General features: G+C 72.7%; 53 protein-coding genes, 2 tRNA genes and 1 pseudogene (2 of these 56 running past the window's edge). 38 read left to right on the top strand and 18 right to left on the bottom strand.

What is annotated here, in order from left to right:
• The 6 genes from GA0074696_RS29395 to GA0074696_RS29370 form a co-directional block, all read left to right on the top strand.
• Positions 1–2,154, top strand: the 3' portion of a protein-coding gene (locus tag GA0074696_RS29395; RefSeq protein ID WP_172894501.1) for a GGDEF domain-containing protein. It extends 36 nt beyond the left edge of the window; the window shows 2,154 of its 2,190 coding nt (coding positions 37–2,190); the start codon falls outside the window, past its left edge; its stop codon occupies positions 2,152–2,154.
• Positions 2,155–2,163: 9 nt separating this feature from the next.
• Complete coding sequence (locus tag GA0074696_RS29390) at positions 2,164–3,117, top strand: UTP--glucose-1-phosphate uridylyltransferase (RefSeq protein ID WP_088964094.1); 954 nt, start codon at positions 2,164–2,166, stop codon at positions 3,115–3,117.
• Positions 3,114–4,409, top strand: coding sequence for a molybdopterin molybdotransferase MoeA (locus GA0074696_RS29385; RefSeq protein ID WP_088964093.1), 1,296 nt, complete (start codon positions 3,114–3,116; stop codon positions 4,407–4,409). The genes GA0074696_RS29390 and GA0074696_RS29385 overlap by 4 nt, the downstream gene beginning before the upstream one ends.
• Positions 4,406–5,056, top strand: a complete 651-nt coding sequence (locus GA0074696_RS29380) for a GNAT family N-acetyltransferase (RefSeq protein ID WP_088964092.1) — start codon at positions 4,406–4,408, stop codon at positions 5,054–5,056. The genes GA0074696_RS29385 and GA0074696_RS29380 overlap by 4 nt, the downstream gene beginning before the upstream one ends.
• Positions 5,057–5,233: 177 nt before the next feature.
• Positions 5,234–6,034, top strand: a complete 801-nt coding sequence (gene sepX, locus GA0074696_RS29375; protein ID WP_172894499.1) for a divisome protein SepX/GlpR — start codon at positions 5,234–5,236, stop codon at positions 6,032–6,034.
• 224 nt (positions 6,035–6,258) lie between these two features.
• Positions 6,259–6,332: transfer RNA gene (locus GA0074696_RS29370), tRNA-Ala, on the top strand.
• A 151-nt stretch (positions 6,333–6,483) separates the two neighbouring features.
• Here GA0074696_RS29370 and GA0074696_RS29365 read toward each other — a convergent pair.
• Positions 6,484–7,077 carry a DinB family protein gene (locus tag GA0074696_RS29365; RefSeq protein WP_088964090.1) on the bottom strand — a complete coding sequence of 198 codons (594 nt, stop codon included), beginning with the start codon at positions 7,075–7,077 and terminating at the stop codon, positions 6,484–6,486.
• Positions 7,078–7,313: 236 nt separating this feature from the next.
• Here GA0074696_RS29365 and GA0074696_RS29360 point away from each other — a divergent pair, with 236 nt between their 5' ends.
• Together GA0074696_RS29360 and GA0074696_RS29355 are read left to right on the top strand one after the other, a co-directional pair.
• Positions 7,314–7,679, top strand: coding sequence for a hypothetical protein (locus tag GA0074696_RS29360; RefSeq protein WP_157746138.1), 366 nt, complete (start codon positions 7,314–7,316; stop codon positions 7,677–7,679).
• A 174-nt stretch (positions 7,680–7,853) separates the two neighbouring features.
• A complete protein-coding gene (locus GA0074696_RS29355) occupies positions 7,854–8,645 on the top strand; it encodes a hypothetical protein (RefSeq protein WP_157746137.1) in 792 nt (263 codons plus the stop codon).
• A 41-nt stretch (positions 8,646–8,686) separates the two neighbouring features.
• Here the strand turns inward: GA0074696_RS29355 and GA0074696_RS29350 are convergent, their stop codons facing one another.
• Positions 8,687–9,295, bottom strand: a complete 609-nt coding sequence (locus tag GA0074696_RS29350) for a hypothetical protein (protein WP_088964087.1) — start codon at positions 9,293–9,295, stop codon at positions 8,687–8,689.
• 215 nt (positions 9,296–9,510) lie between these two features.
• On the opposite strand from GA0074696_RS29350, the gene GA0074696_RS29345 reads away from it, so the two are divergent.
• A complete protein-coding gene (locus tag GA0074696_RS29345) occupies positions 9,511–9,855 on the top strand; it encodes a VOC family protein (protein ID WP_088964086.1) in 345 nt (114 codons plus the stop codon).
• Between the two features lie 294 nt (positions 9,856–10,149).
• The gene (locus GA0074696_RS29340) at positions 10,150–10,770 is read left to right on the top strand and encodes a VOC family protein (protein WP_088964085.1); all 621 of its coding nucleotides are present in this window, start codon (positions 10,150–10,152) and stop codon (positions 10,768–10,770) included.
• Between the two features lie 25 nt (positions 10,771–10,795).
• Here the strand turns inward: GA0074696_RS29340 and GA0074696_RS29335 are convergent, their stop codons facing one another.
• The 4 genes from GA0074696_RS29335 to GA0074696_RS29320 form a co-directional block, all read right to left on the bottom strand.
• Positions 10,796–11,677 (bottom strand): thioredoxin family protein, encoded by an 882-nt coding sequence (locus tag GA0074696_RS29335; RefSeq protein ID WP_088964084.1) that lies wholly within the window; start codon positions 11,675–11,677, stop codon positions 10,796–10,798.
• 25 nt (positions 11,678–11,702) lie between these two features.
• On the bottom strand, positions 11,703–11,897 hold the full coding sequence (locus GA0074696_RS29330) for a general stress protein CsbD (RefSeq protein WP_088964083.1): 195 nt from the start codon (positions 11,895–11,897) through the stop codon (positions 11,703–11,705).
• 184 nt (positions 11,898–12,081) lie between these two features.
• Entirely contained in the window at positions 12,082–13,104 is a 1,023-nt protein-coding gene (locus GA0074696_RS29325) for a DUF4352 domain-containing protein (protein WP_088964082.1), read from the bottom strand.
• Between the two features lie 115 nt (positions 13,105–13,219).
• Positions 13,220–13,873 carry a 4'-phosphopantetheinyl transferase family protein gene (locus GA0074696_RS29320; RefSeq protein ID WP_088964081.1) on the bottom strand — a complete coding sequence of 218 codons (654 nt, stop codon included), beginning with the start codon at positions 13,871–13,873 and terminating at the stop codon, positions 13,220–13,222.
• Between the two features lie 300 nt (positions 13,874–14,173).
• Here GA0074696_RS29320 and GA0074696_RS29315 point away from each other — a divergent pair, with 300 nt between their 5' ends.
• Complete coding sequence (locus GA0074696_RS29315) at positions 14,174–14,443, top strand: hypothetical protein (protein WP_088964080.1); 270 nt, start codon at positions 14,174–14,176, stop codon at positions 14,441–14,443.
• Between the two features lie 41 nt (positions 14,444–14,484).
• Here the strand turns inward: GA0074696_RS29315 and GA0074696_RS29310 are convergent.
• The 3 genes and pseudogenes from GA0074696_RS29310 to GA0074696_RS29300 form a co-directional block, all read right to left on the bottom strand.
• Positions 14,485–15,251, bottom strand: a pseudogene (locus GA0074696_RS29310) (peptidase).
• Between the two features lies 1 nt (position 15,252).
• On the bottom strand, positions 15,253–16,524 hold the full coding sequence (locus GA0074696_RS29305) for a VWA domain-containing protein (RefSeq protein WP_088964079.1): 1,272 nt from the start codon (positions 16,522–16,524) through the stop codon (positions 15,253–15,255).
• Positions 16,525–17,018: 494 nt separating this feature from the next.
• Positions 17,019–18,689, bottom strand: coding sequence for a dolichyl-phosphate-mannose--protein mannosyltransferase (locus tag GA0074696_RS29300; RefSeq protein ID WP_088964078.1), 1,671 nt, complete (start codon positions 18,687–18,689; stop codon positions 17,019–17,021).
• 91 nt (positions 18,690–18,780) lie between these two features.
• Between GA0074696_RS29300 and rsmI the strand changes: the two genes are divergently transcribed.
• Positions 18,781–19,620 carry a 16S rRNA (cytidine(1402)-2'-O)-methyltransferase gene (gene rsmI, locus GA0074696_RS29295; protein WP_218896842.1) on the top strand — a complete coding sequence of 280 codons (840 nt, stop codon included), beginning with the start codon at positions 18,781–18,783 and terminating at the stop codon, positions 19,618–19,620.
• A 12-nt stretch (positions 19,621–19,632) separates the two neighbouring features.
• Here rsmI and GA0074696_RS29290 read toward each other — a convergent pair whose 3' ends face one another.
• Positions 19,633–20,514, bottom strand: coding sequence for a hypothetical protein (locus tag GA0074696_RS29290; protein ID WP_231925191.1), 882 nt, complete (start codon positions 20,512–20,514; stop codon positions 19,633–19,635).
• A gap of 161 nt (positions 20,515–20,675) precedes the next feature.
• On the opposite strand from GA0074696_RS29290, the gene metG reads away from it, so the two are divergent.
• Positions 20,676–22,478 carry a methionine--tRNA ligase gene (gene metG / locus GA0074696_RS29285; protein ID WP_088964882.1) on the top strand — a complete coding sequence of 601 codons (1,803 nt, stop codon included), beginning with the start codon at positions 20,676–20,678 and terminating at the stop codon, positions 22,476–22,478.
• Between the two features lie 64 nt (positions 22,479–22,542).
• On the opposite strand, the gene GA0074696_RS29280 is transcribed toward metG, so the two are convergent.
• On the bottom strand, positions 22,543–23,394 hold the full coding sequence (locus tag GA0074696_RS29280; protein WP_088964075.1) for an alpha/beta fold hydrolase: 852 nt from the start codon (positions 23,392–23,394) through the stop codon (positions 22,543–22,545).
• A gap of 73 nt (positions 23,395–23,467) precedes the next feature.
• A complete protein-coding gene (locus tag GA0074696_RS29275; RefSeq protein WP_088964074.1) occupies positions 23,468–24,694 on the bottom strand; it encodes a hypothetical protein in 1,227 nt (408 codons plus the stop codon).
• 82 nt (positions 24,695–24,776) lie between these two features.
• Here GA0074696_RS29275 and GA0074696_RS29270 point away from each other — a divergent pair, with 82 nt between their 5' ends.
• From GA0074696_RS29270 to GA0074696_RS29245, 7 genes are all read left to right on the top strand, one after another.
• A complete protein-coding gene (locus GA0074696_RS29270; protein WP_088964073.1) occupies positions 24,777–25,736 on the top strand; it encodes a TatD family hydrolase in 960 nt (319 codons plus the stop codon).
• A gap of 31 nt (positions 25,737–25,767) precedes the next feature.
• Positions 25,768–26,637, top strand: a complete 870-nt coding sequence (gene rsmA / locus GA0074696_RS29265; RefSeq protein ID WP_088964072.1) for a 16S rRNA (adenine(1518)-N(6)/adenine(1519)-N(6))-dimethyltransferase RsmA — start codon at positions 25,768–25,770, stop codon at positions 26,635–26,637.
• A 9-nt stretch (positions 26,638–26,646) separates the two neighbouring features.
• Complete coding sequence (locus tag GA0074696_RS31040) at positions 26,647–26,787, top strand: hypothetical protein (RefSeq protein WP_197700792.1); 141 nt, start codon at positions 26,647–26,649, stop codon at positions 26,785–26,787.
• Entirely contained in the window at positions 26,784–27,740 is a 957-nt protein-coding gene (locus tag GA0074696_RS29260) for a 4-(cytidine 5'-diphospho)-2-C-methyl-D-erythritol kinase (RefSeq protein ID WP_088964071.1), read from the top strand. The genes GA0074696_RS31040 and GA0074696_RS29260 overlap by 4 nt, the downstream gene beginning before the upstream one ends.
• Positions 27,741–27,861: 121 nt before the next feature.
• Positions 27,862–29,664: an ABC-F family ATP-binding cassette domain-containing protein gene (locus GA0074696_RS29255; protein ID WP_088964070.1), complete on the top strand. Its 1,803-nt coding sequence runs from the start codon at positions 27,862–27,864 to the stop codon at positions 29,662–29,664.
• Positions 29,665–29,779: 115 nt separating this feature from the next.
• Positions 29,780–30,235 carry a DUF4383 domain-containing protein gene (locus GA0074696_RS29250; RefSeq protein WP_088964069.1) on the top strand — a complete coding sequence of 152 codons (456 nt, stop codon included), beginning with the start codon at positions 29,780–29,782 and terminating at the stop codon, positions 30,233–30,235.
• A gap of 238 nt (positions 30,236–30,473) precedes the next feature.
• The gene (locus GA0074696_RS29245) at positions 30,474–30,950 is read left to right on the top strand and encodes a DUF4383 domain-containing protein (protein WP_088964068.1); all 477 of its coding nucleotides are present in this window, start codon (positions 30,474–30,476) and stop codon (positions 30,948–30,950) included.
• Positions 30,951–30,962: 12 nt separating this feature from the next.
• On the opposite strand, the gene GA0074696_RS29240 is transcribed toward GA0074696_RS29245, so the two are convergent.
• Together GA0074696_RS29240 and GA0074696_RS29235 are read right to left on the bottom strand one after the other, a co-directional pair.
• Complete coding sequence (locus GA0074696_RS29240) at positions 30,963–31,643, bottom strand: TetR/AcrR family transcriptional regulator (protein ID WP_088964067.1); 681 nt, start codon at positions 31,641–31,643, stop codon at positions 30,963–30,965.
• A gap of 117 nt (positions 31,644–31,760) precedes the next feature.
• Positions 31,761–32,717: an acyl-CoA desaturase gene (locus GA0074696_RS29235; RefSeq protein WP_088964066.1), complete on the bottom strand. Its 957-nt coding sequence runs from the start codon at positions 32,715–32,717 to the stop codon at positions 31,761–31,763.
• 202 nt (positions 32,718–32,919) lie between these two features.
• Here GA0074696_RS29235 and GA0074696_RS29230 point away from each other — a divergent pair.
• The 8 genes from GA0074696_RS29230 to cysN all read left to right on the top strand — a co-directional run bounded on the left by GA0074696_RS29230 (position 32,920) and on the right by cysN (position 40,597).
• Positions 32,920–32,991: transfer RNA gene (locus GA0074696_RS29230), tRNA-Gln, on the top strand.
• Positions 32,992–33,093: 102 nt separating this feature from the next.
• A complete protein-coding gene (gene glmU / locus GA0074696_RS29225; RefSeq protein WP_088964065.1) occupies positions 33,094–34,623 on the top strand; it encodes a bifunctional UDP-N-acetylglucosamine diphosphorylase/glucosamine-1-phosphate N-acetyltransferase GlmU in 1,530 nt (509 codons plus the stop codon).
• A 54-nt stretch (positions 34,624–34,677) separates the two neighbouring features.
• Positions 34,678–35,658 (top strand): ribose-phosphate diphosphokinase, encoded by a 981-nt coding sequence (locus tag GA0074696_RS29220; protein ID WP_088964064.1) that lies wholly within the window; start codon positions 34,678–34,680, stop codon positions 35,656–35,658.
• Between the two features lie 287 nt (positions 35,659–35,945).
• Positions 35,946–36,653 carry a 50S ribosomal protein L25/general stress protein Ctc gene (locus GA0074696_RS29215; protein ID WP_088964063.1) on the top strand — a complete coding sequence of 236 codons (708 nt, stop codon included), beginning with the start codon at positions 35,946–35,948 and terminating at the stop codon, positions 36,651–36,653.
• A gap of 95 nt (positions 36,654–36,748) precedes the next feature.
• Positions 36,749–37,339, top strand: coding sequence for an aminoacyl-tRNA hydrolase (gene pth / locus GA0074696_RS29210; protein ID WP_088964062.1), 591 nt, complete (start codon positions 36,749–36,751; stop codon positions 37,337–37,339).
• 117 nt (positions 37,340–37,456) lie between these two features.
• Positions 37,457–38,275, top strand: coding sequence for an inositol monophosphatase family protein (locus GA0074696_RS29205; RefSeq protein ID WP_088964061.1), 819 nt, complete (start codon positions 37,457–37,459; stop codon positions 38,273–38,275).
• A gap of 79 nt (positions 38,276–38,354) precedes the next feature.
• On the top strand, positions 38,355–39,269 hold the full coding sequence (gene cysD / locus GA0074696_RS29200; RefSeq protein ID WP_088964060.1) for a sulfate adenylyltransferase subunit CysD: 915 nt from the start codon (positions 38,355–38,357) through the stop codon (positions 39,267–39,269).
• Positions 39,269–40,597 carry a sulfate adenylyltransferase subunit CysN gene (gene cysN, locus GA0074696_RS29195; protein WP_088964059.1) on the top strand — a complete coding sequence of 443 codons (1,329 nt, stop codon included), beginning with the start codon at positions 39,269–39,271 and terminating at the stop codon, positions 40,595–40,597. Before cysD ends, cysN begins: the two co-directional genes overlap by 1 nt.
• 107 nt (positions 40,598–40,704) lie before the next feature.
• Here cysN and galK read toward each other — a convergent pair whose 3' ends face one another.
• Together galK and galE are read right to left on the bottom strand one after the other, a co-directional pair.
• Positions 40,705–41,904, bottom strand: a complete 1,200-nt coding sequence (galK, locus tag GA0074696_RS29190; protein ID WP_088964058.1) for a galactokinase — start codon at positions 41,902–41,904, stop codon at positions 40,705–40,707.
• Complete coding sequence (gene galE, locus GA0074696_RS29185; protein ID WP_231925505.1) at positions 41,901–42,830, bottom strand: UDP-glucose 4-epimerase GalE; 930 nt, start codon at positions 42,828–42,830, stop codon at positions 41,901–41,903. The genes galK and galE overlap by 4 nt, the downstream gene beginning before the upstream one ends.
• 229 nt (positions 42,831–43,059) lie before the next feature.
• Between galE and GA0074696_RS29180 the strand changes: the two genes are divergently transcribed.
• The 6 genes from GA0074696_RS29180 (at position 43,060) to GA0074696_RS29155 (ending at position 47,626) form a co-directional block, all read left to right on the top strand.
• Positions 43,060–44,073 carry a hemolysin family protein gene (locus tag GA0074696_RS29180; protein WP_088964056.1) on the top strand — a complete coding sequence of 338 codons (1,014 nt, stop codon included), beginning with the start codon at positions 43,060–43,062 and terminating at the stop codon, positions 44,071–44,073.
• 33 nt (positions 44,074–44,106) lie between these two features.
• Positions 44,107–45,132, top strand: a complete 1,026-nt coding sequence (gene trpS / locus GA0074696_RS29175) for a tryptophan--tRNA ligase (RefSeq protein WP_088964055.1) — start codon at positions 44,107–44,109, stop codon at positions 45,130–45,132.
• Positions 45,133–45,175: 43 nt separating this feature from the next.
• Entirely contained in the window at positions 45,176–45,721 is a 546-nt protein-coding gene (locus GA0074696_RS29170; protein ID WP_231925189.1) for a 2'-5' RNA ligase family protein, read from the top strand.
• Between the two features lie 54 nt (positions 45,722–45,775).
• A complete protein-coding gene (locus tag GA0074696_RS29165; protein WP_088964881.1) occupies positions 45,776–46,711 on the top strand; it encodes a YihY/virulence factor BrkB family protein in 936 nt (311 codons plus the stop codon).
• 1 nt (position 46,712) lies between these two features.
• Positions 46,713–47,081: a GntR family transcriptional regulator gene (locus GA0074696_RS29160; protein ID WP_088964053.1), complete on the top strand. Its 369-nt coding sequence runs from the start codon at positions 46,713–46,715 to the stop codon at positions 47,079–47,081.
• A gap of 98 nt (positions 47,082–47,179) precedes the next feature.
• Positions 47,180–47,626, top strand: a complete 447-nt coding sequence (locus GA0074696_RS29155; RefSeq protein WP_088964052.1) for a hypothetical protein — start codon at positions 47,180–47,182, stop codon at positions 47,624–47,626.
• A 150-nt stretch (positions 47,627–47,776) separates the two neighbouring features.
• On the opposite strand, the gene GA0074696_RS29150 is transcribed toward GA0074696_RS29155, so the two are convergent.
• Both GA0074696_RS29150 and GA0074696_RS29145 read right to left on the bottom strand, forming a co-directional pair.
• A complete protein-coding gene (locus GA0074696_RS29150) occupies positions 47,777–49,414 on the bottom strand; it encodes a glycoside hydrolase family 13 protein (RefSeq protein WP_088964051.1) in 1,638 nt (545 codons plus the stop codon).
• Positions 49,415–49,635: 221 nt separating this feature from the next.
• Complete coding sequence (locus GA0074696_RS29145; RefSeq protein WP_088964050.1) at positions 49,636–50,721, bottom strand: LacI family DNA-binding transcriptional regulator; 1,086 nt, start codon at positions 50,719–50,721, stop codon at positions 49,636–49,638.
• Between the two features lie 197 nt (positions 50,722–50,918).
• Here GA0074696_RS29145 and GA0074696_RS29140 point away from each other — a divergent pair, with 197 nt between their 5' ends.
• From GA0074696_RS29140 to GA0074696_RS29125, 4 genes are all read left to right on the top strand, one after another.
• The gene (locus GA0074696_RS29140) at positions 50,919–52,169 is read left to right on the top strand and encodes a sugar ABC transporter substrate-binding protein (RefSeq protein WP_088964049.1); all 1,251 of its coding nucleotides are present in this window, start codon (positions 50,919–50,921) and stop codon (positions 52,167–52,169) included.
• Positions 52,169–53,809, top strand: a complete 1,641-nt coding sequence (locus tag GA0074696_RS29135) for an ABC transporter permease subunit (protein WP_088964048.1) — start codon at positions 52,169–52,171, stop codon at positions 53,807–53,809. Before GA0074696_RS29140 ends, GA0074696_RS29135 begins: the two co-directional genes overlap by 1 nt.
• Positions 53,806–54,708, top strand: a complete 903-nt coding sequence (locus GA0074696_RS29130) for a sugar ABC transporter permease (protein WP_088964047.1) — start codon at positions 53,806–53,808, stop codon at positions 54,706–54,708. Before GA0074696_RS29135 ends, GA0074696_RS29130 begins: the two co-directional genes overlap by 4 nt.
• Positions 54,709–55,001: 293 nt before the next feature.
• On the top strand, positions 55,002–56,157 hold the 5' portion of the coding sequence (locus tag GA0074696_RS29125; RefSeq protein ID WP_088964046.1) for a glycoside hydrolase family 13 protein. The gene runs 656 nt beyond the window's last position; only the first 1,156 of its 1,812 coding nucleotides appear in the window; the start codon lies at positions 55,002–55,004; its stop codon lies beyond the right edge, outside the window.

Below are 56,157 nucleotides of genomic sequence, written 5' to 3'. Positions count from 1 at the left end.
GCGGTGGTGCTCGGCCCGGTGCTGCTCGGAGCGGTCTTCGTCGGCACCACCCTCGCGGCCGTCGACCGCAGCCGCTCCACCGAACGGCTCGGGCTCGCCGCCTCGACGGTGCGTACCTCGGTGGACGCCCTCTGCCAGCAACTCCGGGCCGCCGCCGACGCGGTGGCGCTGCGGACCGATCCCGCCGCCCGGGCCGGCGCCGCCACCCAGGTGGTCAGCCGGGGGCTGGCCGGCGCGGTTCTGGTCACCGACGTGGCCGGCACCACGACCTACGCCACCCCCGGTGCGCCCCCGACGCCCTGGCAGGACTGCTCCGGCGACCGGACCGCTGCCGGGCCGGTCCGGGCGCTCAGCGCCCGGGTGGACCTGCGCGACCCGGCCGGCCTCGCGCTCGGCACCGTCGCCGCCGCCCAGGTGGTCGACCCGGCGTTCGTCGCCCGCCTGGCCGCCGCCACCGGCGTGGCGGTCACCCTGCTCGACGGCCCCGCCGCCCCCGACCGGGTCACCCACACCACCGAGTCCAACCGGGTACGCGAGGCGGTGCTCGCCGCCGCGAGCACCGTCGACGGCGACCGGGTCACCGAGACCCCCGACGGCCGGTACGTGCGCCGCCTCGGCCCGAGCCCCGGACAGCCGCTGCCGCTGGTCCTCTCCGTCCCGGGCGAGCAGCCGGCCGGGCTGCCCGCCGTGCTGGTCGGCGCGGTGCTCCTCGCCGCCGTGCTGGCGGTGCTGGCCGCCTGGCGGCTGGCCCGGGTGACCACCCGGCCGCTGGTCGAGCTGGCCGGCGCGGTGGACCGGGTGGCCCGTGGCGACCTGACCGCGCGGGTGCCGGTGCGCAGTCGGGACGAGATCGGCCGGCTGGCCGGCGCGTTCAACCGGATGACCCGAGAGACGGCCAGCTACGTGGCGGCGCTGACCAGCAGCCGGGACCAGTTGCGGGGGCACCTGGCGGTGCTCGGCGACACCCTGGCCAGCACCCACGACCTGCAACGCATCCTGCGGGTGATCCTGCACAGCGCGCTCGCGGCGACCGGGGCGCGGGCCGGAGCGGTGCTGCTGCTCGACCCGGACGGCGTGCTGGTGGGTCAGTGCGCCGAGGGGCTGGACGGCCGGATGCCGGACGCCGAGCCGCTGCGGGTGCCGGTCGGCACCGGGGTGATCGGAGCGGTCGCCGCCACCGGGGAGCCGCAGCGCGGCCGGTTCGAGCCGGCCGAGGCGCCGGCGGGGGAGCCGTGCTGCGAGACGTACGTGGCGGTGCCCTTCACCGCGCCCGGCGGCGCCGAATCGGCGGGCCGGGAGCCAGCGGTCGGGGTGCTGGCCCTCTACGACCGGCTGGGCGGCGTGGAGTTCGACGACGACGACCTGGCCACCCTGCGCACCTTCGCCGGCCACGCGGCGGTCGCGGTGGAGAACGTCCGGGTGCACGAGGAGGCGCAACGGCTCTCGCTGACCGACCCGCTGACCGGGCTGTGGAACTACCGCTACCTGCGCGAGTCGCTGCGCCGCGAGGTGGAGCGGGCCAGCCGGTTCGGGCGGATGCTCAGCATCCTCGCCTTGGACGTGGACCGGTTCAAGCGGGTCAACGACACGTACGGGCACACCGCCGGGGACGTCGTGCTCGCCGAGTTCGCCCGCCGGGTACGCGGCGAGATCCGCGAGGTCGACCTGGCGTTCCGGCAGGGCGGCGAGGAGTTCGTGGTGCTGCTCCCGGAGACCGACGCCCGGGGTGCGGCGATCGTCGCCGAGCGGTTGGGCGCGGCCGTGCGGGACACCCCGATCGTGGTGGACGAGCACGTGGCGATCACGGTGACCGTCTCCATCGGCATCGCCGTCTTCCCCGACCACGCGGGCACCGGCCAGCAGGTGCTCGACGCCGCCGACGAGGCCTTGTACGCGGCCAAGGCCGCCGGACGGGACGGTTACCGGGTGACCGGGCTGCGCCCCGACGCGGTGACCGAGGAGATCCCGGTGCCGGCCGGCTCGGTCAGCCCGGACGACGAGCTGCCGCGCGCCGGGCCGGCGGCCACCAGGGCGGCGGAGGGTTCGAGCCGGCAGGCCGCCGGAGTCCCGGCACCCGCTCCGGGTGTGACACAGCCCGTTACGGGCGGCGCGTCTTCCGGTCCTCACCCGCCGCGGCAGAGCCGTGGCCGATAGTCTCGCGACATGTCGGAGCACTCAGCGAACCCCTCGACGGCCGCCGCGACCGGTCGTCCCCGTGCCGTCAAGGCCGTCATCCCGGCCGCCGGCCTGGCCACCCGGTTCCTGCCGGCGACGAAGGCGGTGCCCAAGGAACTGCTGCCGGTGGTCGACCGTCCGGTCCTGCAGTACATCGTCGAGGAGGCCGCCCAGGCGGGGCTCACCGACGTACTGCTGATCACCGGGCGCAACAAGACCGCCATGGTGGACCACTTCGACCGCCGGCCCGACCTGGAGGAACGGCTGGCGAAGAAGCCGGAACTGCTGGCCGCCGTACAGCGGACCACCGAGCTGGCCGAGATCCACACTCGCCGCCAGCCGGAGCAGCTCGGCCTCGGCCACGCCGTCGGGTACGCCGCGTCGCACGTCGGCGACCAGCCCTTCGCGGTGCTGCTCGGCGACGAGTTCGTCAAGCTCGACCAGCCGCTGCTGCCGGCCATGCTGGAGCTCCAGGCGCGCACCGGCGGTGTGGTGCTGGCCTTCTTCGAGGTGGATCCGGCCGAGACCAGCCGGTACGGCATCGCCTCGGTCGAGCCGGCCGAGTCGGAGCTGACCGACATCGGCGAGGTGGTCAAGGTGACCGGCATGGTGGAGAAGCCGAAGCCGGAGGACGCGCCGAGCAACCTCGCCGTCCTCGGCCGGTACGTGCTGCCGGGCCGGATCTTCGACGCGATCCGCCGCACCGAGCCGGGCAGCGGCGGCGAGATCCAGTTGACCGACGCGATGGAACTGCTGCGCAACGAGGGCGTGCCGGTGCACGCCATCGTCTACCGGGGCACCCGCTACGACACCGGCATGCCGCTGGGCTACCTCCAGACGGTGGTGCAGATCGCCGTCGAGCGCGAGGACATCGGCGGTGAGTTCCGCAAGTGGCTGGCCGAGTTCGTCAACTCCGACGCGTCGGGCGGTCCTAATACATGACAGCGACGGCCGACGCCGAGGCGGCCGCGAACGAGTTGACGCCGCTCGCCGACTACCTGGGCAGTGTGCTGCGCAGGTTGCGCGCGCTGCCTCCGCTCGACCTCGACCTCACCCAGGCGTACGGCAACGTCCTCGCCGAGGACGTCGTCGCGCCGCACTCGTTCCCCGCCTTCGACCAGGCGGCGGTGGACGGGTACGCGGCGCGCTGGGAGGACCTCGTCGGCTACGGCCCGGCCCCCTCCGGGGGGTCGGGCGGCCGTACCGTGCGGTTGAACGTGGTCGGCGACCTGGGCGCGGCGAGTTGGCGACCGGTCCGGCTCACCCCGGGCTCGTGCTTCTCGGTCGCCGCCGGGGCGCCGCTGCCGGTGGCCGCGGACGTGGTCGTCCCGGTCGAGTGGACCGACCAGGGCATGGCCGCGGTGGAGATCTTCCGGACCCCCAAGCGCGGGTACGGCGTCCGCCGCGCCGGTGAGGAACTACCCGCCGGCACCCTGCTCGCCCGCGCCGGCACGTACGTCTCGCCGGCGCTGGTCGCCGTCCTCGCCGCCACCGGGATCGGGCACGTGGTGGTCCGGCCCAGCCCCCGGGTGGTCATCGTGGCCACCGGCGACGAACTCGTCGACGTCGGCCGGGGCAGCCAGCCCGGCCAGGTGGTGGACGCCAACTCGCACGCGCTGACCGCCGCCGCGGCCGAGGTGGGTGCGCTGGCGTACCGGGTCGGCATCTGCGACGACGACCCGGAAGGGCTGCGCGGCCTGCTGGAGGACCAGACCCTGCGGGCCGACCTGATCATCACCACCGGCGGCACCGGCACCGGCCCCGGCGACATGGTCCGGCGGATCCTGTCCAGGAGGGAGGGTGGCCGGGCCGGACCGGTCACCTTCACCGAGGTGGCGCTCTATCCCGGCACCGCGCTCGGATTCGGTACCGTCGGCGCCGAGGAGGTGCCGGTGGTGTGTCTTCCCGGTGAACCCGGCTCGGCGCTGATCGGCTTCGAGGTGCTGGCCCGCCCGGCCATCAACCTGCTGGCCGGGGCGGAGCCGGTGTTCCGGCCGAGCGTCCGCGCGCACCTGCTGGAGACCATCACCTCCCCGGGCGGGCTGCGCGAGTTCCGCCCCGCGCACGTCGCCGAGCGACGCGGCGGGGGATACACGGTCCAGCCGCTGCCGGGTGGGCCGTACACCCTGTCCGGGCTGGCCGAGGCGAACGGGCTGATGGTGCTCGGCGAGCGGGTGACCACCGCCGCCGCCGGCTCCACCGTGGACGTACTCCTGCTGGACCGGCGCCGGTGAGTCTGTTCGGCTTCGGGCGGGCGCCGGGCTGGCCGGTGGTGCTGACCGACGGGCCGGTGGTGCTGCGGCCGTACCGGCGCTCGGACGCCGCCGCCTGGTCGGCGGTGCGCCGCGCCAACCAGGCCTGGCTGGCGCCGTGGGAGTCGCACCTGCCGGGCACCTGGGACGAGACCAACTCGCCGGCCGCGTTCCGCTACGTCCACAAGGACCAGCGACGCTCGGCGCGCACCGGCGAGGGGATGCCGTTCGCGGTCTGCCTCCGCGAGGAGGGCCGGGACCGGCTGGTCGGGCACCTCAACGTGGGCAGCATCGTCCGGCGGGCGTTCTGCTCCGGGTACGTCGGGTACTGGGTGGACTCCGCAGTGGCCGGTCGCGGGGTGATCCCGACCGCGATGGCGCTCGCCGTGGACCACGCCTTCGGGCCGGGCGGGCTGCACCGGGTCGAGGTGAACATCCGGCCGGAGAACCGGCCGTCCCGGCGGGTGGTGGAGAAGCTGGGCTTCCGCGAAGAGGCGTACCACGTACGCTACATGCACATCGACGGGGCGTGGCGCGACCACATCGGATACGCGATGACCAGCGAGGAGGTGGCCGCCGAAGGCGGTCTGCTGGCCCGCTGGCACCGGATCCGTGACCGCGAGGGGTGAGCCGTCCCACGGACGGGATCGGCGCGGCGCGCCGGCATCAGGGTCGACGGCCCGTAACCTCAAGTAACTGCAAGCTGTGGCAAGCGCTGCCCGCCCGTACGATCTGCGCCGTGGACGACCATCCGGGGAAGATCCTGCGGTGGCCCGGCGATTGCCCCGAATTCGGTGACGGGAGGGGTGAGGGTGCCGACCTCGGTGCTCCTCGCCGTCCTCGCCGCCGCCGGCCTGCTCGCCCTCGCGCCGGCGCTGGTCCGCCGGTACGACGCCACCGAGCGGCTGGTGGCGGAGCGGGCGCAGTCGACGGCGCGGGTGCTCCAGCGCCGTCGGCGACGCCGTACTGTCCCGGGACGGCGCCCGCTCAACCCGTCCCGTGCGCTTGTCGTCACGCTGAGTGAAGATGCGAACACCGGGAACCTGAGCGCCCCGGTCTCCGCGCCTCCGGCGGGGGGCCGCCGTTCGGGCCGGCTGCGCGCCGTGCCGCCCGCCCGGCGCAAGGCCCGCCGTCGACCGCCGCCCCGGCGCCGCCACACCCCGGCCGTCTACCGGCGTCGCCGGGTGCTCGCCGCGCTGCTGCTGCTCAACTTCGTCGAGCTGGTCGGCGTGATCGTGGTCAGCCCCGGATTCTGGATCAGCATCTCGGTCACCGGGACGCTGCTGGCGGCGTACGTCGTACACCTGCGCAAGCGGGCGGTGGCGGAGCGCCGGCGGCGGCGGATCCAGGCCCGGGAGGCCGCGTGGCTGGCCGCCCGGCAGGCCGAGGTACGGCGTGAGCAGGCCCGCCGGGCGGCGGCCCGCCGGGAGGCGCAGCGCCGCCTGGCGGCCCAGCGTGAGGCGGTACGCCGCACCGCGATGGGCCTGGACCGGTCGGGCGACCTGCCGGCCGCGGCCAGCGGGGGTGGCTCCGTCTCCTACCGCCGGGCCGGTGGGCTGCGGGGGCGGCAGTACCAGTCCGGCCGCGGCTCCTCCCACCCCGCCTGACCGGTCCGACGCGTTCCTCGCACCGGTGCTCCTTGCGCCGTTTGCGGCGTGTCGCGGTGTTCGACGGCTCGGACACCGCGACATGCCGCATCCCGAGTCGATCTCCGGGGGGAGCCCGTCGGCGCGCCGGGGGTGGATTCGCGGCGGGGAGGGTGGACCTGTTAGCCTTGTCGCCGGCCCGCCTGGTGAAAGCCAGGTGGGACCGAAGCCGGTTCGCCGGCGGAGGGGTTGTGGCGCAGTCCGGTAGCGCACCTCGTTCGCATCGAGGGGGTCAGGGGTTCGAATCCCCTCAACTCCACCCAGTTCAAAGGCCGTTTCCCGTGGTGGGAGACGGTCTTTTTCGATCTTGCGCAGCAGTGACCGCGAGCTCGGTGTTCGCCCGCTCTTGATCGTCGCTGGGGGCCGCCGCGGGGTCCAGGGTGGTTTGCGGTAAGTCACGGCTCGTGGGCTCATTCGCCCAGCGGAGCACCCTGCCAGCGCCATTCCTTCAGTTGCGGACGTCCCGGCAGCTCGATCCGGCCGGTGGACCAGCGCAGCGCCGCCCACGGGTCGACGGTGGCCAGTTCCTGCGCCACTTCCGGAAACAGCCGAGCGAGTACCCGAGAACACACCTCACGCGGGGGATCGATGGCAAGACCCAGGCCCTGGGCGATGTCATCCCCGTGCAGCAACGTCTCCGCGCACCCCATCGCGGCGAAGCCCTCCGGATCAGCTTGGCCGGTGGGGTGATAGGCCCGAACATCCGGTCCGGACGTGCGTAGCGTGGCTGCCAAAATACGGCCACCCGCCTCGGCGAACTCGAGTACCTGTGCCGGGGAAGCGTCCTTGTCGGCGTTCGCCGCGAAGCGCACATAGCGCTTCTCCGGCCGGGCCACGAGTTGACCCGCGAACGACATCAGGCAATCACCGATGTGCTCGGCGGTGTGCCAGCAGTCCCACTCCAGGCTGCCCGCCCGCGCGAACCAGTCCAGCTCGGTTGCTGGCCGTAGGCTGGCAACAACGCTGGACAATGCTGCGTCGAGATCATCGGCGGTGACCGTCACGGTTCCCGCCAGGTTTGCGAGGCCGATGCTGCACTGGCGTTGATCGGTAGCGGCCAGCTTCCCTGGTGGGTGTGACGAATTGAGTGCCAACCGGTGTGGACGCCAGCGGACCTAGACGGACACGGCGGTTGACCCGTGGGCCGCGGACAGGTCGCAAGCCCGCGTTATGGGCGGGTCCACCGGCTGGACGAGCGGTCAGGGTGCGACGGGCATAGCTACGACGCGAAGGCCGAGCGATGCGAAAACTGGCCAGTGGTGCGGCGTTCGTGCTGTCCATGTTGCTCTTTCCGCTCGGGCTGGTGGTGCTGCTCGTCTCCGAAGCCGCGTACCGGGCGTGGGGTGTCCCGGTGATGCTGGCCGCGCTCGGCTTGGCCGTTGTGTGGTGGCTCCTCAGCGGCCGTCACGACCAGGCCCAGGGAAAGGTCCGGCCCGGCCGGCACCTGTTGCTGACCCTCGCCGGCTTCTTCGGTGTCCAGTTCGTCCTCGTCGGACTCTGCTGGGTCGCCGCCGTCCCGGGTGTGGCACGGTCACTTGCCGTCGCGCGGGTCGCGGCCGGCGTGGCCCTCTTCACCGCCTTCTGGCGGGGGATCGTCTCCCACTAGCCTGAGACCGGGCCAGGGTCGTCGCCGCAGCACGGCCTGCCTTCTACGACCGACATCAACGGAGAGCGGCGAGGACCCGGCGGTAGACCGGCAGCCGACGACCGGCTCGTAATGCGCAGATCAGGGCGGCGTTCTAACCTCTGGGCAGCCACAATCGGGAGGGAGGTGGTTGCTGTGTCCAGGCGAAGGAAGACACCTCCCCGCGGCTGGCAGTTCTGGCGCCGAGCGTTCTGGACGCGGCCGGCGCTCCTCGTGCTCTACGGCTTGCTGGCGGGCGTCCTCGGACTGTTGGCGCTGGTCGACCTCCCGGACGGCATCCGCGACGCGGTCGCGATGCGGCGAGCCGTGGAGTGCCCCGCGGGGACCATGCGGGTAGAGCCGGAGGTCGATCCGCCGAAGGGCTGTCTCGAGCGGATCCCGGTCACCTTGTCCGGCCCCTGGCACAGTCGTGGCCCCGGCAGTGACTGGCACCTGATGGTGGAGCGCGACGCCGAGTATGTGTTCTTTGCCGAGACCGACGTCCCCACCTCGGGCAGCCGCAGACTCACCGATAACGCAGAGGCAGAGGCGTTGCTGTGGGAGGGCACCCCGGTGGCGATCGAACTGCCGGCCGGCGATCGGGTGGAAACCGAGGCCTGGGGCCACCGCGGCTGGGTGCAGACCCTGTTCCTGGGGATGTTTGCCGCCTCCGGTCTGCCCATGCTGTTCGAGGCTGCGCGGCTCAAGCGCGGTACCGCAGACGGTTGGTGGTCGGTCCGGGGCGAAAAGGTCGGACTGATGGTGTTGAGTCCGCTGATGGCGATCGCGTGCCTGCTGGCGATCCCGTCGATGCTTGGGCTCGTGCCGCTGATGCTGGGTCTGCGCCTGCATTGGGTGGCCGTCGTCGCCGTTCTCGGTCTCGGCCTCGCCGTATTCGCCGTGATCAAAGGAGGGGCGGTGCGTGCTCGTCCGGACGTCGCGGGCTGATCCGTCGGCGGGGCCGGCGAGCGCTGACTGGTGCCTGACCCCTATCCGGGCTGGGAGATCGACTCGCGGTTGATGTAGGCGACCTGAGCGGCGAAGGCCAGCAGAGCCGACACCGTGCCGACGCCGATCGCGAACCCGGGCGACAGCCCCGCGAGCCCGGCCAGCAGCGTGACCGCGAGCCCCGCCAACAGCGCGTTCACCGCGCCCACCATCGCCGCCGTGGTCAGCAGCAGCTGCGCCCGCCGGGGCGCGTTACCGACCGCCGCCCAGGTCGTCCGCATGATGCTCTCGCCCTGCACCGCGTCGGCGAAGAAGTCGTGCTCGCCGGCCAGCCGGCGATGGTAGTACGCGCGGATGCGCTGGATCCGCGCGAGATCCAGCTCGTTCTCCACCATGTTCTGCACCAGCCGCAGGAATGTGAGCAGTCCGGTGATCACCAGCGTCGGCAGCACCGCCCCGAGGTAGGGCCGGACGAGCGTGGCGTTGCTGGCGACGAAACCGAGCCCGATCAGCGCGGCAGAGAGCATGGACAGGAAGACGGTCGCCCGACCCACCGACTCGGTGACGGTCGCGCTGCGCGAGGTCTGAAGCACGAAATGCTCGGTGGTCAGGGCGGTGAGCAGCGCCTGCTCACGTTCTCCGTCGTCCATGCACCTCACCGTCCCGTGGTTGACCAGGGGTCATCCGTGGCTCAACTCGGCAGCCTCCCGCTCGGTCACGCGGCTTGTCGGAGGAGCCCAGGCCAGCCCTGGGTGATCGAACCTCACTCATGGCCCGAGGAATGAGGCTCGGGAGTCGGGCGGCACCTGGCATTTTCTGGCGAGATTGGCGTTGCCGCGTCGGACCTCAGCATTATGGTCGGTGAATGATCAATGGCGCTCATGTGATCATCTACAGCCGCGACGCAGAAGCGGACCGCGCCTTCTTCCGGGACACCCTCGGCTACCACCATGTGGACGCCGGCCATGGCTGGCTCATCTTCAAGCTCCCGCCGGCCGAGCTCGCCATCCACCCGGCCGAGGGCGAGCCGGCCCACGAGCTCTTCCTCATGTGCGACGACGTCGCGGCGACCATGGCCGACCTGACCGCGAAGGGCGTCGAGTTCACGATCCCGGTCACCGAGGAGCGCTGGGGGCTGCGTACCGCGCTGCGGCTGCCCGGCGGCGGCGAGCTCGGTCTCTACGAACCGCGCCACCCGGTCGCAATCTGACGCGCCGGCTTGGCGGCTGGCCGAGGCCGACGCCAGCAGAGCCCGTGACCTCGGTAGCGGCCCGACCAGACCACGACGTCGGAGACGGCCTTTTCGGCAGCGGACGCGATGCCCCGAACCAGACACCCCGCACGTGCCGAAGCAGTAGCGTCGTAACCGAGACCCTGCCCCACCGGCGGCCTCCGCGGATGCGACAGCCCGGCTGACCGCGCGCCCTGCCATGGCGCAGCACGCAGGCCAGGAGACCAACCCGGGGAGACGCATGACGTCCTGACTCAGCCCAGGGAGGCCACGATGAGCCCGAAAACCGACGCCAGCGGGACACCGAACATCCGGGACGTCGACTTGAAGCTCGAGGTCGTCGTCATCCCGGTCTCGGATGTCGACCGCGCGAAGGAGTTCTACGGGCGCCTCGGGTGGCGGCTCGACAAGACACCGCCGGGCATCGTCCAGTTCACGCCGCAGGGCTCCGACTGCTCCGTCCAGTTCGGGTCGAACCTCACGTCGGCCGCGCCCGGTTCGGCCAAGGCGTACCTGATCGTCTCCGACGTGGAGGCGGCGCGGAACGCCCTGGTCGCCGCTGGTGTCGAGGCGAGCGAGGTCTTCCACCTCGGCCCCGAGGGGCCGGTGAACGGTCCGGATCCCGAGCGTCGCAGCTACTTCTCGCGCACCTCGTTCAGCGATCCCGACGGCAACAACTGGCAGGTTCAGGAGATCACCACCCGGCTGCCCGGGCGGATCGAGGCTGCCGCGACGTCGTTCACCTCCGTGAACGACCTGGCCGGCGCGCTCCGCCGGGCGGCGGCCGCCCACGGCGAGCACGAGAAGCGCACCGGCCAGGAGGACCCGAACTGGCCCGACTGGTACGCGGAGTACATGGTGAGCGAGCAGTCCGGCGCGGAACCGCCCAAGTAGGCAGCGGCGCGCCGCGCACCCACCCTCACGGGCCGAAGGTGAACACGAACGCGCGCAGACCGGGTTGGCTGGTGCCGAGCGTCAACAGGTGATCGTCCCGCGACGCCCCGGCGACGAGCCGGATCATTCCCGCCCTGTCGACGCGCGCCACCGCGTCCGGGTCGACGTCGTCGCCGCGCTCGTCGCCGATCGGGTTCCCGTCGAGCAGCACGTCGATCGCCGCCGGTCCGGACGGGCCGGGGTCCACGACGAGGTTCACCTCGCCGGCGTTGAAGGGCAGGGCGAGCTCCCCGGTGCCGCTGGTGAGTTCGACGTACTCGCCGCTGGTCTCCCAGTCGCCGGTCAGGGCGAAGCTGCCCGGCTCGGCGCGGTGGGCGCCCACGTACGTTTCGGGCGTGATGCCGAGGTAGGAGGGCTCGCCAGTCGTCGCGAACGCCATCGCTTCGGGGCTGACCGGCGGCAGCTCGGTGCCGGGCGCCCTGACCTCGATCAGCCGCCGGATCTCCGACTCCACTCGCTCGTAGCTGCCCTCGCCGACCCATTGGTCGACCAGTAGTCCGTCCGCATCGAAGAGGTACTTCGCCGGCCAGGCGTTGTTGCCGAGGGCCCGCCAGATCTTGAAGTCGTTGTCGATCGCGATGGGGTGGGTGAGCCCGTGGTCGCGGATCCCCCGGTCGATGTTCTCGGCCTGCTTGCCGAACTCGAACTCCGGCGCGTGCACCCCGATGACGACCAGGCCCAGGTCGGCGTAGTCGCGGTGCCACGCCTTGACGTAGGGCGATGTACGGATCCAGTTGATGCAGGTGTACTCCCAGATGTCGAGCAGGACCACCCGACCGTGCAGCGCGTCGGGAGCCAGCGGCGGTGAGTTCACCCACCGCTCGGCCATCAGGTGCGGGATTCGCATGGTCAGCTCTCCTCAACCGGGGTCGTCAGGTGGTGAAATCACCCCTGACGTCCCGAGCGTCCTCCTGGACGTGTTCGCCGGGTTCCCGGCCCCGGATCTCGTCGCGCTTGGCCACCCGTTCCGCCTGCGACCGTTCGTCCTGGTTCATGTCGCCCAGCTGGGCCCGGGCAGGGCCGGCCACCTGCTCGACGCTGTCCTTCGCCCGTTCGGTGGAACTCATGCCGCCCCCTCGTCGGTTCGTGGACCAGTCGCGCTGTCCGCGCCTCCCGCCCCGCGTCCCCGCCCGCTGTGGCGGGAAACCCCCGGCGACCGCCGAGAAGGGTGCCGACGACCTGGCACCGCCAGGAAAGGGGGCGGGCCGGCCCCCACGATGGGGAGCCGGCCCGCCACGGGGACCGGGGAGGTCACGGCTTCCAGGAGCCGGCGGCCTCGAACTTGTGCTGGTACTCGACGACGCCGTTCTTGTCCTTGACGTCGAAGACCACCGCGCCGGAGCGCTTGCTGCCGGCGCGGATGCCACTGCCGGAGTCGAGCATGTCGCCGCCGCAGCCGGAGAGCGCGCCGGCCAGCCCGTTGACGGTGGTGCCGTCCTCGGCCACCCACTGGAAGTAGAACGGGTTGATCGACGCCTTGCCCTTGGTGACCGTCGCGGTGACGTCGGCGATCAGGTAGAGGCCCTTGTCCGGGGCGGGGGCGTACGAGCGGCAGCCCTTGGTGGAGGTGGAGAACTTCCGGATGGTGATCTCGATGGTGCCCTCGTCGTCCTCGATCACCAGGGTGTCGCCGGGCTCCATGTTGAAGGTTTCGCCGTCGGCCGCCGAGGCGGAAGCGGAGGGCTTCGTGCCGGGGAAGGCCGGCGCGGCGGTGGTGCGCGGGGTGGGCAGGGAGCGCTCGATCTCCTCCGCCTTGTCGGCGGCCTTCTTGCCGCCGGCGACCAGGGCGGCGATGCCTCCGCCGCAGCAGAGCAGGAGCAGCACGGCGACGATGATGCCGATGATGACCCACGGCTTCTTCTTCGCGCCGGACTGCACGGGCGGGCCGAGCGGCTGGCCCGGCGCCGGCGGGTAGCCGGGACCGGACACCGGCGGGTAACCGCCGCCGGAGACCGGCGGGTACGGCGCGCCGGAGACCGGCGGCATCGACGCGTTCGGGTCGTACTGCGGGTACGGGCTGCCGGAGACGGGCGGCTGCGGGGCGCCCGACACCGGCGGGTACGGCGCGCCGGAGGTCGGCGGTTGCACGGCGGTCGGGTCCATCGGCGCGTACGGGGGCTGGGGGGCGGTCGGGTACTGCGGCGCGGAGACCGGCGGCAGCGGCGCGGTCGGGTCCGCCGGGTACTGCTGGTGCGGGACCGGCGCCGTGGGGAACGGGTCGACGGGCGGCTGGTTGGGGTCCTGCGGCCCGTAAGGGGGCTGGGGCTGGCTCACCGTACTCCTCGGCACTTCGGCTGCATCGGGAACTCTTCGACGCTAGTCGGTGCGGGCAACGCGGAATTGTCTCGGGTCCGACCCGCCGTTCGTCGATCCGGACCGGGCCGAACGGTCAATGCGTCAGCACGGCCGCGGTGCGCACGAGGTCGCCCTCGACGACGAAGCGTCCGATCACGACGGACGGCGGGTCGGCCACCGTCGCCGCCGCCACCCGCACCGGGTCGATCCGCGCGGTGAACGTCCCGGCGTCCGGGTCCAGCTCGACCGTGGCGTCCTGGAAGTCCAGCCAGGAGCCCACAACCGGGTGCCAGACCTTGTAGACGGTCTCCTTCGCGCTGAACAGCACCAGCGGCCAGGACGTGCCGGCCGGCAGCCGGGCGCAGCGCTCCTCCTCCTCGGGGCGGCAGATCAGCCGGCGTACCCCCTCGTTGAGCTCGCGGTGTCGCTCGGCGTCCATCCCGACGGATCGGATGTCGGTGGCCCGGGCGACCGCGGCGGCGCAGTAGCCGCGGGTGTGGGTGATGGTGCCGACCAGCCCGGCCGGCCAGGCGGGGGAGCGGTCGGTCGCGGCCGGGACCGGCAGTTCGGGCAGTCCCAGCTCGGCCATCGCCCGCCGCGCGCAGACCCGGCCGGCGGTGTAGTCGCGCCGCCGGCTCTCCACCGCGCGCGCCCCGAGACCGCTCTGCTCGGCGGGGTGCAGCTCGCCCGCCCAGTCCGTCGGCCCGGCCACCACGACCGAGACGGTCGGCGGCAGCAGATCACGCATCACCCACCCCCTTCAGGTACGACGACAGTCTGGCCCGTTCGGCGTCGAGCCGGTCGGCCGGCACGGGCGGCGATTCGGGCCAGAGCGCCACCTCGGGCTCGCCGCCGCGCGCCTCTCAGCTGCTGACCACCCGAGCCCGGTGCACCACCAGCGGCGGCCATCGACGGTGAACGTACCGCAACCGTGTAACGCCGGAGCGTCCCGTAGCGCCGTTAGGGCGTCGCGGGGGATCTTCCGGCGTCCGCGCGTCGTCGACGCGGCGGGCCGGTGCCAGGTACGACCATCCGAGAGGAAGTGACGATGACCGGTGCCCCGGCACCCTCGGGTTCCCACCCCGACGAGCACGTTCCGGTGACACCGGCGTGGACCTGCGGCTCCTGTGGCGAGGAGTGGCCGTGTCCGACCAAACGCAACCGGCTGCTCAGCGAGTACCAGATGGACCGCGCCTCGCTCAGCGTCTACCTGGGCTCCTGTCTGGCGGCCGCCAGCGCCGACCTGCGCGCCGCGCCGATGGCGTCCCTTCAGGACCGGTTCATCGGCTGGGTCCCCCGCGGGCCGCTCGTGACCTGAGCGGCGGTGGCCGCCCCCGGTCGGGCGGCCACCGCCTCCGGTCAGGGCCGGCGGGGACGGCGGGTCAGCGCGAAGCCGACCACGCCGGCCACCGCGGCCAGGACCCCGCCGACCGTGCTCCAGATCCACCGCGAGCCGAGGTCGGGCAGCCGGTCGCCGAACCCGCCGTCCGCCTGCTCGGCCGGGGCCGCCGCCGGCTCCCCGGTCAGCACCGTTCCGGCCTTGGTGTTCGGCACCAGGGGCGCCTTCAACTCGCCGTCGTCGCGCGAGCCCGCGCCGTCCGCGCTGACCAGCAGGTCGACGTCGACCGGGAGCCCGAGGTCGGCCTCGGGCAGCTCGGTCACCGACAGCCGGACGTAGTAGGTGCCGGGCAGCGGATCCGCCGACCAGGGCTCGGCCCAGGAGCGCACCTCGCGCAGGGTGCAGCCGAGCGACACGCTGCCGGTCGCGGCGTCCACCGTCGGGTCTGCGCCCCGGCGGTGCAGGACTGCTGGCGGCGCAACCCGTCGAAGACCTCGACCGTCCAGATGGAGGCCCCGGTGCGGGCCTTCGGCAGCGACACCGTCGCGCTGATCTCGTGCCGCTGCCCGGCCGAGGCCGGGAACGACCAGTAGAGGTGGTCGCCGGTGGAGGCGCCCACCCGTACCGGCTGGCCGGCGGCGATGCCGGTGGCGGTGAGGAAGGACGTGCCGGCCCGGGTGACCGGGGTGGCGCCGGGCGAGGGGGTGGGGGCGGCCGCCGCGGCGGGAACGGCCGGCAGGGCCAGCCCGGCGGCGAGCGCCGCCGCCAGCATCATCGGGGTACGCATCTCAGTTCTCCCTCCAGGTGGCGACCCACCAGCGGGTGAGCAGCCCGGCGACCAGGCCGGTGAGCAGGCCGGCCAGGGTGAGCAGGGCGAGCAGCACCCAGCCCCGGCCCAGGTCGGGCGCGGCCGGGGCGGGGGACGAGGCGACCACGTCGACGGTCAGCTCGACCGGCATCCCCGGCGTGGCCCGGGTGCCCGGCCGGGGCGCGAAGGAATTGCTCACCACCAGGCACACCGTCGTGGCGGGGACGGGCGTGGCACCGGGCGTCGACGGGGCGCCGTCCTCCGTCGCCGACCAGCGCACACCGGCCGAGACCACATCGGTACGCCCACTGCCGGCGTCCACCCCGCGTACCAGTTCCCGGCCGTCGGCGGCGGTGGCCCGCAGCAGCACCCCGTGGTCCGGGTTCACCGGCCGGTCCAGCGCCACGCTGACCGAGGCGCGCAGCTCCTGCCCCGGCCGTACCGGCACCCGGTACCAGCGGTGCTCGGAGAACGCCTCCCGGTCGCGGTAGACGCCCGGGCCGAGCAGCGGCGCGTTCGCGCACTCCGCCGTGCCGCCGACCACGGTGGGCGCGGCGGTGTACGTCTCCTTCGCCCGGTCCACCAGCTGCTTGATCCGGCCGGTCAGCTCGTCGGCGCTCTGCGCCGCCGTGTACGTGCCGCCGGTCGCGCCGGCGATGCAGAGCAACTGCCGGCGTACCTTCTCGTCCGGGGCCAGGCCGAGGGTGTCGACCACCAGCTTCGTGCCCTGGGCGGCCAGCTCACGGGCCACCTCGCAGGGGTCCGGCGGGGCGCAGGTGTCCTCGCCGTCGGTGATCAGCACGATCCGCCGGGCGGTGGCGCCGGTGCCGAGGTCCTGGGCGGCGGAGCGCAGGGCCAGCCCGACCGGGGTGAAGCCGGTCGGCCGCAGGGTGGCCACCGCCGCCTTCGCCTGCACCCGGTCGACCGGACCGACCGGCACGATCTGCTGGGTGTCCAGGCAGCCCTGCTTCTCGTCCTTGCCCCGGTAGGTCGCGCCGAGCACCCGGATGCCGAGCTGGGTCTCCTCGGGCAGCGCGTCGACCACCTCGTTGAACGCCTGTTGGGCGACGGAGATCCGGCTGCGGCCGTCGATGTCCCGGGCCCGCATCGAGCCGCTGACGTCGAGCACCAGCTCGACCTTCGGTGGCTCGGCGGGCGTCTCCTCGTCCGCCACGGCCGGCGCCGGACCGGTCAGCACGGTGGCCGCCAGCAGTCCGATCAGGACCGCCGTAGGTCGCCTCTTGTTGATCACCGGGCGGAGTGTAGTGACGTCCACTCTGGATGATCATCTGGGGCGGGTGAGCGCCCTTCCTGTCGCCTTCCGGCCCAGGTGTCCGGCGCGCGACCTCGGCGGGGCGGCCCGTCCCGTCCGGCTGGATCGGGTGATCGTCCGTGTGCTTCCCGCGCGCCGTCCCGGTGCCTGGTCCTCCACCGTCCGTCCCGTGGCGATCCTCATGATCGGGCAGGAAACGGTAGGACCTACACGTGCTTTACGGCAGACCGTCGACAGAATGGTGACCATCCGTCAATTGCCGGAGGTAAACCTCTCGCCGCCTTGGCATCGGTCGGAAATCTGACCCAAGTCGCCCCGTTGTGCCGGTGCCGAAGGGTGGTTAAGCTTTGTCTTGCGCGCCCCAATCGCCCGCTTCCCCCGTGGCAGGCGATCGGGGCGCGCTCTATTTGTGTGCGCCGCCCCGCGCCGCCGGCGTCTCCCGCCCGGCCGGCCGCGCGGCCCCGGGTGCGGGGTCAGATCCAGCGGCCGTCCAGCCACATCCGCGCCGACCAGTCGTCGTACGGCAGCAGGTTGCCCACGAAGATCGGGTAGAAGTACGCGAAGCAGAGCGCGACCAGCAGCACGTACGCGCCGACGATCACCCCGCCGATCAGCCGGCGGTCGTCGCCGCGCGCCAGGTCGGCGTCGGTCGCCGCGCCGCCCTCGGGACCGGTCGGGGTGACGATCGCGCCCAGCACGTAGACGACGGCGAGGACCAGGAACGGCAGCGCCGGGGCGGCGTAGAAGGAGAACATCGTCCGGCCGTCGAGGGCGAACCAGAACCAGGGCAGCAGGCCGGAGGCGAGGCTGAGCAGGATCGCCCCGGCCCGCCAGTCCCGCCGGGCCAGGCCCAGCCAGGCGGTCGCGGCCAGCGCCGGCAGGAACGACCACCAGAGCAGCGGCGTGCCGAGCAGCAGGATCTCCGAGGCGCAGCTCGGCGCCCCGCACGCCCCGTCACCCGACCAGTAGAAGGCCACCGGCCGGCCGAGCAGCAGCCACTGCCACGGCCACGACTGGTACTTGTGCGGGGTCTCCAGGCCGGTGTGGAACTCGAACGCCGCCCGGTGGTACTGGTACAGGTTGTTCAGCGCGCCGAGGACCGGGGTGTCGCTCAGCCCCGGGGTGTTGGGGTAGCGGGCGGCCAGCCGGTAGTAGCCGTCGTCGCCGAGCAGCCAGCCCGACCAGGTGGCCACGTACGTCACGACCATCAGCAGCCCGGCGAGCACCAGCCAGGGCAGCTCGTCGAGGAGCGCGTCGCGCCACGGGCGGCGTACCCCGGCGGAGCGCCGGACGCCGACCTCCCAGAAGAGCGCCAGCAGCGCGAACGCCGGCACGAAGTACAGCGCGCTCCACTTCACCGCGCAGGCGCAGCCGAGCAGCACCCCGGCGGCCAGCCGCCACCACGGCCAGGTCCGCCAGCCGCCGGCCGGCCGCCCGGCCCGCCCCGGCGCGGCCGGGTCGAGCCCGTCGTCCAACGCCCGGGTCCAGCGCCGCCGCCGGGCGTCCCGGTCGAGCACCAGGGCGCCGAACGCGGCCAGCACGAACAGCAGCAGGAAGATGTCGAGCAGCGCGGTGCGGGAGAGCACCAGGTGGAAGCCGTCCAGCGCGAGCAGCAGGCCGGCCGCGCAGCCCAGCGTGGTGGAGCGGAACATCCGGCGGGCGATCCGGGTCAGCATCAGCACCGACAGGATGCCGGCCAGCGCCGCCGAGAACCGCCAGCCGAACTCCGGGGCGGTGGTGAACAGGTGCCCCGGCACCGAGATGTTGTGCTCCTGGTCGGCGTAGCCGAAGGCCCACTCGCCGAGCCCGATCAACCACTTGCCCAGCGGCGGGTGCACCACGTACGACGGGCCGTTGTCCTTGTAGTTCCACTCGACGCCCTTGTCGATCAGGCCGTAGCCGTCCCGGGCGTAGTAGATCTCGTCGAAGATCTTGCCCTTGGGACTGCTCAGGCCGAGCAGGCGCAGGATCGCGGCGATCGCCACCACCACGGCGGTGGCGATCCAGGAGTTCACGTCCAGCCGGGCCTCGACGGTGGCGAGCCGGCGACGCACGACGGCCGGGACGCCGCCACCGTCGGTGGGCGGAATGCCCTGGTCGGGTCCGGTCGCGTTCGCGCTCTGCGCTGTCGACGCACTCGTCACCCGGCGATCGTAGGCTCTGGAGGTGCCCGGTGGCGCCCATCGTCCCCGACAGCGGCACGCCGATCGATGAAGGAGCCTTCCCGTGGGTGAAATGTCCGAGCCCGGGCGCCTGGTCCTGCTCGGCGCGCCGCTGGGCAACCCGGCCGACGCCTCCGCGCGGTTCCGCGAGGTGCTCGCCACCGCCGACGTGGTGGCCGCCGAGGACACCCGCCGCCTCACCCGGCTGGCCCGGGACCTCGACGTCACCGTGGCCGGTCGGATCGTCTCCTACTTCGAGGGCAACGAGGAGCGACGTACCCCGGAACTGGTCGAGGTGCTGACCGCCGGATACCTGGTCGCGCTGGTCACCGACGGCGGCATGCCGAGCGTCTCGGACCCGGGCTACCGGCTGGTCCGGGCCGCGCTGGACGCCGGCGTGCCGGTCACCGCCGCCCCCGGCCCGAGCGCGGTGACCACCGCCCTGGCGCTGTCCGGCCTGCCCTGCGACCGGTTCTGCTTCGAGGGCTTCCTGCCCCGCTCGCCCGGCGGCCGACGGTCCCGGCTGCGCGCCCTGGCGGCCGAGGAACGGACCCTGGTCTTCTTCGAGGCCCCGCACCGGATCGCCGGCGCGCTGGCCGACCTGGCCGCCACCTTCGGCGCCGATCGCCCGGCCGCGCTCTGCCGCGAGCTGACCAAGACGTACGAGGAGATCGTCCGCCGGCCCCTCGGCGAGCTGGCGGACTGGGCGGCCGAGGGCGAGCCGCGCGGAGAGATCACCCTGGTGGTCGCCGGTGCCCCCGAGCGGCCGGCGGAACGCCCCGACGACGACGTGCTGCGCGCCGCGGTGGCCGAACGGGAGGCCGCCGGGCTGTCCCGGCGCGACGCGATCAGCGAGGTCGCCGCCGGGTACGGGCTGCGTCGCCGCGACGTCTACACCGTGGTGCACGCCTGACGCGCATCGGCCTCACCAGGCGGCGATCAGCATGCCCAGGGTGATCAGCGCCGGCCCGCCGTACGCGCCGGCCGTGGCCCAGCGGCGCTGCCGCGCGTCGGCCAGCCGGGTCGCCCCGGTGCCGCGGGCGATGCCGGCCCCGCAGCCGGCGACCACCAGCAGCCCGAGCAGCCAGCTCAGGTGCCGGCCGAAACCGGTGCCGACGTACGCGGTGTCGTCGCCCGCCCCGGTCATCCGCGCCGGCAGTGCCGTACCGGTGGCCCGGCGCTCGCCCGGCACCCCGCTGACCCGGACCCCGTGGGCCAGGAACCGGCCCCGGTCGGCGAAGAAGACGCCCCGGCAGCGCTGGGTCAGCCCGTCCCCGGTGCAGCCCGTGATCACCACCGTGCCGGTGCTGGCGTGCCCGACCGCGAGCCAGAGCGGCCCGGCGCTCACCCAGGCGAAGAAGGCGGCGACCAGGCTCAGCGTCACCAGCGCCGCCAGTCCCCGCACCGGGTCGGGCGGGTGCGCGGTGCGCGACGGGCGGGGGCGGGCGGGCCCGGTCGGCGGGCGCTCGCCGCGCTTCGGCTCCTTGCGCAGCGGCGTACCGTCCCAGTGCACCTCCTCGATCGGCGGCCAGAAGGCGGCGTCCCCCTCGGCCGTACCCGGGTCGGTGGCGCGGTCGGCGCGCGGGCCGCGCGCCGCCTGACGGACCGGGACCCGGCGCGGCACCGCGTCGACCGGCGCGCCGGTGGTCGGCTCGACTTCGACCGGCGTCTCGTCCGGTCCCGGCACCACCCTCGGCTGGGGCGCGACCGCGCCGCCCCGCGCCGGTGCGGCCGGCGGGTCCGTCCTGGTGCCCGGGGACTTCTCGCCGCGCCCGGGTGCCGCTCCTCTGCCAGTCACGGCGTTCATTGGACACCGCGTCGGGAGATGCGCCGGGCAGCTCAGGCCGCGTGTCGGCGACAAATCGGACGAACGGCCGGGGGTGAATCGACCGTCGGCGGTGTCGGCCCCGACACGGGGAGGCCTATTGGTTCGCGGCCACCGGGGCGCGGTCACTAGGCTTGCTGGTCATGAGTCACGTTCTCGCGGCGGTCGCCTGGCCGTACGCCAACGGCCCGCGCCACATCGGCCACGTCTCCGGTTTCGGCGTTCCCTCCGACGTCTTCGCCCGGTACATGCGGATGGCCGGCCACGACGTGCTCATGGTCTCCGGCACCGACGAGCACGGCACCCCGATCCAGGTGCAGGCCGACGCCGAAGGGGTCACCCCCCGCGAGCTGGCCGACCGGTACAACCGGGTGATCGCCGAGGACCTGCGGGCGCTGGGGCTCTCCTACGACCTGTTCACCCGCACCACCACCCGCAACCACTACGCGGTGGTGCAGGAGCTCTTCCAGGGGCTGCACCGCAACGGCTACATCGTGCCCAAGGTCACCACCGGCGCGATCTCCCCGTCCACCGGCCGGACCCTGCCGGACCGCTACATCGAGGGCACCTGCCCGATCTGCGGCTACGACAGCGCCCGCGGCGACCAGTGCGACAACTGCGGCAACCAGCTCGACCCGATCGACCTGATCGACCCCAAGTCGAAGATCAACGGCGAGACGCCGAAGTTCGTCGAGACCGAGCACTTCTTCCTGGACCTGCCCGCGCTGGCCGACGTGCTGCGGCAGTGGCTGGACACCCGGGAGGGCTGGCGGCCCAACGTGCTGCGCTTCTCGAAGAACCTGCTCGACGACCTCCAGCCCCGGGCCATCACCCGGGACCTGGAGTGGGGCGTGCCGATCCCGCTCGACGGCTGGCGTGACCGCGGCGACAAGCGGATCTACGTCTGGTTCGACGCGGTGATCGGCTACCTGTCGGCCTCCATCGAGTGGGCCCGCCGCACCGGCGACCCGGAGGCGTGGCGGAAGTGGTGGTCGGCCGACGGCGAGGGCAAGGACGCCCGCGGCTACTACTTCATGGGCAAGGACAACATCGTCTTCCACTCGGTGATCTGGCCGGCGCTGCTCTCCGGTTACTCCGGCGAGGGCAGCAACGACGGCGAGCCGGGCGAGCTGGGCCGGCTCAACCTCCCCACCGAGGTGGTCTCCAGCGAGTACCTGACCATGGAGGGGCGCAAGTTCTCCTCGTCCCGCAAGGTGGTCATCTACGTCCGGGACTTCCTGGAGCGCTACGACGCCGACGCGCTGCGCTACTTCATCGCCGTCGCCGGCCCGGAGAGCAACGACACCGACTTCACCTGGGCGGAGTTCCTCCGCCGCAACAACGACGAGCTGGTCGCCGGCTGGGGCAACCTGGTCAACCGGTCGGTCTCGATGGCGGCGAAGAACTTCGGCGCGATCCCGCCGGTCGACCCGGCCGGGCTCACCGAGGCCGACGAGGCGCTGCTCGCCACCGCCCGGGCCGGCTTCACCACGGTCGGCGACCTGATCGCCAAGCACCGGCAGAAGCAGGCCATCGGCGAGGCGATGAAGGTGGTCGCCGAGGCCAACAAGTACCTCTCCGAGCAGGCCCCGTGGAAGCTCAAGGACGAGGCGGACAAGCCCCGGATGGGCACCATCCTGCACGTCGCCCTCCAGGTGGTCAGCGACGCCAACACGCTGCTCACCCCGTTCCTGCCGCACTCCGCGCAGAAGGTCCACGAGCTGCTCGGCGGCACCGGCGTGCACGCGCCGATGCCGGTCATCGAGGAGGTCGACGACCTCGACGGCGGGCCGGCGTACCCGGTGCTGACCGGCGACTACACGGTCGGAACGCGCTGGGAGTCCGTACCCGTGCAGGCCGGCCGGACGCTCGCGGCGCCGAAGCCGGTCTTCCGCAAGCTCGACCCGTCCATCGTCGAGGAGGAGCTGGCCCGCCTGGCCGGCTGAGACCCACGCGGCGCGGCCCACGGGTTCCCCCGGGGCCGCGCCGCCGATCTTTCCGCCTCCGTCGTCAGGCGCGGGCCATGCTGGGCTGGCTGAAGAAATCCATCATCGCCCTGGTGACCTCGTCGGCGTGCGTCCACGGTGTGCCGTGCGGGGCACCCTTCAACGTGATCAGCTGGCTGCCCGGCAGCATCGGCTGGAGCCGCTGCCCGGTCACCGGGTACGGCAGCACGTTGTCCTTGTCGCCCTGCACGATCAGCACCGGCACGTCGATCCTGGGCAGGTCGCCCCGGAAGTCGGTCTGCCAGGCGCTCACGCTGTCGTGGGTGCCCTTCGCCGAGGCCATCGTGCCGATGTTCCAGTGCGCCCGGTACGCCTCCTCGCTGACCCACCTGCCCTTGTTCTCCGAGTAGTTGAAGAAGGCGTCGCAGAAGGACGTCAGGTAGGCGAACCGATCGGCCAGGATGGCCTGCTGGAAGCCGTCGAAGAGCTTCTTGTCGACGCCCTCCGGGTCGTCCGCCGTCTTCAACAGGAACGGCGCCAGCGGCGCCAGCAGCACCGCCTTGCTCACCCGGCTCGACCCGTACGTGCCCAGGTAGCGGGTCACCTCACCGGTGCCCATCGAGTGCCCCACGAGCATCACGTCCCGCAGGTCCAGCTCGGTCATCAGCACGTCGAGGTCCGCGCTGAAGGTGTCGTAGTCGTACCCCGTCGCCGGCTGGCCGGAAGCGCCGAAGCCCCGCCGGTCGTACGTGATCACCCGGTAGCCGGCGTTCAGCAGCGGGATGGAGACCTTCTCCCAGGTCGCGCCGTTGAACGGGAACCCGTGGATCAGCACCACCGGCTGGCCGGAGCCGTGATCCTCGTAGTACAGGTCGATGGGGGCGGAATTCTCCGCCCCGACGGTGATGAAAGGCATGCGGGTCTCCTGATCCGTGAATGTCGGGCGCCCCGCGCTTTCCCGACCCGCTGCCCGTTATGCGCACCCGGCTCTACAGTGCGTACGGCTGGTCCACCACCTGGTCGTCGGTGACCTCCGCCCCCGGCGCCCACGTCTCGAAGACGCCCCGTTCCTGGCACTGCGACCCGGTGCCGACCACGGAATCCGGGTCCGGTCGGCACAGCCGCAACCGCAGCCACCCCGCCTCCTCCCGCAACACCAGGCACGGCACGTCCCGCCAGCGCGCGTACCGCAGCCGCCGGGCCACCCACTCCACCGGGTAGCGGGCGGCCCGGGTCATCGCCAGCACCCGGAACCCGCCGGGCAGGTCGGCCACCGCCTCGTACTCGGTGCCGCCGTGGCCGCCCACCAGTTGGGTGGAGCGGGGCGCGTCGCCGGTGGGCAGGTATTCCTGGTCCGGGGGGAGCTCCGGCACCGCGGTGAGCAGGTGCCGCCACTGCGGGCCGACCATCCGCAGCCAGCCGCGCTGCTCCGCCTGGTAGCTGTAGAGCACCACCTCCACCCCCTCGGGGGTGTACGCGAGCAGGGTGGCGTTCGCCGGTAGCGGCAGGTCGGCGCAGTCCCGGGTGACGAACTCGGGGATCAGCTGCACGCTGCTCGGCACGAAGCCGGTGCCCAGCACCGGCGGGCCGAGCCGGTCCCGGGGCGGCAGCGCCAGCAGGCCCCGGTGCGCCGGGCCGGCGGGCACCTCGTAGTCGACCGGGTCGGCCGCCCGCCAGCGCAGCACGTACGCCACGTCGTCGCCACCGCCCGCGCCGTCGCCGCGCAGCACCGCCAGCGCCGCCGGCGTACGCAGGTGTGCCACGTCGTGCTCCCGGTAGCAGAAGCCGTGCGGCAGCCAACCCCGCACGTAGCCGGCGAGCTGCTGGGCGGAGAGCACCTTGACCATCCGGGTGCCGCGCCGCACCACCGCCGAGGCGCGGACCGTGGTGAGCGTCAGGTCCCCGGCCGCCGTCGGCTGCTGGCTGAGCTGGTGCACGTACGCCCAGCCGCGCTCCCGGTGCAGCGGCACCAGCAGCGGCGTCTCCGGCTCCTCGGCCGGCTCCGCCGCCCCCTGCACCGCGTCGACCTCGGTCACGTGGACGAACCTGCGCCACGGCAGCGCCGAGCCGGGCCGGGGCGCCCACTCGAAACCGGGTGCCTCGTCGGCGCGGAACAACTCGTACGCCGCGCCCCGGGCGATCTCCTCCGCCGGGTACGTCGTGCCCTCGTGGACGACGCGCAACCCGGTGTCGCTGGCCTGACGGGTGACGGTCATCCTGCAGACGGTAATCGCGGCTCATGCCAGGCGGGTGAACAGTCGATGGCGTCCCGGAGACATGGCCCGGTGGCGGTGTGTGATGCTGGCCGCGATGAGTGAGCCGACCGAAACCCGCAAGCAGCGGGCCGCCCGCCGGGCCGGGGAGTTCCCGCCCGCGCCGGAGGCGTTGCCCCGCCCCGTGCTCGACAGCCACACCCACCTGGACATCACGGTCAGCGAGGCGGGGGTCCCTCCGCGAGCGCGAGGAGTGAGCCGGGGTTGCGAGCCCCGCAGTCGCGAGCACGACGAGGACGGCGGCGGTCCCGCCGACGACCCGGTCGCCGCCGCGGTCGAGGTGGCCGCCGCCGTCGGCGTGGACCGGCTGGTCCAGGTCGGGGTCGACGTGGACTCCTCCCGCTGGGGCGCCGACGTCGCCGAGAAGTACCGGGCGGTGCTCGCCACCGTCGCGCTGCACCCGAACGAGGCGCCCCGGCTGGCCGACCTCGACGAGGCGCTGCGCGAGATCGAGGCGCTCGCCGCCCGGGACCGGGTCCGGGGCGTCGGCGAGACCGGGCTGGACTTCTTCCGTACCGGCGACGAGGGGCGGGCCGCGCAGGAGGAGAGCTTCCGGGCGCACATCGCCATCGCCAAGCGGTACGGCAAGGCCCTGGTGATCCACGACCGGGACGCGCACGCCGACGTGCTGCGCGTCCTCGACGACGAGGGCGCGCCGGACACGGTGGTGCTGCACTGCTTCTCCGGCGACGCCGAGTTCGCCGCCGAGTGCGTCCGCCGGGGCTACCTGCTCAGCTTCGCCGGCACCGTCACCTTCGGCAGCGCCGGCGCGTTGCGCGAGGCCGCCGCGCTCACCCCGCTCGACCAGCTCCTGGTGGAGACCGACGCGCCGTACCTGACCCCGATGCCGCACCGGGGGCGGCCGAACGCGTCGTACCTGATCCCGCTGACGGTCCGGTTCCTGGCCGATACCACCGGCGCGGACCTCGACGAACTCTGCGCCGCCATCTCCGCCACCGGCGACCGGGTCTTCGGCCCGTGGTGAGCGGGCCCGGTCCCGCCGATACGCTACGGGCGTGACCGGACTCCTCGGCCCGGCGGAGATCCGGGAACTGGCCGCCCGGCTGGGCGTCGCCCCCACCAAGAAGCTCGGCCAGAACTTCGTGCACGACCCGAACACGGTCCGCCGGATCGTCACCGCCGCCGGGCTGGCCCCGGACGACGTGGCGCTGGAGGTCGGGCCGGGGCTCGGCTCGCTCACCCTGGCCCTGCTGCCGGTCGCCGCCCACGTGCACGCCGTGGAGATCGACCGGACGCTGGCCGGCGCGCTGCCGGAGACCGCCGCCCGGCACGCCGGCCCGGACGCCGCCCGGCTCACCGTGCACCACGCCGACGCGCTGCGGGTCCGCGCCGCCGACCTGGCCGACCCGGCCCCGACCGCACTGGTGGCGAACCTGCCCTACAACGTCGCGGTGCCGGTGGTGCTGCACCTGCTGGCCGAGCTGCCCACCCTGTGCCACGGCCTGGTGATGGTGCAGAAGGAGGTCGCCGACCGGCTCGTCGCCGGTCCCGGCTCCAAGGTGTACGGCGTCCCGTCGGTGAAGCTGGCCTGGTACTCCCGGGCCCGAGCCGCCGGCAAGGTGCCACCGAACGTGTTCTGGCCGGTGCCCAACGTCGACTCCGGCCTGGTTGCCTTCACCCGCCGCGAACCGCCCCGCGCCGACGTCTCCCGGGAACGCGTCTTCGCCGTGGTGGACGCCGCGTTCGCGCAGCGCCGCAAGACCCTGCGCGCCGCGCTGGCCGGCTGGGCCGGCGGCGCCGACCGGGCCGCCGCGGCGCTCACGGCCGCCGGCGTCGACCCCGGCGCGCGCGGTGAGTCACTCACCGTGGAGCAGTTCGCCGCCATCGCCGCGTCGGCTCCGGCCGCCGCGCCCGCCGCCCAGTAGGCTGGCGCCGTGTCCGCCGGGGACACGCCGCACGTGTGCGCGTACGACCTGGTTGACGGCCGCTGCGAGCCGGCCGCCGACTCCGCCGAGGAGCTGATCGTGGAGAAGCCGTTCGACATCCGCCCGCGCCGGCGGGACCTCGCCCCGTGACCGAGGCCTGGCGACCGGACGAAGACGACGAGCAGCAGCGGCGCGGCGCCAGCGGACCGGTCCGCGTCCGGGTGCCGGCGAAGGTCAACCTGCACCTCGGGGTGGGGCCGTTGCGCCGCGACGGCTACCACGAGCTGAACACCGTCTACCACGCCATCTCCATCCACGACGAGCTCACCGCCCGCCGGGGCGACACGCTCACCCTGACCATGGAGGGTGAGGGCGCCGGCGAGCTGGCCCTGGACGACACCAACCTGGTGATCCGGGCCGCCCACGCCCTCGCCGGGTACGCCGGGGTGATGCCGCACGCCCGGCTGCACCTGCGCAAGCAGATCCCGCTCGCCGGTGGCCTGGCCGGCGGCAGCGCCGACGCGGCCGCGGCGCTGGTCGCCTGCGACGCGCTCTGGGGCACCGGGCTGTCCCGCGACGAGCTGGCCGGCATCGCCGCGGACCTCGGTTCGGACGTGCCCTTCCTGATCCACGGCGGCACCGCGCTGGGCACCGGCCGGGGCGAGGCGGTCAGCCCGGTGCTGGCCCGCCCCACCTCCTGGCACTGGGTGGTCGCCGTCGCCGACGGCGGCCTGTCCACCCCGGCGGCCTACCGGGAGCTGGACCGGCTCCGCGACGCCGGCCGCGCCGGTGAGCCGCTGGGCAGCACCGACGCCCTGCTCGCCGCGCTGCGCCAGCGCGACCCCCGGGTGCTCGCCGCCACCCTCGGCAACGACCTGCAGGACGCCGCGTTGGCGATGCGCCCGTCGCTGGCCGAGACCCTCAAGGCCGGCGAGGCGGCCGGCGCGCTGGCCGGCATCGTCTCCGGCTCCGGCCCCACCTGCGTCTTCCTCGCCACCGACGCCGCCCACGCCGAGCGGATCGCGGGCGAGCTGGAGGCGGCCGAGGTGTGCCGGGAGGCCCGGGTCGCCCACGGGCCGGTCGCCGGAGCCCGCATCACCTGACCGGCGCGTCCCGGCCGGAGCCGCGCGGCGCGGGCGGCCGGGCGGCCCGCGTACCCTTGGAGGTCAGGCGTCCCCAGGTGCCAGCCGGCACCGGGACGCCTTGATCATGGGAGGTGAGGTCGTGGCCAACATCGTCAACCTGGACCGGGTGTCCAAGGGGTACGGCGCTGCCGGGCCGCTGCTCACCGACGTCTCGCTCGGCCTCGACGACGCCGACCGGATCGGCGTGGTCGGCCTCAACGGCGCCGGCAAGTCCACCCTGCTGCGGATGCTCACCAAGCAGGAGGAACCGGACGACGGCCGGGTCACCCACCGCCGCGACCTGCGGGTCCTCTGGCTGCCCCAGAGCCTCACCCTCGCCCCCGAGGCCACCGTCCGCGACGTGGTGCTCGGCACCGCCTGGCTCGGCCAGAGCATGGGCGCCGAGCACGAGTGGGCCGGCGACGCCGGCGTCCGGGCCATCCTCGACGGCCTCGGCATGCCGCACCTCGGCCTCGACCAGCCCGTCGGGCCGATGTCCGGCGGCGAGCGGCGCCGGGTCGCGCTGGCCGCGCTGCTGGTCCGCGAGTCGGACCTGCTGATCCTCGACGAGCCCACCAACCACCTCGACGTCGGCGGGGTCGACTGGTTGGCGAAGTACCTGGTCAGCCGCAAGGGCGCGCTGGTCGTGGTCACCCACGACCGGTGGTTCCTGGACGCGGTCTGCACCAACACGTGGGAGGTTGGCGACCAGGCCGTCCGCGCCTACGAGGGCGGCTTCGCCGCCTGGACCCTCGCTCGTGTCGAGCGGGAACGGGTCGCCGCGGCCACCGAGGCCCGCCGGCAGAACCTGCTCCGCAAGGAGATCGCCTGGCTGCGCCGCGGCCCGCCCGCCCGTACCTCCAAGCCGCGGTTCCGGATCGACGCGGCCAACGCGCTCATCGCCGACGTCCCGCCGCCGCGCGACACCATGTCGCTGCAACGGCTCGCCACCGCCCGGCTCGGCAAGCAGGTGTACGACCTGGAGCACGTCCGCCTGCACGCCGGCCCGAAGGAGATCCTGCACGACACCACCTGGCAGGTCGGCCCCGGTGACCGGATCGCCATCCTCGGCCGCAACGGCGCCGGCAAGACCACTCTGCTGCGGATGCTCGCCGGCGTCAGCCGGCCCGACGGCGGCTGGTTCCACACCGGCTCCACCGTCCGGCCCGCGTTCCTGTCGCAGGAACTGGCCGAACTCCCGGGTCACCTGCGCGTCCTGGAAGCGGTCGAGGAGATCGCCCGCCGGGTGCAGCTCGGCGACCGGGAGATCTCGGCCGCCCAGCTCGCCGAGATCTTCGGCTTCGACGACCGGCGGCTCTGGACGCCGGTCAACGACCTCTCCGGTGGGGAGCGCCGCCGGTTGCAGATGCTCCGGCTGCTCGCCGGTGAGCCCAACGTGCTCCTGTTCGACGAGCCCACCAACGACCTGGACACCGACACCCTGGCCGCGCTGGAGGACCTGCTCGACTCCTGGCCCGGGACGATCATCGTGGCCAGCCACGACCGTTACCTGATCGAGCGGGTCACCGACGTCGCGTACGGGATGTTCGGCGACGGCCGGCTGGTGCACCTGCCCGGCGGGGTCGACGAGTACCTGTCGCGGGCCGGTGGCGCGGAGCCGGCGCGGATCCCGGCGGCTCCCACGGCCGCCCCGGGCGCCGCGGCTGCGACCGGCATGTCCGCCGCCGAGGCCCGGCAGGCCCGCAAGGAGCTGAGCCGGCTGGAACGGCAGATCGCCAAGCTGGACCAGAAGGAGACCGGGCTGCTCGACCAGCTCGCCGCGAACGCCACCGACTACGCCAAGGTCGCCGACCTCGACGCGCAGCTCAAGGAGGTACGCGCCGAGCGCGAGCGGACCGAGGAGACCTGGCTCACCCTGGCCGACGAGATTCCGCCGGTCTGACCGCCGCCGCGCGCCCGTCCCGCCACGAGACGGGGGCCGTGTGCGGCGTCACATCCCGGCGTGCGGGACAATCGTCGTCGACCTCTCTCATCCCCACGGCGTTGGAGACTCAGACATGGCCCATACCCCCGTCAACCACCCCGCGCGGCCGATCTACCGGGCGATCGGCGGGCTCGTTGGTCTGTACCTGGTGGTCTTCGGTGTGCTCGGCGTCATCGCGAGCGCCGGCAACGACCTCTTCGCCCAGGATGACACCAAGGTCCTGGGTCAGGGGACGAACCTCGGGTTCTCGCTGCTGAGCATCCTGCTCGGCATCGTCGTGCTGGCCGGCACCGTGATCGGCCGCAACCTCGACGTGGCGATCAACCAGTTCCTGGCCTACGGCCTGATGGTGCTCGGCCTGGCCGAGCTGGCGTTCCTGCAGACCGACGCCAACATCGGCAACTTCAGCGTCGTCACCGTGATCGTGGTGCTGACGCTCAGCCTGGTCCTGCTGATGGCCGGCATGTACGGCAAGGTCGGCACCGACGAGGAGAAGGACGCCTGGGAGAAGGCCCGGCTCGTCCTCTGATCCTCTACTTCGGTCGCGCTTCGGGTTTCGCCGGAGCCCGACCCGCTCCGGGCGGTCAGGCTTGATCCCTGCGCGGGTCGGGCTCCGGCGAAAACCGTCCGTGGTCCCGCTTCGTCCGTGGCTTGCTCCCGGGCGGGGCTGGATCTTTCGTTGGCGCGGCTGCCCGGCTGTTTGCCGGACGGAGGGGTCCGGTCTGGGGGAGAATCCTCCGGAAAGAGGTCTTCTCGGACGGAGGGTCATGGCGCACTTTCCGGTGAACCACCCCGCGCGCCCGCTGTACCGGGTCTTCGCCGGGCTGGTCGGGCTCTACATCTTCGTCTTCGGCGTCTGGGGCGTCTTCGAGACCTGGGGGCAGCCGCTCTTCGGCCGGGGCTCCAACTGGGCGCTCGGGCTCCGCACCAACCTGGCGTTCTCGCTGGTCTCCGTGGTCTTCGGGATCGTGCTGATGATCGGAGCGTCCCGGCGCGGCAACCTCGGCCACTACATGAACCTCACCGCCGGGGCGGTCTTCATGGTCACCAGCATCGCCATGATGTCCGTCCTGCAGACCACCGCGAACTTCCTCAACTTCTCCATGTCCACGGTGATCGTGTCGATGCTCTTCGGCCTGCTGCTGCTCGCCACCGGCCTCTACGACAAGGTCGGCACGGACGAGCACGCCGAAGCGGAGCGCCGCCGCCGGCAACACCCGATCTCCGGGGCCGGCGCCCGCTGAACCGGCCGGCGGTCAGGCCCGCTTGCGGGTGATCAGACCCGGCTTCGCCTCCAGGTGGGACAGCCCGTTCCAGGACAGGTTCACCAGGTGCGCCGCCACCGTCTCCTTGCGCGGCTTGCGCACCTCCAGCCACCAGCGGCCGGTCAACGCCACCATCCCGACCAGGGCCTGCGAGTAGAGCTCGGCCAGCTTCGGGTCGTACCCCCGGGTGGAGAACTCGGCCGCCAGGATGTGCTCCACCTGATGCCCGACGTCGTTCATCACGCTGCTGAAGTTGCCCGTCGCCGACATCAGCGGCGACTCCCGGACCAGCACCCGGAACCCGCTGGTCTCCTCCTCGATGTAGGTGAGCAGCGCCAGCGCCGCCTGCTCCAGCAGCTCGCGCGGATGCCCGGCGGTCAGCGCCGTGGTGATCCGGTCCAGCAGGGCCCGCACCTCGCGGTCGACCACCACCGCGTAGAGGCCCTCCTTGCCGCCGAAGTGCTCGTAGATCACCGGCTTGGACACCTTGGCCCGCGACGCCACCTCCTCGATGGAGGTGGCGTCGAAACCGCGCTCGGCGAAGATCTGCCGGCCGATCGAGATCAGTTGCTCCCGCCGCTGCGCCGCGGACATGCGTACCCGGGAGGTGGGCTTCGCGGCCGCCGCCGCGGCTGCCGCCCGCCGCCGTCCGTCGGTGGCCTCGTCCGCCATCTCGTCACCTCGCCGGCGCTCGGTGACGCCCTGTCGTGGGATGTTCCTGCCGCCGTGCCCGTCTGCCTCGGTCACCCGGCCATACTGTCAGGTAACCTCCGCGGGCATCGCCCGGTTTCAGCGTCGTGCGGCCGGCTTCACCAGCTTGGCGGCGATCCGCTCCGGTTTCGGCCAGCGGACGTCCCGCGCCGCGCCCGCCTTCTCCAGCAGCCAGATCACCCGGGCGGAGATGTCCACCTGGCCGCGCAGCACGCCGTGGCGCGCGCTCGTCGGGTCGGCGTGGTGCAGGTTGTGCCAGCTCTCGCCGAACGACAGGAGCGCCAGCGGCCAGAAGTTCGACGCCCGGTCGCCCTGCCGCACCGCGAACGGCCGCTCGCCGTAGACGTGGCAGACCGAATTGATCGACCAGGTCACGTGGTGCAGCAACGCGATGCGGACCAGACCGCCCCAGAAGAGCGCCGTCCACGCCCCGGACCAGGACCAGGTCGCCAGGCCGCCCATCACCGCCGGCCCCAGCACCGAGACCGCCACCAGCAGCGGGAAGAGCCGGTCCACCCGCCGGGTGTCGCGGTCGGCCAGCAGGTCCGGGGCGAACCGGGCCCGGTTGGACAGCTCCCGGCCGAACAGCCAGCCCACGTGGGCGTGGAACAGGCCCCGGGCCAGCCCGCGGACGCTCTCGCCGTAGCGCCACGGCGAGTGCGGGTCACCCTCGGCGTCGGAGAACGCGTGGTGCCGGCGGTGGTCGGCGACCCACTGGATGATCTCGCCCTGCACGGCGAACGACCCCGCCACCGCCAACGCCACCCGCATCGGGCGCGGGGCCTTGAACGAGCCGTGGGTGAAGTACCGGTGGTAGCCGATGGTGATGCCCAGCCCGGAGAGCAGATACCAGAAGGCCGCGATGGCCAGGTCCGGGCCGCTCAGCCAACCGCCCCAGGCCACCGGGACCGCGGCGAGCAGGGCCAGGAAGGGTACGACCACGAAGGCCCACAGGGCGATCAGGATGCCCGTGGACTGCGGGCCCTGGGTGAGTGGCTTCGGCCCGGTGGCACTCTCGTCCGTCACGGTCGACATGGCACCTCCCAGCGCAGATATACGCCTACGTCACCGTAACTTAGGGCCCCGCCCTGTTGGAGTGAACAGTTGCGGACATGAATGAAGGAGCTGCGCCTGTTCCAAGTTCTCCGCCGTGAGTGATCCGATCAGAGGGCTCGTGCAGCGATCACGTAGGGGTGGGGCCGCTGAGAGGGAGGCGGTAAGCTGTCTTGCGTCACAATCGGCCGTGGTGTAATTGGCAACACCCGGGTCTTTGGTACCCGTGTTTCAGGTTCGAACCCTGGCGGCCGAGCCTTTCTCTGTTACCGCGCCGCCCGTGGGGTATGGGACCAAGTGCCCCGCAGTCTGGTTAGCATGGCCGCGAGACTGTCGCCTTCCCGACGGGAGCCACGTCGTGCCCCAGCCCCACCTCCGTACCGTCGTCGTGCTCGCCGCCGGTGAGGGCAAGCGGATGAAGTCGGCGCTGCCCAAGGTGCTGCACCCGCTGCTCGGTCGTACCCTGCTCGGTCACGTGCTGACCGCGGCCGCGCCGCTGGCCGCCGACCGCACCGTGGTGGTGGTCGGTCACGGCGCCGAGCAGGTCCGGGCGCACCTGACCGAGATCGCCCCGGACGCCACCCCGGTTCTCCAGGCGCAGCAGCTCGGCACCGGGCATGCCGTCCGGATCGCGCTGGAGGCGGTGCCGGAAGCCTCCGGCACGGTGGTCGTGATCAACGGGGACGTCCCGCTGCTGCGCGCCGAGACGGTGGCCGCGCTGGTGGCGGCGCACGAGGGCGAGGGCGCAGCGGCGACCGTGCTCGCGGCCGAGGTGCCCGACCCGACCGGCCTGGGCCGGATCGTGCGCGACGCCGCGGGGCGGCTGGAGCAGATCGTCGAGGAGCGGGACGCGACCCCGGCGCAGCGCGCGCTGCGGGAGATCAACGCCGGCATCTACGCGTTCGACGCGGTGCGGCTGCGGGACGCGCTCGGCAAGCTCTCCACCGACAACGAGCAGGGCGAGGAGTACCTCACCGACGTCTTCGGCCTGCTCGTCTCGGCCGGGGAGCCGGTGGGCGTGCACGTCGCCGCGGACCACGTCGAGACGCTGGGCTGCAACGACCGGGTGGAGCTGGCGGGACTGCGCCGGCTGCTGCGCGACCGGGTCAACGAGGCGTGGATGCGGACCGGGGTGAGCATCCTCGACCCGGAGACCACCTGGATCGACGTCACCGCCACCGTGGAGCGGGACGCGGTGATCGACCAGAACACCCAGCTGCGGGGCACGACGGCGGTCGCCGCGCAGGCCGTCGTCGGGCCGGACGTGACGCTGATCGACACCGTGGTGGGGGCGGCGGCGACCGTGCTGCGCAGCCACGCGGTGGGCGCCGAGGTGGGTCCGGGGGCCAGCGTGGGGCCGTACGCGTACCTGCGCCCGGCCGCCCGGCTGGCCGAGAAGTCGAAGGTCGGCACGTTCGTCGAGGTGAAGAACTCCGAGGTCGGCCCGGGCGCCAAGGTGCCGCACCTGTCGTACGTGGGTGACGCGACGATCGGGGCGAAGGCCAACATCGGCGCGGCGACGATCTTCGTGAACTACGACGGGGTGAACAAGCACCGCACCGTGGTGGGCGAGGCGGCCTTCATCGGCTGTGACACCAGCCTGATCGCGCCGGTCGAGGTGGGCGCGGGGGCGTACGTGGCGGCGGGCAGCGCGATCTCGCAGGACGTGCCGCCGGGCGCGCTCGGGGTGACCCGGGCCCCGCAGCGCAGCATCGAGGGCTGGGTGGCCCGCAAGCGGGCCGGCACGGTGTCGGCCGCGGCGGCGGAGCGCGCGCTGGCGGAGGGTGCGTCGGCCGACACGCCGGTCGCAAGGGAAGGTGAGGCAATCCACGGGGGTGCCGAGACCGTGGGACGGCCTTCGGCCGCGGGGGATACTGCAACCGAATAGTCCCCGGCCACCACCGCCGCCGGGAACCACCGACCAACGGGAGCAGACGGGCCCATGGGCAGCATCGTCGCCGAAAACCGCAAGAGCCTGATGCTCTTCTCCGGACGTGGCTTTCCGGAGCTTGCCAAGGAGATCGGTGAGGTGCTCGGCGTCGCGCCGACGCCTTCCGACGCGTACGAGTTCGCCAACGGTGAGATCTTCGTACGGTTCAAGGACTCGGTGCGCGGTTCGGACGCCTTCGTGGTGCAGTCCGTCACGCACGGGGTGAACACCTGGGTCATGGAGACCCTGATCATGATCGACGCGTTGAAGCGCGGTTCGGCCAAGCGGATCACCGTGGTGCTGCCGTTCTACCCGTACGCCCGGCAGGACAAGAAGCACCGCGGTCGGGAGCCGATCTCGGCCCGGCTGGTGGCCGACCTGCTCAAGACCGCCGGCGCGAACCGGATCCTCACGGTCGACCTGCACACCGCGCAGATCCAGGGCTTCTTCGACGGCCCGGTGGACCACCTCTTCGCGATGGACATCCTCGCCGAGTACGTGGAGCACAAGTACGCCGGCCGGCCGATGACGGTGGTCGCGCCGGACTCGGGCCGGGTGCGGGTGGCCGAGCGGTGGACCGACCGGCTGGGCGGTTGCCCGCTGGCGTTCATCCACAAGACCCGGGACCCGCTGAAGCCGAACCAGGTGGTGGCGAACCGGGTGGTCGGTGAGGTCGAGGGTCGGGTCTGCCTGATCGTTGACGACATGATCGACACGGGTGGCACGATCAGCAAGGCCGCCGACATCCTCAAGGAGTCGGGCGCGGCGGAGATTGTCGTCGCCTCCACCCACGCCCTGCTGTCGGACCCGGCGACCGAGCGGCTGAAGAACAGCCCGATCAGCGAGATCGTGGTGACCAACACGCTGCCGCTCCCGCCGGAGAAGCAGCTCGACAAGCTCACCGTGCTGTCGATCGCGCCGCTGCTGGCCCGGGCGATCCGCGAGGTCTTCGACGACGGGTCGGTGACCACCCTCTTCGGCGGCCTGAGCTGAGCGCGGCGCCGCGGCGGTGACCGCGGCGCGGCACCGTTCCCGCCGGCCGACGCGCCGGCGGGGACGGTGATGAGGGGACTGCCGGAAACCTTGGAATCAGCTCGGGTAGACTGGTGCGGTTGCCACGGCGAGGGTGCCCGGCGGGTCGCTGAAAAGCACCGCACGGAGGCACCGTCATCGACGCGGTGCTCCGGGCAGTCGTTCATGACGCATGAGCCCCAGCGAGCCCCTCGCCCCAGCACCGCAAGTCGACAAGCCGCCGTAGCGAAAGCATCAGGAGTTTCCCCGTGTCCGAGGTAAAGATCAGCGCCGAGCCCCGTACCGAGTTCGGCAAGGGTGGTGCCCGTCGTACCCGCCGGGCCGGCAAGGTGCCCGCCGTGCTGTACGGCCACGGCGAGAAGCCCAAGCACATCGCGCTCCCGGCCCGCGAGTTCGCGGCCGCGATCCGCAAGGGCGGCGCGAACCAGCTCTTCGCGATCGAGGTCAGCGACGGCACCCAGGTGCTGGCGCTGCCGAAGGCGATCCAGCGTGACCCGATCAAGGACACCTTCGAGCACGTCGACCTGCTGCTGGTCCGCCGCGGCGAGAAGGTCACCGTCGAGGTCGCGGTCCAGCTGACCGGCGAGGCCGCCCGGGACACCCTGATCGTGCACGACCACGACACCCTGTCGGTGACCGCCGACGCCACCAAGGTGCCGGACCACCTGGAGGCCTCGATCGAGGGCCTGGAGGCCGGCACCCAGGTGACCGCCGCCGACGTGCAGCTGCCGGCCGGCGTCGAGCTGGCCGCCGACGCGGAGCAGTTGATCGCCTCGGTGACCGCCGCCCCGACCGCCGAGCAGCTCGAGGCGACCCTGCCCGAGGTCGAGGTGGCCGACGAGGAGATCGAGGCCGGGGTCGGCGAGGAGACCGCCGAGTCGTCCGAGGGCGCCGAGGCCGGCGAGCCGGCCGCCGCCGGTGGCGAGGAGAGCGCCGAGGCCAAGACCGAGGCCTGATCGGTTCGCAACGTTTACGGCAGGCGCTCCCGGCGAACAGCGGGGGCGCCTGTCGGCGTATCGGGACACGGGTGCCGAGCGGGGAGGGACGGGACGTGACGGACGAGGCGGGGCCGTGGCTGGTGGTCGGCCTGGGCAACCCCGGTCGGGAGTACGCCGGTAACCGGCACAACGTCGGTTTCATGGTTGCCGACCTGCTGGCGGGCCGGGTGGGCGCGAAGTTCGGCCGGCACAAGCGGGCGGTGGCGGAGGTCGCCGAGGGGCGGCTGGGGTTCGGTGGGCCGAAGCTGGTGCTGGTCAAGCCGCTGACGTACATGAACCTCTCGGGCGGTCCGGTGGTGGCGCTGGCCCAGTTCCACAAGATCCCCGCTGAGCGGGTGATCGCGGTGCACGACGAGCTGGACATCCCGTACGGGCAGCTGCGCATCAAGATCGGCGGCGGCGAGGGCGGGCACAACGGCCTGCGCTCGATGTCGAAGTCGCTGGGGACGAAGGAGTACGTCCGGGTGCGGTTCGGCATCGGCCGGCCGCCGGGGCGGCAGGACCCGGCGGACTATGTACTGTCGGATTTCGGCGCTGCGGAGCGCAAGGAGCTGGAGTTCCTGGTGGACCGGGCGGCGGACGTGGTGGAGTCGGTGGTCACCAAGGGCGTGGAGCCGACGCAGAACGCGTACCACGGGGCCTGAGGGCGGGGCGTACCGGGAACGGGTCGCCCCGGCCGGTAGTCTGCGCCTCTTGGCGTGCCGCGACCCGCGACCAGGATCGCGGCGAGGCGACGGGAGTGGTACGTGGGCAGTCCTCCGATGATCGACAGCGCGTTCGCCCGGTGGCTGGCGGCGCGGGCCGGGCAGGCCCTGCTGCAATTGCGGGCCGAGCTGGGGTTCGCCGACGCGGGCGCCCTGAAGTCGGCCGGGGACAAGGTCTCGCACGACCTGATCCGTACCGAGCTGGCCCGGTGGCGGCCCGGTGATGCGGTCCTGTCGGAGGAGGACGAGGGCTCGCGGCTGGCCTGGGCGGCGGAGGTGAGCCCCGGGGCGGTGTCCCGGCTGACCGCCGACCGGGTGTGGATCATCGACCCGCTGGACGGCACCCGGGAGTTCTCCGAGGAGGGACGCTCGGACTGGGCGGTGCACGTGGCGCTCTGGGCGCGCAACGCGCCGACGCCGCACGGGCTGGTGGCCGGGGCGGTGGGGCTGCCGGCGCAGCACCGGGTGCTCGGCACGGACTACCCGCCGGCGTACCCGCCGTTGACGTTGGAGGCGGCGACCTCGGGTGGCGGGCGGACGCTGCGCCTGGCGGCGAGCCGGAGCCGGCCGCCGGTGTTCCTGAGCGACCTGGCGGAGGACGTGGGCGCGCACCTGGTGCCGATGGGTTCGGCCGGTGCGAAGATCGCCGCGGTGGTGACCGGTGAAGTGGACGCCTACATCCACGCCGGTGGCCAGTACGAGTGGGACTCGGCCGCCCCGGTCGCTGTGGCGACGGCCACCGGCCTGCACGCTTCCCGGATCGACGGTTCTGCGCTGAAATACAACGAGGCGGATCCGCGGCTGCCGGACCTGCTGGTCTGTCGCAAGGATCTCGCCACTCGGTTGCTTGCAGCGTTGCAGAGACATTCCGGGTAGCCTGAGCGCTTGTTCTTGATGTATCCGACCGGAAAGGTCTGGAATCCATGAGCGGATCCGCGCCGATCGAGACCGTGTCATGACCGCCCCCGCCCGCTTCTACCAGGTCTCCCACCTCGACGCGCTCGAGGCGGAGAGCATCTTCGTGATGCGCGAGGTGGTCGCGGAGATGGAGCGCCCGGTGCTGCTCTTCTCCGGCGGCAAGGACTCGATCGTCATGCTCCGGTTGGCCCAGAAGGCGTTCGCCCCGGCCAACATCCCCTTCCCGGTCATGCACGTGGACACCGGGCACAACTTCCCCGAGGTCCTGGAGTACCGCGACCAGCGGGTCGCCGAGCTGGGCCTGCACCTGATCGTGGCCAGCGTGCCGGAGGCCCTGGCCAGCGGCATGGTCCGTGAGTCCGGCGACGGCATGCGCAACCGGATCCAAACCCCCGTGCTGCTGGACGCGGTGGAGAAGCACCGCTTCGACGCGCTCTTCGGCGGCGCCCGCCGTGACGAGGAGAAGGCCCGCGCCAAGGAGCGGGTGTTCAGCTTCCGCGACGAGTTCGGCCAGTGGGACCCGAAGAACCAGCGCCCCGAACTGTGGTCGCTCTACAACGGCCGGCACCACCCGGGCGAGTCGATCCGGGTCTTCCCGCTGTCCAACTGGACCGAGCTGGACGTGTGGCACTACATCGCCCGCGAGCGCATCCCGCTGCCGTCGATCTACTACGCGCACGAGCGCGAGGTGGTGGAGCGCGACGGCATGTTCTACGCGGTGAACGAGTTCTTCCGCCCCCGGGCGGGGGAGGAGCGGTTCAAGGCCCGGGTGCGCTACCGCACCGTGGGCGACGCCTCCTGCACCGCGGCCGTCCGCTCGGACGCCGACACGGTGGAGAAGGTGATCGAGGAGGTGGCCGCCACCCGGATCACCGAGCGCGGCGCGACCCGCGGCGACGACCGGGTCAGCGAGGCCGCCATGGAGGACCGCAAGCGGGAGGGCTACTTCTGATGAGCACCGAGACCATCGCCGGGGGCGCGGCGGACAGCCGCGCCGCCACCGGTGCCGGGCCGGAGGCCCGGCCGATGGACCTGCTGCGCTTCGCCACCGCCGGCAGCGTCGACGACGGCAAGTCCACCCTCATCGGCCGCCTGCTGTACGACACCAAGTCGCTCTTCACCGACCAGCTCGCCGCCGTCGAGGCGCTCAGCGCGGCCCGGGGCGACGAGTACACCAACCTGGCGCTGCTCACCGACGGCCTGCGCGCCGAGCGGGAGCAGGGCATCACCATCGACGTGGCGTACCGCTACTTCGCCACCCCTCGGCGGAAGTTCATCATCGCCGACACCCCGGGGCACATCCAGTACACCCGGAACATGGTCACCGGCGCCTCGACCGCCGACCTGGCGCTGATCCTGGTGGACGCCCGCAAGGGCCTGGTCGAGCAGTCCCGCCGGCACGCCTTCCTCTGCTCGCTGCTGCGGGTGCCGCACCTGGTCCTCTGCGTGAACAAGATGGACCTGGTCGACTATTCGCAGGAGGTCTTCGAGCGGATCGCCGACGAGTTCACCGCGTTCGCCGCGAAGCTCGACGTGCCGGACCTGACCGTGGTGCCGATCTCCGCGCTCAAGGGCGACAACATCGTCACCCGCTCGGGGCACATGCCCTGGTACGAGGGCCCGTCGCTGCTGCACCACCTGGAGCGGGTGCACATCGCCTCCGACCGCAACCTGGTCGACGTGCGGTTCCCGGTGCAGTACGTGATCCGTCCGCAGTCCACCACCGTCACCGACTACCGCGGCTACGCCGGTCAGGTGGCCTCGGGCGTGCTCAAGCCGGGCGACGAGGTGATGGTGCTGCCCTCCGGCTTCACCAGCCGGATCTCCTCGGTGGAGACCGCGGACGGCCCGGTGGCCGAGGCGTTCCCGCCGATGTCGGTGACCGTCCGCCTGGAAGACGAGATCGACATCTCGCGGGGCGACATGATCTGCCGGCCGAACAACTCGCCGGCGGTGTCACAGGACATCGAGGCGATGGTCTGCTGGATGGACGAGACCCGCCCGCTCCAGGTCGGCGGCAAGTACGCGATCAAGCACACCACCCGGTCGGCCCGGGCGATCGTGCGCGGCCTGCACTACCGGCTGGACATCAACACCCTGCACCGGGACGAGGCGGCCGGCGAGCTGAAGCTCAACGAGATCGGCCGGGTGCGGCTGCGCACCACCGTGCCGCTGCTCGCCGACGAGTACCGCCGCAACCGCACCACCGGCGGCTTCGTCATCATCGACGAGACCACCAACCGCACGGTCGCCGCCGGCATGATCGTCGACACCGCCTGACCCACCCCGGGTTTGCGGACGCACTTACAGAGAAAGAGTGGCTATTCCAGCGTGGATAGCCACTCTTTCTCTGTAAGTGGCCCCCGACGTCGGGGGGCGAGGGGGGGTTAGTCGAGGCGGGTGGCGCCGGGGGCGGGGAGGACCGTGACGTGGGTGGGGGCGGGGAAGCCGCGGTCGGTGTAGGCGTCCGTCACGGTGCGGGCGACGGCGTCGGCCCGGTCGGCGTCGACCAGGGCGAGGACGCAGCCGCCGAAGCCGCCGCCGGTCATCCGGGCGCCGAGCGCGCCGGCCGCCAGGGCCGCCTCGACCGCGGTGTCGATCTCCGGGACGGTGATCTCGAAGTCGTCCCGCATGGAGGCGTGCGAGGCGGTGAGCAGCGGGCCGATCTCGCGTACCCGGCCGGCGCGGAGCAGGTCGGCGGTGTCCAGCACCCGCTGGTTCTCGGTCACCACGTGCCGGACCCGGCGGCGGATCTCGTCGTCGTCGAGCCGGGCCAGCGCGGCGTCGAGGTCGGCGACCGGCACGTCCCGCAGCGCCGGCACCCCGAGCAGCGAGGCGGCCCGTTCGCAGGCGGCGCGGCGGGAGGCGTACTCGCCGTCGGCGTGTCGGTGCGGTGCGCGGCTGTCGATGACGAGCACGGCCAGCCCGGCGGCGTCGAGGTCGAACGGGATGTGTTCGACGGCCTCGGTGCGGCAGTCCAGGAAGAGGGCGTGCCCCTCCCGGCAGCGGATCACCGCGGACTGGTCCATGATCCCGGTGGGCGCGCCGACGTAGGCGTTCTCGGCCCGCTGGGCCAGCCGTGGCTGCTTCTCGGCGGGCAGGTCCAGCCCGCCCAGGTCCAGCAGGGCGGCGAGCGCCGCCGCCTCGATGGCCGCCGAGGAGGAGAGGCCGGAGCCGACCGGGACGTCGGAGGCGATCGCCAGCCGGGCACCGGGCACGTCGTACCCGGCCTCGCGCAGCGCCCAGACGACCCCGGCCACGTACGCCGCCCAACCTGTGACCCGGCCCGGCTCGTCGACCTCGTCGGCGCCGAACTCCACGGCCTCGGCGGAGAGCTCGGACCGGACCGTCCACCGCTCACCGGGCTGCGGGGCGGCGGCGACCACGGTCCGCAGGGTCAGCGCGAAGGGGAGCACGAAGCCGTCGTTGTAGTCGGTGTGCTCGCCGATCAGGTTGGCCCGGCCGGGAGCCGCCCAGCGGCCGGCGGGCGGCTCGCCGTACCCGGCGTGGAAGCCGGCGGCGGCGCGGGCCGCGACGTCGCCCGACGCGGCCCCGGGCGGCGCGGTCTGCGCGGCCGGCCCGCTCATCGCTGCCCCAGCACGTGCGCGCGGTAGAAGGCCCAGGCGTCGCCGACCATGTCGTGCAGGGTCGGCTTCTCCGGCGTCCAGCCCAGCTCCTCGCGGGCCAGCGCGGCGGAGGCGACCAGCTCGGCCGGGTCGCCCTCGCGGCGCGGCGCGATCTCCACCGGCAGCGGGTGTCCGGTGACCTCGCGGACCACGTCGACCACCTGGCGGTTGGTGAAGCCGTTGCCGTTGCCCAGGTTGTAGATCCGGTGCCGGCCGGGCACGGCGGCGCTGAGCGCCAGCAGGTGGGCCCGGGCCAGGTCCGCCACGTGGATGTAGTCGCGCACGCAGGTGCCGTCGACGGTGGGGTAGTCGTCGCCGAAGAGTTGGAGCTTCTCCCGCCGGCCGGCGGCGACGTCCAGCGCGATCGGGATCAGGTGGGTCTCCGGGTCGTGCCGTTCGCCGATCGCCAGGTCGTCGCGGAGGTACGCCCCGGCGACGTTGAAGTAGCGCAGCGAGACGGTGGCCAGGTCGTGGGCGATCGCCTCGGAGGTGAGCGCCATGTCGACGGCGAGCTTGGTGGCCCCGTACGTGTTGGTGGGGGCCTTGGCCGCGGTCTCCGGGATGGGCAGCTCGGTGGGGTTGCCGTAGACGGCGGCGGTGGAGGAGAAGACCAGCCGGGGCACCCGGGCGGCGCGGACGGCGTCGATCAGGGCGATCGAGCTGACCGTGTTGGCGTGCCAGTACAGCTCCGGCTTGACCATCGACTCGCCGGCGGCGATCAGCGCGGCGAAGTGCAGCACCCCGTCGAAGCCGGCCTCCGGGGTGAGCACCCGGGCGGCCTCGTGGACGGGCAGCTCGACGTGGGTGGCGTCCGGCGCGAGCGCGGCCCGGTGGCCGGTGCGCAGGTCGTCGAGGACCGTCACGTCGTGGCCGTTGTCGAGCAGCATCCGGGTCACCACGCTGCCGATGAAGCCGGCGCCGCCGGTGACGAGCAGTTTCACGTCGGGTCCTCCTGCCTGGCCGCGTCCCGTCGCGGCCGTTCGTGATCACCCTACGGCCGCACGCTGTGCCCGCGCTCAGCGTCGCGGCCCGGCCTCATTCCATCATAAACCTTCACGACTGAACAGATCCGAACATCGCCGGCCGGCGGTGACACGCAGCCTTACCATCTTTTTCATGCGGGAAGCGGGCGGTCCCGGGCTGCGTCGACGCGCGTCGGGGCGGCCCCGACGCCGGCCCGGGCCGATCGCCCGGGCGGTGGCCCGGCTCGTCGTCCGGGCCGCCGACGGCGCCACCCGCCTCGTCACCGACCTGCTCGGCGCCAGCCCGGCGGCCGGGCGGGAGCGGATCAGCGAGGACGAGCTGCGCGACCTCGTCGCGGCCAACACCCGGCTGGACCCGGACGAGCGGCGGATCATCGACGAGGTGCTGGTGGCCGGCGCGAGCCTGGTCCGTGAGGTGATGATGCCCCGCACCGAGGTCGTCTTCCTCTCCGCCGGGCTGACCATCGCCGAGGCCGAGCGGGTGGTCCGGGCCGAGACGCACACCCGCTACCCGGTGGTCGACGGCACCCAGGACGACGTGGTCGGCTTCGTGCACCTGCGGGACGTGCTGCTCCGCCCCGACCTCGACCCGTGCACCACCGTAGGCGAGCTGACCCGCGAGGTGAAACAGCTGCCCGGCAGCAAGCGGGTGCTCGCCGCCCTGACCGAGATGCGCAAGGAGGGACACCACCTGGCGGTGGTGGTCGACGAGTACGGCGGCACCGCCGGCATCGTCACGTGTGAGGACCTGATCGAGGAGCTGGTCGGGGAGATCCACGACGAGTACGACGGCGACCTCGAGCCCGCGCACGCGGGCCTGCCCGCCGTGGTGGACGGCCGGCTCAACCTCGCCGACTTCGCCGAGCGCACCGGGGTGCCGCTGCCCGTCGGGCCGTACGAGACGGTCGGCGGCTACCTGATGGCGGCGCTCGGCCGGCTGCCGGTGGCCGGCGACGAGGTGCCGGTGTCCTCCGTCGACGCCGAGGCGCCGGACGAGCCGGTCGACGGCTGGCTGCTGCGGGTGCTGGCCCTGGAGGGGCGCCGGGTGTCCCGGGTCGCGGTCTCCGCGGCCCGCCTGCCGGAGCAGCGGCGCGAGGTCACCACCCCCGCCGGGCCGGCGGCGAGCCGACCCGCCGGCCCGTCATGACGTACGCCGGGCGTTGCTGACAGAATTGCCGTCATGTCCGACGTTCCCGCCCGCCCGCGCGTCTTCTCCGGCATCCAGCCGACGGCCGACTCGTTCCACCTCGGCAACTATCTCGGGGCGGTGCGGCACTGGGTGGCGCTGCAGGAGACCCACGACGCGTTCTACTGCGTGGTCGACCTGCACGCGATCACCGCGGGGCACGACCCGGCCGTGCTGAAGCAGCGCTCCCGGGTGGCCGCCGCGCAGCTCTTCGCGGTCGGGATCGACCCGGAGCGCAGCACCCTGTTCGTCCAGTCGCAGGTGCCCGAGCACTCGCAGCTGGCCTGGGTGCTGGGCTGCATCACCGGTTTCGGCGAGGCCAGCCGGATGACGCAGTTCAAGGACAAGTCGCAGAAGCAGGGCAGCGAGCGGGCCAGCGTCGGCCTCTTCACGTACCCGATCCTGCAGGCCGCCGACATCCTGCTCTACCAGGCCAACGCGGTGCCCGTCGGCGAGGACCAGCGCCAGCACCTGGAGCTCTCCCGCGACCTGGCGCAGCGGTTCAACTCGCTGTTCGGCCCGACCTTCACGGTGCCCGCCCCGCACATCGTCAAGGACACCGCGAAGATCACCGACCTGCAGGACCCGACGGCGAAGATGTCCAAGTCGTCGTCCTCGCCGGCCGGCATCATCGACCTGCTGGAGGAGCCGGCCCGCTCGGCCAAGAAGATCCGCTCCGCGGTGACCGACACCGGCCGCGAGATCGTCTTCGACACCGAGACCAAGCCGGGCATCTCCAACCTGCTGACCATCTACTCGGCGCTGTCCGGCCGGAGCATCGACGACCTGGTCGCCGCGTACGCCGGCAAGGGCTACGGCGACCTCAAGAAGGACCTCGGCGAGGTGGTCCGGGAGTTCGTCACCCCGATCCAGGAGCGCACCCGCGCCTACCTCGACGACCCGGCGCAGCTGGACAAGCTGCTCGCCGCCGGCGCCGAGAAGGCCCGCGCGGTCGCCGCGCCGACGCTGCGCGCCGCGTACGACCGGATCGGGTTCTTCCCCCCGGTCCGCTTCGAGTAGCGGCTCCGGGCCGACGGGTACGGGTGGAGGGGTGGCGCGGAGCGTGGATCGCAGGGACGGGGCGCCGGTGGACGGCGGCACCATCCAGATCGGGATCGCGGTGGACGTCCCGGAGCCGTGGGGCGGCATGCTCACCCGGCGGCGGGCCGAGTCCGGCGACCCGCAGGTGGTCCCGGCGCACGTGACGCTGCTCGGGCCCACCGAGATCCCGGTGGTGGCGCTGCCGGCGGTCGAGGAGCACCTGAGCCGGGTGGCCGCCCGGCACCTGCCGTTCACCCTGCACCTGCGCGGCACGGGCACGTTCCGGCCGGTGACCCAGGTGGTGTTCGTGACGGTGGCCGCCGGGATCAGCGAGTGCGAGCTGCTCGCCGCCGCCATCAACGCCGCACCCGAGCTGCACCGGGAGGCCCGCTTCCCGTACCACCCGCACGTCACGGTCGCGCAGGACGTCGCCCCCGAGGCGCTGGACCGGGCGTACGAGGACCTGGCCGACTTCTCGGCCATGTTCGAGGTGGACTCGTTCACGCTCTTCTCGCACAGCGGTGCGACCCGGTGGCAACCCCGCCGGGACTTCCGGCTCGGCGGCTGACCGGGCCGGTGGCCACAGGCCCGCCCGCGGCGGGAGATCGGCGAGGATGACGTGGTGGACGCGTGGGGCCGGCTGACGGGCGGGATCGACCGCCGGTTCACCACGGCCCGGCACCGGTGGCCCCGCTTCGACCACCTCTGGCGGGCCATCGACCTCTACGGGAACGTGCTGGGCGGGCGGCTGGCCGCGGCGATCGCCTACTACGGCTTCTTCGCGGTCTTCGCGCTCGCCCTGGTGGCGTACTCGATCTTCGGGGCGATCCTGGAGGACAACGACGAGGTCAGCGACGCCGCGGCGGACTTCCTGCGGGAGAACCTGCCGTTCCTCGACCCCGGGCAGATCGCCGAGAGCAGCAACACCGTCGGCGTGATCGGCCTGGTCATCCTGGTCTTCACCGGGATCGGCTGGGTGGAGGCGATCCGCTCCTCGCAGCGGCTGATGTACGGCTTCAACCAGCAGCCCGGCAACCTGGTGGTGCGCCGCCTGGTCGACCTGGGCGTGCTGCTGCTGGTCTTCGTGATGCTCGGCATCTCGGTGGCGGCCGTCGACGCCCTGGAGTCCCTGCTGCGCTTCCTGCTGCGGGCCACCGGCTCGGTCGGGCTGACCACGGTCAGCGCGGCGCTCAGCGTGGTGGTCAACGCGGTGCTGGCGACGGCGCTGCTGGTGGCGGTGCCCCGGCTGCGGATGAGTCGCCGGCGGCTGCGGCCGGTGGTGCTGATCGTCGCGGTGGGCATCACACTGCTCAACACCGTCGGGCGCTACTACGTGGTGCGCACCGAGCGGAACCCGGCGTACACGGTGGTGGCCAGCGCGGTCGGGTTGCTGCTCTACCTGTACCTGCTCAACCAGTTGGTGCTCTTCGGCGCGGCGCTCGCCGCGACCAGCCGGCACGGGCGGGTGGTCGACCTCTCCGACGGGCCCGTCCCGGCGGACCTCGACGTCGACAAGGACCCGGACACCGATCCGGGGACGCCGGGAGGGGCGGGCTGACGTGCTGATCGAGATCGACCCGGGGTCGGCGGTGCCCCCGTACGAGCAGGTGCGCGGGCAGTTGGCCGCGATGATCGGCGACGGGCGGCTGCCGGTGGGCACCCGGCTGCCGCCGGTGCGCCAGTTCGCCGCCGAGCTGGGGCTGGCGGCGAACACCGTGGCGCGGGCGTACCGGGAGCTGGAGGCGGCCGGGCTGCTGGAGACCCGGGGGCGGCACGGGACGTACGTCGCGCCGGGCCGGGACGATGCGACCGACCGGTTGCAGCGGGCGGCGGCCCGGTACGCCGACGAGGCGGTGCGGCTCGGCTTGCCGCCGGATCGGGCACTCGCCCTGGTCCGCGCCGCTCTCGACGCCGCCCGCCCGGGCTGAGTCGACGGACGAACAGGTCAGGAAACCGACCGATGCGCGAACCGGCAGTTGCCGCAAATGCCACTCACCTTCCCGCCGGGACCGGCCATGATGAGCGCGTGGGCGCACTCGTGACGTTGGACCTGCCGGACGACTCGCCGATGCTCGGCCTGCCGTGGATCATCACGTTCGGCCCCCTCGGCGACCCCGCCGAGTGGGAGCCGGTGGTCTGCGGCCCGTACGAGCGCCCGCACGCCCTGGCCCTGGCCGAGGCGGTGGTGGCCGAGGAGCAGCTGATGGCGGTGGTCGAGCCGCTGGTGCCGGCGTTGTCGGCCGAGGAGGTGCGCGGCGAGATCGCCGCCGCGCAGATCGCCGCCGAGGACGAGGCGGCCCGGATCGACGAGTCCGACCTCTACGGGGACTTCGAGGACGTGCTCGACGAGGAGCTGGAGCAGGCGGCCGCGCGGGCCGAGCACCCGGTCGCGCCGCAGCCGGCACCCAGCGAGGACGAGCTGCGGGCCGGCTTCGCGCGGATCTCGGAGCTGCTGCGGCGCAAGGGCCGCTGACCCGTCAGCGCCGGAAACGGACACCGGCGCCCCGGGGAACTCCCCGAGGCGCCGGTGCCACCTCACCCCCCACCACAAGGGGTCGGCAGGCCCAGTCGCCCGTCGGCGCGGAGCACAACGGACGACCAGGTCAATGGCGGGTTACCCGGCTCAGCGCCGTTCGAACCACGCAGCTGCGTCCACCGGCAGGAGATGACCCGATCCCTGCTCGGTGAGGTCCTCGCTCGCGACGAGCGGCGGGCCGTACCCCTCGACGAGGGCCGCTGCGCCGCTGATGTTGACCACGCAGGTCAGCGTGGTCCCGCCGCCGGTGCGGCTGAAGGCGAGCATGCCGGGCCCGCCCTCCAGCCAGGTCACCCCGCCGGTCGTGCCGGCCAGCGCCGGGTGCTCGTGCCGGATGCGCAGCGCGGCGCGGTACAGCTCCAGGGTGGAGCCGGCGACGCCGGTCTGGGCGGCCACCGAGAGGGCACGCCAGGTCGCCGGGGCCGGCAGCCAGCTCAGCTCGCTGCCCTCCGGGCCGAAGCCGTACGGGGCCAGCTCGCCGCTCCACGGGATCGGCACCCGGCAACCGTCGCGGCTCTCCCCGGTACGCAGGAACGCCGGATCCTGGCGCAGCTCGTCGGGGAGGTCCAGCACCTCCGGCAGGCCCAGCTCCTCGCCCTGGTAGACGTAGGCGCAGCCGGGCAGGGCCAGCATCAGCAGGGCGGCGGCCCGGGCCCGGCGCAGGCCGACCTCGCCATCGCCGTACCGGGTGACGTGCCGCTGCCGGTCATGGTTGGACAGCACCCAGGTGGTCGGGGCGCCGACGATGGTGGACTCGGCCAGCGCGGTGTCGATGACCTTGCGGAACGAGTCGGCCGACCAGGTGGCGTCGAGGAAGTCGAAGCTGAACGCCTGGTGCAGCTCGTCCGGGCCGATGTAGCGGGCCAGCCGCTGCGGGGTCTCCGCCCACGCCTCGGCCACCGCCATCCGGCCGCCCGGGTAGCTGTCCAGGATCGGCCGCCAGGCACGGTAGATCTCGTGCACCTCGTCCTGGTCGAAGTAGGGCAGGCGGCCCTTGCCGAGCAGTTCGGACTGGCGCTGGCCGGTGGTCATCGAGCTGAAGCCGACGTCCGGCAGCCCTTCGGCCTTGATCATCCCGTGCGCCACGTCGATCCGGAACCCGTCGACGCCACGGTCCAGCCAGAAGCGGAGCACGCCCTCGAACTCGGCGCGCACCCGCGGGTGCCGCCAGTTCAGGTCGGGCTGGGCCGGGTCGAACAGGTGCAGGTACCACTGGCCGCCCGGCAGCCGGGTCCAGGCCGGGCCGCCGAAGATGCTCTCCCAGTCGTTCGGGGGCAGCTCGCCGTGCTCGCCCTTGCCGTCCGCGAAGAGGTAGAGCTCCCGCTCCGGCGAGCCGGGGCCGGCGGCCAGCGCGGCCTGGAACCAGGGGTGCGCGCTGGAGGTGTGGTTGGGCACCAGGTCGACGATGATCCGCAGCCCGAGGGCGTGCGCGTCGGTGATCATCGCGTCGAAGTCGGTGAGCGTGCCGAACAGCGGGTCGACGTCGCGGTAGTCGGCGACGTCGTAGCCGGCGTCGACCTGCGGCGAGGTGTAGAAGGGGGTCAACCAGAGCGCGTCGACCCCGAGGTCGCGCAGGTACGGCAGCCGCTCCCGGATGCCCCGGAGGTCGCCGACGCCGTCGCCGTCGGCGTCGGCGAAGCTGCGGACGTAGACCTGGTAGACGACCGCGGACCGCCACCAGTCGGCGTCGGCGGCCGGCGGTGCCGGGTTGGTGGCGTCGGTCATCGGTGACGGTCCCCGTTCTGAGGAGCACCCGGAGTGGGCCCGGGAGAGCGGATGTCAGTGCAGAATGCCGCCCGATTGCTGCAAGAGTCAAGCATTCCTTGCGCAAGAAATGATGGCTCGCGGCCTCCGGTCGGCCGGGCGGCCCGGTGCGGCCGTCCCGGCAGACGGGACGGCACCGGGGCGGCCGCCGTCGTGGCGGCCGTCCGGGGCGCTCGGGTCGGTCAGGCCGGGACGGCGAGGGCGGGCGGCGCCGGCCGGTGCCGGGTGCCGCCCTGGGCCGGGTTGGCGCCGGCCGGGCGGACGACCGCGGTGGAACCGCGCACCACCAGCTCCGGGCGGAACAGGTACTCCGAGTGCGGGGCGGCGTGCCCGTTGATCTCGTCGACCAGGGCCCGCACCGCGGCGACCGCCATCGCGGCGACCGGCTGGCGCATGGTGGTCAGCGGTGGATCGGTGAAGGCCATCAGCGGCGAGTCGTCGTAGCCGACCACCGAGAGGTCCTGCGGGACCGACATGCCGCGCTGCCGGGCCGCCCTGATCGCGCCGAGCGCCATCAGGTCGGAGCCGCAGACGACGCCGGTGACCCCGCGTTCGATCAGCCGGCCGGCGGCCGCCTCGCCGCCCTCCACGCCGAATAGCGAGAGTTCGGCCAGCTCGGCCAGGTCCTGCTCGGCGGCGCCGGCGAGCCGGGTCATCGCGGTCCGCCAGCCGGCCACCTTGCGCTGCACCGGCACGAACCGGTCCGGGCCGGTGATCAGGCCGATCCGGCGGTGGCCGAGCGCGACCAGGTGCGCGACGGCCAGCTCGGCGGCCTCGCCGTCGTCGCAGGAGACGAAGGGGGCGGCGACGTTCGGGACGTACCCGTTGATCATCACGACGGGCAGCGGGCGGGCGATCAGCGCGCGGTACCGGTCGTGGTTGGCGGCGGTGTCGGCGTGCAGGCCGGAGACGAAGACGATCCCGGAGACCTGCCGGTCCAGCAGCATCTCGACGTACTCGTCCTCGGTGACCCCGCCAGGGGTCTGGGTGCACAGCACCGGGGTGAACCCGCTCTGGGCCAGGGTCGACTCGATGACCTGGGCGAACATCGGGAAGATGGGGTTGTCCAGCTCTGGGACGACCAGCCCGACGAGCCCGGCGCTGCGCTTGCGCAGCCGGGCGGGGCGCTCGTAACCGAGCACGTCGAGGGCGGTCAGGACGGCCTGCCGGGTCTCGGGGGCCACGCCGGGGCGGTCGTTGAGCACCCGCGACACCGTGGCCTCGCTGACTTCGGCCTGCTGGGCGATGTCGGACAGTCGAGCGCGCATGGCGGAACTTTAGCTCACGGGCAAGTTCTTGCGTACGCTCCTGCAAGCCCTTCCATTCCCTGCAACCTCTTGCTAACGTCCCCGCAACATGCGAGAGCAGCGGCGCAGCACCGCAGCGCCGGTTGGCAAGAACTTACAGAGGTTCCCACTGGCGGGCCGCCCTTCCCCCGGCGGCCGCCACAACGACAGGAGTACCGATGCGCATCCGTACCGCGGGTGTGGTCGCCGTTCTCGGTCTGGCGCTCGCGGCGTCCGGCTGCGGCGACAACAGCAAGGACGAGCCGGCCGCCAAGGATTCCCCCAAGGCCGCGAGCGGCAAGCTCGTCATCTGGGCCGACGACAAGCGGGCGGCGGCCCTCAAGCCGTTCGGTGAGAAGTTCGGCCAGGAGAACGGCGTCACCGTCGAGGTGCAGGCCGTCTCCAAGGACCTGCAGACCAACTTCGTCACCGCCTCCCAGCAGGGCAGCGGCCCGGACGTCGTGGTCGGCGCGCACGACTGGATCGGCAACCTGGTCCAGAACGGCGCCATCGACCCGGTGCAGCTCGCCGCCGAGCAGAAGAGCGCCTTCAACGAGACCGCCGTCAAGGCCGTGACCTTCAACGGCCAGGTCTACGGCGTGCCGTACGCGACCGAGAACATCGCGCTGATCCGCAACACCGAGCTGGCCCCCGAGGCGCCGAAGACGATTGAGGACCTGGTCGCCTCCGGCAAGAAGCTCAAGGCCGAGAAGAAGGCCAGCGAGATCCTCTGCCTCCAGTCCGGGCAGAACGGCGACGCGTACCACATCTACCCGCTGTACACCTCGGCCGGCGGCTACCTCTTCGGCACCGCCGCCAACGGCGACTACGACCCGAAGGACCTGGGCGTGGGCAAGCCGGAGTCGATCGCGGCGTTCCAGAAGATCGCCAAGCTCGGTGAGAAGGGTGACGGTGCGTTGAAGCGCTCCATCACCGGCGAGAACTCGATCGCCACCTTCACCGGCAAGAAGTGCGCCTACCTGGTCTCTGGCCCGTGGGCGATCGCCGACGCCAAGAAGGCCGGCATCAAGTACGACATCTCCCCGGTCCCCGGCTTCGCCGGTGGCAAGGAGGCGCAGCCGTTCGTGGGCGTCCAGTCGTTCTACGTCGCCGCCAAGGGCAAGAACAAGGCCCTGGCCCAGGAGTTCGTCACCAACTACGTGACCAAGCCCGAGCTGGCCGTGGCGCTGTACAACGCCGAGCCGCGTCCGCCGGCACTGACCGCCGCCTTCGACCAGGTCAAGGGCACCGACCCGGACCTGGCCAAGTTCTCCGAGGCCGGCAAGAACGGCCAGGTGCTCCCGGCGATCCCGGCCATGGCCGCGATCTGGGACCCGTTCGGCAAGGCCGAGGCCGCCGTCATCGGTGGCGCCGACCCGACCAAGACCGTCACCGCCGCCGGCAAGACGATCTCCGGTCAGATCAAGTAATGAGCGCGTCGCTGTCCGGCCCGGGGTCTGCCACGCAGACCCCGGGCCGGGAGCCCGCCCGCTCCGGGCTCCCGCGCAAGTCCCGTGACGCGCGGCACCACGCGCCGATCACCCTGACCGGCCTCGTGGTCAAGGTGGTCCTGCTCGGCCTGGTGGCCGGGATCGCGATCTGGGCGGCCTTCCCGCTCATCGAGGCCGAGAAGTGGGTCGGGCTAGCCATCCTGTCGGCCACCACCGCCGGCTTGTTCTACCTGTACCTCACCCGCCGACACATCCCGGCGAAGTACCTGGTTCCCGGAACGATCTTCCTGATCGCCTTCCAGATCTTCCCGGTGCTCTACACCGCGAGCACCGCCTTCACGAACTTCGGCGACGGTCACCGCGGCGAGAAGTCCGACGCGATCGTCGCCATCCAGAGCTCGTCGGTGAAGCAGGTCCCCGGCTCCACCCAGTACCCCCTCTCCGTCGCCACCAAGGGCGACCCGGCCACCGGGCCGCTGGTCTTCCTGGTGACCGACCCGAAGAGCGGCACCGTCTCCGCCGGCGACGCTGGCGGCCTGACCCCGCTCGACGCCGCCGAGGTCACCGTGGCGCCGGGCGGCAAGGTAACCGCCGCCGAGGGCTATCAGGTGCTCAACTTCGGCCAGGCCAGCGCCCGCAGCAAGGAGATCACCGACCTGGTGGTCCCGACCTCCGGCGGCGCGCTGCGCTCCTCCGGTCTCTCCCGCGCGTACGAGGGCAGGGCGATCCGGGCCTACGACGCCGGGTGCGACTGCGTCAAGGACACCGAGACCGGTAGGACCTGGACGGCCGACGACGAGATCGGCGCGTTCGTCGCCGCCGACGGCGAGCAGTTGGCCCAGGGTTGGAAGGTCAACGTCGGGCTGAAGAACTTCGATCGGGTGCTCACCGACCCGGCCATCTCTGGCCCGTTCTTCGGCACCCTGGTCTGGAACTTCGCCTTCGCGCTCGGCTCGACCGGCTTCACCTTTCTGCTCGGCCTGGCCATCGCGCTGGCGCTGCACTCGCCGCGGATGCGCGGCACCAACCTCTACCGGATCCTGCTGATCCTGCCGTACGCGATGCCGTCGTTCGCGATGCTGCTGGTCTGGCGGGACATGTTCAACACCGACTTCGGTCTGATCAACAACCTGTTCGGGCTCGGCGTCGACTGGTTCGGGCAGGACTGGTCCGCCCGAATCGCGGTGATCCTGGTACAGCTCTGGCTGGGCTACCCGTACATGTTCCTGGTCGCCACCGGTGCGCTGCAGGCGATCCCGCGCGAGCTCACCGAGGCCACCTCGGTCGACGGCGCGTCGCCCTGGCAGTCGTTCCGCGCGGTCACCCTGCCGCTGCTGCTGGTGGCGCTCTCCCCGCTGCTGATCTCGTCGTTCGCGTACAACTTCAACAACTTCAACGCGATCTACCTGACCACAGAGGGTGGACCGTTCCCGGCGGACAACCCGACCTCCGGCGCGACAGACCTGCTGATCACGTACACCTACCGGCTGGCCTTCGGTGCCCAGGGCGCCCAGTTCGGCCTGGCGGCGGCGGTCTCGATCTTCATCTTCACGATCGTCGCGGTGGTCTCCGCGGTCAGCTTCTCGCGGACCCGCAAGCAGGAGGAGGTGTACTCGTGAGCACCCACGCGAACGCCCCGGGCGCCCGGAGCACCGCGGCCGGCAGGCGGAAGAACCGCTGGTTCGCCCAGGTCGGCTGGCGGCACGTGGTCGGGGTGGTGGCGGTGGCGTTCAGCCTCTTCCCGATCCTGTTCGTGCTCTCCGCGGCGCTCAACCCCCTCGGCACCCTCTCCTCCACGGACCTGGTGCCGACCAGTGGCGTGTCGTTCGAGAACTTCACCAACCTCTTCGACCGCACCCCGTTCGGGTGGTGGTTCCTCAACTCGCTGGTCGTCGCCGGGGTGGCGAGCTTCGCCTCGATCTTCCTCTCGGCGCTGGCGGCGTACTCCTTCTCCCGGATGCGCTTCGCCGGCCGTCGGGTCGGGCTGCTCTCGCTGCTGCTGATCCAGATGTTCCCGCAGTTCCTGGCCATCGTGGCGATCTTCCTGATCTTCACCACGGTTACCGACCTGTGGCCGGCGATCGGCTTCAACACGCCGTGGGGCCTGCTGCTGCTCTACCTGGGTGGGGCGCTGGGCGTGAACACCTGGCTGATGAAGGGATTCTTCGACACGCTGCCGCGGGAGCTGGACGAGTCGGCGACCATGGACGGCGCGACGCATGCCCAGGTCTTCTTCCGGATCATGCTGCCGCTGGTGGCGCCGATCCTGGCGGTGACCGGGCTGCTCGCCTTCATCGGCACGATCAACGAGTTCCTGATCGCAAACGTGTTCCTCACCAACGCCGAGTCCAAGACTCTCGCGGTCGGCATGTTCGGTCTGGTGGCGGGTGAGCGCAACAACAACTTCGGGATCTTCGCGGCGGGCACCCTGCTCACCGCCGTCCCGACGGTGCTGGTGTTCCAGTTCCTTCAGCGGTACATCGTCTCCGGTCTCACCGCCGGAGCCGTCAAGGGATGAATCGGAGGGGTGGCCGCTCTTCGCGCAGCGCGAGCTGAGTGGTCCGGGTCCGTGCAACGGCCGGGCTGAGTGGTCCGGGTCCATACATGGGCCGGGCCGAGTGGTGCGCGGGGCTGGACTGATCAGCCCGGGTTGCGCGGAGAGCGCCCACCCCTCCGACCAATCGCACGCTGCGGCAAGGGCGTCGGGACGACGTGCACCGGAGCAGTCACGGGTTGACCGCCGCGGCCGGGAGACCGGCCGCGGCGGAGACCCCTTCCTCTCCCCGTCCGGCCGACCCGAAGGGCTCCACCATGTCCCCGCAGCCGCACCACGACGGATCCGCCCTGTACGTACCCGAGCAGGAGCCGGCGCTCGGTCAGACCGTGCCGGTCTTCGTCCGGGTCCCGGCGGGCGCCGACGTGCGCACCGTGCACGTGCGGACCACCGGCGACGGCGAGCCCCGGTTCGCCGAGGCGGTGGTCGACCGCACCGAGGGCGGCGAGGTCTGGTGGCGGGCCGACGTCGAGGTCCGCAACCCGGTCAGCAACTACCGCTTCATGCTCTCCGGGACCACCGGCTACCGCTGGCTCAACGCCGCCGGCGTGATCTCCCACGACGTGCCGGACAACGGCGACTTCAAGCTGGTCAGCTACGCCCCGCCGCCGGCCTGGGCGCGGGACGCGGTGATCTACCAGATCTTCCCGGACCGGTTCGCCCGCTCCGCGGCCGCCGCCGGCCGTACGCCGCCGGACTGGGCGATCCCGTGCGACTGGGACACCCCGGTGATCGGTCGCGGCCCGGAGACGCCCCACCAGTTCTACGGTGGCGACCTGGACGGAATAACCGAGCGCCTGGACCACCTGGCCCGGCTCGGCGTGAACACCCTCTACCTCACCCCGATCTTCCCGGCCCGCTCCAACCACCGCTACGACGCGGCCAGCTTCGACACCGTCGACCCGTTGCTCGGCGGGGACGCCGCGCTGGCCCGGCTCGCCGATGCCGTCCGGGCCCGGGGCTGGCGGCTGCTCGGCGACATCACCAGCAACCACACCGGCGACGCGCACGAGTGGTTCACCACCGCCGCCTCGGACGTGCGGGCCGCCGAGCGGGAGCTGTACTACTTCGACGAGGCCACCGGCCAGTACGAGTCCTGGAACGGGGTCAAGTCGCTGCCGAAGCTGAACTGGGGCAGCGCGGAGCTGCGCCGGCGCTTCGCCACCGCCGACGACTCGCTGCTGCGGCGCTGGCTGCGCCCGCCGTACGGGCTGGACGGCTGGCGGGTCGACGTGGCCAACATGACCGGCCGGCGCGGCGCGGACGCGTACACCCACGAGGTGGCGCGGCTGCTGCGCGAGGTGGTCGCCGACACCCGCCCCGACGGCCTGCTCCTCGCCGAGCACGGCCACGACCACACCGGCGACCTGGACCGGGACGGCTGGCACGGGACGATGAACTACGTCGGCTTCA

The sequence above is a fragment of the Micromonospora purpureochromogenes genome (assembly GCF_900091515.1).
GTDB lineage: Bacteria > Actinomycetota > Actinomycetes > Mycobacteriales > Micromonosporaceae > Micromonospora > Micromonospora purpureochromogenes.
This window is presented reverse-complemented; position numbering and strand designations above follow the sequence as displayed.

Bases quoted from the DNA above. Each gene is read 5' to 3' on its own strand.
- GA0074696_RS29280 (WP_088964075.1), bottom strand. From the start codon at position 23,394: ATGCCTTTCATCACCGTCGGGGCGGAGAATTCCGCCCCCATCGACCTG.
- cysN (WP_088964059.1), top strand. From the start codon at position 39,269: ATGAGCACCGAGACCATCGCCGGGGGCGCGGCGGACAGCCGCGCCGCC.
- GA0074696_RS29275 (WP_088964074.1), bottom strand. From the start codon at position 24,694: ATGACCGTCACCCGTCAGGCCAGCGACACCGGGTTGCGCGTCGTCCAC.
- GA0074696_RS29335 (WP_088964084.1), bottom strand. From the start codon at position 11,677: ATGCGAATCCCGCACCTGATGGCCGAGCGGTGGGTGAACTCACCGCCG.
- cysD (WP_088964060.1), top strand. From the start codon at position 38,355: ATGACCGCCCCCGCCCGCTTCTACCAGGTCTCCCACCTCGACGCGCTC.
- GA0074696_RS29245 (WP_088964068.1), top strand. From the start codon at position 30,474: ATGGCGCACTTTCCGGTGAACCACCCCGCGCGCCCGCTGTACCGGGTC.
- GA0074696_RS29205 (WP_088964061.1), top strand. From the start codon at position 37,457: ATGATCGACAGCGCGTTCGCCCGGTGGCTGGCGGCGCGGGCCGGGCAG.
- GA0074696_RS29145 (WP_088964050.1), bottom strand. From the start codon at position 50,721: ATGCGCGCTCGACTGTCCGACATCGCCCAGCAGGCCGAAGTCAGCGAG.
- GA0074696_RS29290 (WP_231925191.1), bottom strand. From the start codon at position 20,514: ATGAACGCCGTGACTGGCAGAGGAGCGGCACCCGGGCGCGGCGAGAAG.
- GA0074696_RS29320 (WP_088964081.1), bottom strand. From the start codon at position 13,873: ATGCGTGATCTGCTGCCGCCGACCGTCTCGGTCGTGGTGGCCGGGCCG.
- trpS (WP_088964055.1), top strand. From the start codon at position 44,107: ATGTCCGACGTTCCCGCCCGCCCGCGCGTCTTCTCCGGCATCCAGCCG.
- GA0074696_RS29345 (WP_088964086.1), top strand. From the start codon at position 9,511: ATGATCAATGGCGCTCATGTGATCATCTACAGCCGCGACGCAGAAGCG.
- GA0074696_RS29315 (WP_088964080.1), top strand. From the start codon at position 14,174: ATGACCGGTGCCCCGGCACCCTCGGGTTCCCACCCCGACGAGCACGTT.
- GA0074696_RS29140 (WP_088964049.1), top strand. From the start codon at position 50,919: ATGCGCATCCGTACCGCGGGTGTGGTCGCCGTTCTCGGTCTGGCGCTC.
- GA0074696_RS29385 (WP_088964093.1), top strand. From the start codon at position 3,114: ATGACAGCGACGGCCGACGCCGAGGCGGCCGCGAACGAGTTGACGCCG.
- GA0074696_RS29270 (WP_088964073.1), top strand. From the start codon at position 24,777: ATGCTGGCCGCGATGAGTGAGCCGACCGAAACCCGCAAGCAGCGGGCC.
- GA0074696_RS29235 (WP_088964066.1), bottom strand. From the start codon at position 32,717: ATGTCGACCGTGACGGACGAGAGTGCCACCGGGCCGAAGCCACTCACC.
- GA0074696_RS29250 (WP_088964069.1), top strand. From the start codon at position 29,780: ATGGCCCATACCCCCGTCAACCACCCCGCGCGGCCGATCTACCGGGCG.
- GA0074696_RS29180 (WP_088964056.1), top strand. From the start codon at position 43,060: ATGCGGGAAGCGGGCGGTCCCGGGCTGCGTCGACGCGCGTCGGGGCGG.
- GA0074696_RS29220 (WP_088964064.1), top strand. From the start codon at position 34,678: ATGGGCAGCATCGTCGCCGAAAACCGCAAGAGCCTGATGCTCTTCTCC.
- galE (WP_231925505.1), bottom strand. From the start codon at position 42,830: ATGCTGCTCGACAACGGCCACGACGTGACGGTCCTCGACGACCTGCGC.
- GA0074696_RS29330 (WP_088964083.1), bottom strand. From the start codon at position 11,897: ATGAGTTCCACCGAACGGGCGAAGGACAGCGTCGAGCAGGTGGCCGGC.
- metG (WP_088964882.1), top strand. From the start codon at position 20,676: ATGAGTCACGTTCTCGCGGCGGTCGCCTGGCCGTACGCCAACGGCCCG.
- GA0074696_RS29240 (WP_088964067.1), bottom strand. From the start codon at position 31,643: ATGGCGGACGAGGCCACCGACGGACGGCGGCGGGCGGCAGCCGCGGCG.
- GA0074696_RS29360 (WP_157746138.1), top strand. From the start codon at position 7,314: ATGCGAAAACTGGCCAGTGGTGCGGCGTTCGTGCTGTCCATGTTGCTC.
- GA0074696_RS29340 (WP_088964085.1), top strand. From the start codon at position 10,150: ATGAGCCCGAAAACCGACGCCAGCGGGACACCGAACATCCGGGACGTC.
- rsmI (WP_218896842.1), top strand. From the start codon at position 18,781: ATGTCCGAGCCCGGGCGCCTGGTCCTGCTCGGCGCGCCGCTGGGCAAC.
- GA0074696_RS29135 (WP_088964048.1), top strand. From the start codon at position 52,169: ATGAGCGCGTCGCTGTCCGGCCCGGGGTCTGCCACGCAGACCCCGGGC.
- GA0074696_RS29350 (WP_088964087.1), bottom strand. From the start codon at position 9,295: ATGGACGACGGAGAACGTGAGCAGGCGCTGCTCACCGCCCTGACCACC.
- GA0074696_RS29150 (WP_088964051.1), bottom strand. From the start codon at position 49,414: ATGACCGACGCCACCAACCCGGCACCGCCGGCCGCCGACGCCGACTGG.
- galK (WP_088964058.1), bottom strand. From the start codon at position 41,904: ATGAGCGGGCCGGCCGCGCAGACCGCGCCGCCCGGGGCCGCGTCGGGC.
- GA0074696_RS29390 (WP_088964094.1), top strand. From the start codon at position 2,164: ATGTCGGAGCACTCAGCGAACCCCTCGACGGCCGCCGCGACCGGTCGT.